50 protein-coding genes and 1 tRNA gene (2 of these 51 cut by a window edge) are annotated in these 57,671 nt (G+C 63.6%); 25 read left to right on the top strand and 26 right to left on the bottom strand.

Going from position 1 to position 57,671, the window contains the following annotated elements; genetic code table 11:
- Positions 1-84, top strand: the end of a protein-coding gene (locus RAD16_RS32305) for an N-acyl homoserine lactonase family protein (RefSeq protein ID WP_458161874.1). It extends 723 nt beyond the left edge of the window; only the last 84 of its 807 coding nucleotides appear in the window; its start codon lies beyond the left edge, outside the window; it ends in the stop codon at positions 82-84.
- 9 nt (positions 85-93) lie between these two features.
- On the opposite strand, the gene RAD16_RS32310 is transcribed toward RAD16_RS32305, so the two are convergent.
- Positions 94-636, bottom strand: a complete 543-nt coding sequence (locus tag RAD16_RS32310; protein WP_458161875.1) for a MarR family winged helix-turn-helix transcriptional regulator — start codon at positions 634-636, stop codon at positions 94-96.
- 109 nt (positions 637-745) lie between these two features.
- On the opposite strand from RAD16_RS32310, the gene RAD16_RS32315 reads away from it, so the two are divergent.
- From RAD16_RS32315 to fahA, 5 genes are all read left to right on the top strand, one after another.
- Positions 746-2,374, top strand: a complete 1,629-nt coding sequence (locus RAD16_RS32315) for an FAD-dependent oxidoreductase (RefSeq protein WP_458161877.1) — start codon at positions 746-748, stop codon at positions 2,372-2,374.
- A gap of 8 nt (positions 2,375-2,382) precedes the next feature.
- Positions 2,383-2,607: a DUF2783 domain-containing protein gene (locus tag RAD16_RS32320; RefSeq protein ID WP_129274078.1), complete on the top strand. Its 225-nt coding sequence runs from the start codon at positions 2,383-2,385 to the stop codon at positions 2,605-2,607.
- A gap of 22 nt (positions 2,608-2,629) precedes the next feature.
- Complete coding sequence (locus RAD16_RS32325; RefSeq protein ID WP_458161878.1) at positions 2,630-3,586, top strand: MBL fold metallo-hydrolase; 957 nt, start codon at positions 2,630-2,632, stop codon at positions 3,584-3,586.
- A 2-nt stretch (positions 3,587-3,588) separates the two neighbouring features.
- Positions 3,589-4,935: a homogentisate 1,2-dioxygenase gene (gene hmgA, locus RAD16_RS32330; RefSeq protein ID WP_458161879.1), complete on the top strand. Its 1,347-nt coding sequence runs from the start codon at positions 3,589-3,591 to the stop codon at positions 4,933-4,935.
- Between the two features lie 178 nt (positions 4,936-5,113).
- A complete protein-coding gene (fahA, locus tag RAD16_RS32335; RefSeq protein WP_458161880.1) occupies positions 5,114-6,388 on the top strand; it encodes a fumarylacetoacetase in 1,275 nt (424 codons plus the stop codon).
- Between the two features lie 157 nt (positions 6,389-6,545).
- On the opposite strand, the gene RAD16_RS32340 is transcribed toward fahA, so the two are convergent.
- Together RAD16_RS32340 and RAD16_RS32345 are read right to left on the bottom strand one after the other, a co-directional pair.
- On the bottom strand, positions 6,546-6,857 hold the full coding sequence (locus RAD16_RS32340) for a DUF1272 domain-containing protein (RefSeq protein ID WP_458161881.1): 312 nt from the start codon (positions 6,855-6,857) through the stop codon (positions 6,546-6,548).
- Positions 6,858-6,930: 73 nt separating this feature from the next.
- Positions 6,931-7,410: an Lrp/AsnC family transcriptional regulator gene (locus RAD16_RS32345; protein WP_254115155.1), complete on the bottom strand. Its 480-nt coding sequence runs from the start codon at positions 7,408-7,410 to the stop codon at positions 6,931-6,933.
- Between the two features lie 121 nt (positions 7,411-7,531).
- Between RAD16_RS32345 and hppD the strand changes: the two genes are divergently transcribed.
- Entirely contained in the window at positions 7,532-8,650 is a 1,119-nt protein-coding gene (gene hppD, locus RAD16_RS32350; RefSeq protein WP_458161882.1) for a 4-hydroxyphenylpyruvate dioxygenase, read from the top strand.
- 167 nt (positions 8,651-8,817) lie between these two features.
- Here hppD and RAD16_RS32355 read toward each other — a convergent pair whose 3' ends face one another.
- From RAD16_RS32355 to RAD16_RS32370, 4 genes are all read right to left on the bottom strand, one after another.
- The gene (locus RAD16_RS32355; protein ID WP_458161883.1) at positions 8,818-9,924 is read right to left on the bottom strand and encodes a CaiB/BaiF CoA transferase family protein; all 1,107 of its coding nucleotides are present in this window, start codon (positions 9,922-9,924) and stop codon (positions 8,818-8,820) included.
- 204 nt (positions 9,925-10,128) lie between these two features.
- Positions 10,129-10,929: an FAD binding domain-containing protein gene (locus RAD16_RS32360; RefSeq protein WP_458161884.1), complete on the bottom strand. Its 801-nt coding sequence runs from the start codon at positions 10,927-10,929 to the stop codon at positions 10,129-10,131.
- Between the two features lie 15 nt (positions 10,930-10,944).
- Entirely contained in the window at positions 10,945-13,287 is a 2,343-nt protein-coding gene (locus RAD16_RS32365) for a xanthine dehydrogenase family protein molybdopterin-binding subunit (RefSeq protein ID WP_458161885.1), read from the bottom strand.
- 84 nt (positions 13,288-13,371) lie between these two features.
- Positions 13,372-13,857 (bottom strand): (2Fe-2S)-binding protein, encoded by a 486-nt coding sequence (locus RAD16_RS32370; RefSeq protein WP_458161886.1) that lies wholly within the window; start codon positions 13,855-13,857, stop codon positions 13,372-13,374.
- 343 nt (positions 13,858-14,200) lie between these two features.
- Here RAD16_RS32370 and RAD16_RS32375 point away from each other — a divergent pair, with 343 nt between their 5' ends.
- Together RAD16_RS32375 and RAD16_RS32380 are read left to right on the top strand one after the other, a co-directional pair.
- Complete coding sequence (locus tag RAD16_RS32375; protein ID WP_458161887.1) at positions 14,201-16,240, top strand: methyl-accepting chemotaxis protein; 2,040 nt, start codon at positions 14,201-14,203, stop codon at positions 16,238-16,240.
- A gap of 341 nt (positions 16,241-16,581) precedes the next feature.
- The gene (locus tag RAD16_RS32380; RefSeq protein WP_458161888.1) at positions 16,582-18,615 is read left to right on the top strand and encodes a methyl-accepting chemotaxis protein; all 2,034 of its coding nucleotides are present in this window, start codon (positions 16,582-16,584) and stop codon (positions 18,613-18,615) included.
- Positions 18,616-18,618: 3 nt separating this feature from the next.
- On the opposite strand, the gene RAD16_RS32385 is transcribed toward RAD16_RS32380, so the two are convergent.
- Positions 18,619-19,002 (bottom strand): DUF3175 domain-containing protein, encoded by a 384-nt coding sequence (locus RAD16_RS32385; RefSeq protein ID WP_458161889.1) that lies wholly within the window; start codon positions 19,000-19,002, stop codon positions 18,619-18,621.
- A 182-nt stretch (positions 19,003-19,184) separates the two neighbouring features.
- On the opposite strand from RAD16_RS32385, the gene RAD16_RS32390 reads away from it, so the two are divergent.
- From RAD16_RS32390 to RAD16_RS32400, 3 genes are all read left to right on the top strand, one after another.
- Positions 19,185-20,669: an MFS transporter gene (locus tag RAD16_RS32390; protein WP_458161964.1), complete on the top strand. Its 1,485-nt coding sequence runs from the start codon at positions 19,185-19,187 to the stop codon at positions 20,667-20,669.
- 3 nt (positions 20,670-20,672) lie between these two features.
- Positions 20,673-21,494: a trehalose-phosphatase gene (gene otsB, locus RAD16_RS32395; RefSeq protein WP_458161890.1), complete on the top strand. Its 822-nt coding sequence runs from the start codon at positions 20,673-20,675 to the stop codon at positions 21,492-21,494.
- A 234-nt stretch (positions 21,495-21,728) separates the two neighbouring features.
- On the top strand, positions 21,729-23,192 hold the full coding sequence (locus tag RAD16_RS32400; protein ID WP_458161891.1) for a trehalose-6-phosphate synthase: 1,464 nt from the start codon (positions 21,729-21,731) through the stop codon (positions 23,190-23,192).
- 44 nt (positions 23,193-23,236) lie between these two features.
- Here the strand turns inward: RAD16_RS32400 and RAD16_RS32405 are convergent, their stop codons facing one another.
- A complete protein-coding gene (locus RAD16_RS32405; protein ID WP_458161892.1) occupies positions 23,237-23,578 on the bottom strand; it encodes a hypothetical protein in 342 nt (113 codons plus the stop codon).
- 196 nt (positions 23,579-23,774) lie between these two features.
- Here RAD16_RS32405 and RAD16_RS32410 point away from each other — a divergent pair.
- A tRNA-Ser gene (locus tag RAD16_RS32410) sits at positions 23,775-23,864 on the top strand.
- Positions 23,865-24,348: 484 nt separating this feature from the next.
- Here the strand turns inward: RAD16_RS32410 and RAD16_RS32415 are convergent.
- Genes RAD16_RS32415 through RAD16_RS32440 form a run of 6 tightly spaced genes read right to left on the bottom strand, consistent with a single transcriptional unit; the run spans position 24,349 to position 26,988 of the window.
- A complete protein-coding gene (locus RAD16_RS32415) occupies positions 24,349-24,516 on the bottom strand; it encodes a hypothetical protein (RefSeq protein ID WP_458161893.1) in 168 nt (55 codons plus the stop codon).
- Positions 24,513-24,821 carry a hypothetical protein gene (locus tag RAD16_RS32420; RefSeq protein WP_458161894.1) on the bottom strand — a complete coding sequence of 103 codons (309 nt, stop codon included), beginning with the start codon at positions 24,819-24,821 and terminating at the stop codon, positions 24,513-24,515. Before RAD16_RS32420 ends, RAD16_RS32415 begins: the two co-directional genes overlap by 4 nt.
- Before the next feature lie 4 nt (positions 24,822-24,825).
- Complete coding sequence (locus RAD16_RS32425; protein ID WP_458161895.1) at positions 24,826-25,107, bottom strand: hypothetical protein; 282 nt, start codon at positions 25,105-25,107, stop codon at positions 24,826-24,828.
- Entirely contained in the window at positions 25,104-25,256 is a 153-nt protein-coding gene (locus RAD16_RS32430; RefSeq protein ID WP_458161896.1) for a hypothetical protein, read from the bottom strand. The genes RAD16_RS32425 and RAD16_RS32430 overlap by 4 nt, the downstream gene beginning before the upstream one ends.
- Positions 25,253-25,576 (bottom strand): hypothetical protein, encoded by a 324-nt coding sequence (locus tag RAD16_RS32435; RefSeq protein WP_458161897.1) that lies wholly within the window; start codon positions 25,574-25,576, stop codon positions 25,253-25,255. Before RAD16_RS32435 ends, RAD16_RS32430 begins: the two co-directional genes overlap by 4 nt.
- 2 nt (positions 25,577-25,578) lie before the next feature.
- Entirely contained in the window at positions 25,579-26,988 is a 1,410-nt protein-coding gene (locus RAD16_RS32440) for an AAA family ATPase (RefSeq protein ID WP_458161898.1), read from the bottom strand.
- A 187-nt stretch (positions 26,989-27,175) separates the two neighbouring features.
- Here RAD16_RS32440 and RAD16_RS32445 point away from each other — a divergent pair, with 187 nt between their 5' ends.
- The 9 genes from RAD16_RS32445 (at position 27,176) to RAD16_RS32485 (ending at position 43,929) form a co-directional block, all read left to right on the top strand.
- Positions 27,176-27,556, top strand: a complete 381-nt coding sequence (locus tag RAD16_RS32445; RefSeq protein WP_458161899.1) for a hypothetical protein — start codon at positions 27,176-27,178, stop codon at positions 27,554-27,556.
- Positions 27,557-27,969: 413 nt separating this feature from the next.
- Positions 27,970-28,425, top strand: coding sequence for a hypothetical protein (locus RAD16_RS32450; protein ID WP_458161900.1), 456 nt, complete (start codon positions 27,970-27,972; stop codon positions 28,423-28,425).
- Positions 28,426-28,649: 224 nt separating this feature from the next.
- Entirely contained in the window at positions 28,650-29,810 is a 1,161-nt protein-coding gene (locus RAD16_RS32455; protein ID WP_458161901.1) for a DNA cytosine methyltransferase, read from the top strand.
- A 209-nt stretch (positions 29,811-30,019) separates the two neighbouring features.
- Positions 30,020-34,057 (top strand): hypothetical protein, encoded by a 4,038-nt coding sequence (locus RAD16_RS32460; RefSeq protein WP_458161902.1) that lies wholly within the window; start codon positions 30,020-30,022, stop codon positions 34,055-34,057.
- On the top strand, positions 34,054-34,923 hold the full coding sequence (locus RAD16_RS32465; RefSeq protein ID WP_458161903.1) for a hypothetical protein: 870 nt from the start codon (positions 34,054-34,056) through the stop codon (positions 34,921-34,923). Before RAD16_RS32460 ends, RAD16_RS32465 begins: the two co-directional genes overlap by 4 nt.
- Positions 34,920-40,562: a DEAD/DEAH box helicase gene (locus tag RAD16_RS32470; protein WP_458161904.1), complete on the top strand. Its 5,643-nt coding sequence runs from the start codon at positions 34,920-34,922 to the stop codon at positions 40,560-40,562. Before RAD16_RS32465 ends, RAD16_RS32470 begins: the two co-directional genes overlap by 4 nt.
- Positions 40,563-40,564: 2 nt before the next feature.
- Positions 40,565-41,698: a PD-(D/E)XK nuclease family protein gene (locus RAD16_RS32475; protein WP_458161965.1), complete on the top strand. Its 1,134-nt coding sequence runs from the start codon at positions 40,565-40,567 to the stop codon at positions 41,696-41,698.
- A 33-nt stretch (positions 41,699-41,731) separates the two neighbouring features.
- Entirely contained in the window at positions 41,732-42,178 is a 447-nt protein-coding gene (locus RAD16_RS32480; protein WP_458161905.1) for a very short patch repair endonuclease, read from the top strand.
- A 1,148-nt stretch (positions 42,179-43,326) separates the two neighbouring features.
- Positions 43,327-43,929, top strand: coding sequence for a hypothetical protein (locus RAD16_RS32485; protein WP_458161906.1), 603 nt, complete (start codon positions 43,327-43,329; stop codon positions 43,927-43,929).
- A gap of 596 nt (positions 43,930-44,525) precedes the next feature.
- Here RAD16_RS32485 and RAD16_RS32490 read toward each other — a convergent pair.
- Positions 44,526-46,001: an AlbA family DNA-binding domain-containing protein gene (locus RAD16_RS32490; RefSeq protein ID WP_458161907.1), complete on the bottom strand. Its 1,476-nt coding sequence runs from the start codon at positions 45,999-46,001 to the stop codon at positions 44,526-44,528.
- A gap of 701 nt (positions 46,002-46,702) precedes the next feature.
- Between RAD16_RS32490 and RAD16_RS32495 the strand changes: the two genes are divergently transcribed.
- Positions 46,703-48,181 carry a serine/threonine-protein kinase gene (locus RAD16_RS32495; RefSeq protein ID WP_458161908.1) on the top strand — a complete coding sequence of 493 codons (1,479 nt, stop codon included), beginning with the start codon at positions 46,703-46,705 and terminating at the stop codon, positions 48,179-48,181.
- A gap of 164 nt (positions 48,182-48,345) precedes the next feature.
- On the opposite strand, the gene RAD16_RS32500 is transcribed toward RAD16_RS32495, so the two are convergent.
- The 6 genes from RAD16_RS32500 to RAD16_RS32525 all read right to left on the bottom strand — a co-directional run bounded on the left by RAD16_RS32500 (position 48,346) and on the right by RAD16_RS32525 (position 53,621).
- Positions 48,346-49,371, bottom strand: a complete 1,026-nt coding sequence (locus RAD16_RS32500) for a DUF4238 domain-containing protein (RefSeq protein WP_458161909.1) — start codon at positions 49,369-49,371, stop codon at positions 48,346-48,348.
- Positions 49,371-50,318 carry a hypothetical protein gene (locus RAD16_RS32505; protein ID WP_458161910.1) on the bottom strand — a complete coding sequence of 316 codons (948 nt, stop codon included), beginning with the start codon at positions 50,316-50,318 and terminating at the stop codon, positions 49,371-49,373. Before RAD16_RS32505 ends, RAD16_RS32500 begins: the two co-directional genes overlap by 1 nt.
- Before the next feature lie 78 nt (positions 50,319-50,396).
- Positions 50,397-51,932, bottom strand: coding sequence for a hypothetical protein (locus tag RAD16_RS32510; RefSeq protein WP_458161911.1), 1,536 nt, complete (start codon positions 51,930-51,932; stop codon positions 50,397-50,399).
- A 100-nt stretch (positions 51,933-52,032) separates the two neighbouring features.
- Entirely contained in the window at positions 52,033-52,770 is a 738-nt protein-coding gene (locus tag RAD16_RS32515) for an SOS response-associated peptidase (RefSeq protein ID WP_458161912.1), read from the bottom strand.
- 2 nt (positions 52,771-52,772) lie between these two features.
- Entirely contained in the window at positions 52,773-53,222 is a 450-nt protein-coding gene (locus RAD16_RS32520; protein WP_458161913.1) for a hypothetical protein, read from the bottom strand.
- Positions 53,223-53,252: 30 nt separating this feature from the next.
- Positions 53,253-53,621 carry a hypothetical protein gene (locus RAD16_RS32525; RefSeq protein WP_458161914.1) on the bottom strand — a complete coding sequence of 123 codons (369 nt, stop codon included), beginning with the start codon at positions 53,619-53,621 and terminating at the stop codon, positions 53,253-53,255.
- A gap of 168 nt (positions 53,622-53,789) precedes the next feature.
- Between RAD16_RS32525 and ku the strand changes: the two genes are divergently transcribed.
- Positions 53,790-54,713, top strand: a complete 924-nt coding sequence (gene ku, locus RAD16_RS32530) for a non-homologous end joining protein Ku (protein WP_458161915.1) — start codon at positions 53,790-53,792, stop codon at positions 54,711-54,713.
- On the opposite strand, the gene RAD16_RS32535 is transcribed toward ku, so the two are convergent.
- The 4 genes from RAD16_RS32535 to RAD16_RS32550 form a co-directional block, all read right to left on the bottom strand.
- On the bottom strand, positions 54,710-55,459 hold the full coding sequence (locus tag RAD16_RS32535; RefSeq protein WP_458161917.1) for an endonuclease domain-containing protein: 750 nt from the start codon (positions 55,457-55,459) through the stop codon (positions 54,710-54,712). The genes ku and RAD16_RS32535 overlap by 4 nt on opposite strands.
- Before the next feature lie 71 nt (positions 55,460-55,530).
- Positions 55,531-55,797 (bottom strand): hypothetical protein, encoded by a 267-nt coding sequence (locus RAD16_RS32540; protein WP_458161918.1) that lies wholly within the window; start codon positions 55,795-55,797, stop codon positions 55,531-55,533.
- A 204-nt stretch (positions 55,798-56,001) separates the two neighbouring features.
- Positions 56,002-56,865, bottom strand: a complete 864-nt coding sequence (locus RAD16_RS32545; protein ID WP_458161920.1) for an ImmA/IrrE family metallo-endopeptidase — start codon at positions 56,863-56,865, stop codon at positions 56,002-56,004.
- Positions 56,866-56,873: 8 nt separating this feature from the next.
- Positions 56,874-57,245, bottom strand: coding sequence for a helix-turn-helix domain-containing protein (locus tag RAD16_RS32550; RefSeq protein WP_458161921.1), 372 nt, complete (start codon positions 57,243-57,245; stop codon positions 56,874-56,876).
- A gap of 181 nt (positions 57,246-57,426) precedes the next feature.
- Here RAD16_RS32550 and RAD16_RS32555 point away from each other — a divergent pair, with 181 nt between their 5' ends.
- A protein-coding gene (locus RAD16_RS32555) for an AAA family ATPase (protein WP_458161966.1) crosses the window boundary here: on the top strand, positions 57,427-57,671 show its beginning. Its footprint extends 673 nt past the window's final position; only the first 245 of its 918 coding nucleotides appear in the window; its start codon is at positions 57,427-57,429; its stop codon lies beyond the right edge, outside the window.

Consider the following 57,671-nt stretch of genomic DNA (forward strand, 5'->3'; position numbering starts at 1 on the left):
GTGACGGAGATCTATCCGCGCGCCAGCGGCAAGGTCGACGCCTGGGCGCTGCACCTGCCGCCGTCACGGTCGTTTGCGAAATGACGGCGGGGGCTAATACGCCTGCTTGGCGTCAGCCTCTTCACTGGTCTGGATCAAATCGAGGCTCTGCTCGATCTTGCCGAGCAGGGCCGAGAGCTGCTTGCGCTCCTGCGTGGAGAGGCAAGCTAAAATCTCGTCCTCACGGCGCAGCAATTGCGGAAACAGCTCCTCGTACAGCGTGCGGCCCTTCTTCGTCAGTTGCAGGCGGAATTCGCGGCGGTCGGCTTCGTTCTCGACCCGCTCGATCAGCTCCTCATGCAGCAACGTGGTGACAGCGCGGCTGATCGTGGATTTGTGCGTGCGGGTGCATTGCGAGATGTACTGCGCGCTGCAGGCATCGTTGCGGAAACCGAGCGTCGCGATCACGCGCCAGGCCGGAATGTCGATGCCGTGCCGCTCCTGATATTCGACCGCGAGCGCGGAACTCACCTCCGCCGCAAGCCGGTTGAGGCGGAACGGCACGAACTTGAACAGATCGAGCCGTGACTTTGGCCGCGGTGAAGCCTCATCGGCCTGCCGTGTCTTCAGCGCGATGTCGCTGGATGTCCTCGCCAAGGGGGCACTCCGAATTCCAGTTGACGGCCGGCCGGCTCCGGTCCAAAATAGTTGCACGTGAGACTATCTAGCAGATCAGTCCTCTCCTGACCAGAGCCGAGGTTAGTGTATGGCGCCCGCCAATACGCATCAGGCCAAATCCCAGTTCGGCTATCGCCGCCACGCAGACCAGGATCGCCCCGGCCGAAGTCCGGCTGAGCATCCGGTGGTGGTCGTCGGCGCAGGGCCCGTCGGGCTGTCGCTGGCGATTGATCTCGCCCAGCGCGGCCAGCGCGTCGTCCTTCTGGATGATGCCGACCGCATCGGCGAAGGTTCGCGCGCGATCTGCTTCTCAAAACGCTCGCTGGAATATTGGGACCGGCTCGGCGTCGCCGACCGCATGGTCGACAAGGGCGTGGTGTGGAGCGTTGGCCGGATCTTTCACGGCGAGTCGCAGCTCTATCAGTTCAACTTGCTGCCGGAGGACGGTCACAAGCGGCCGGCCTTCATCAACCTTCAGCAATATTACGCCGAGGCCTATCTGGTCGATCGCATCGGCGATCTGCCCGGCGTTGATCTGCGCTGGCGCAACGAGGTGACGGCGGTCGAGCAGCGCAACGACTCCGTCGCGCTGACGATCGAGACGCCTGATGGTGCCTATCGCCTGCACGCGCAATATGTCGTCGCCTGCGATGGCGCGCGCTCGTCGCTGCGGCAGATGGTCGGCGCAGAATTCGCAGGACAGGTGTTCGAGGATCAGTTCCTAATCGCCGACGTCAAGATGACTGCGGAATTCCCGACCGAGCGTTGGTTCTGGTTCGATCCGCCGTTTCATGCGGGACGTTCAGCGCTGCTGCACCGGCAGCCCGACGATGTCTGGCGCATCGACCTTCAGCTCAATCGTTACGCCGATCCCGTCGTCGAGAAGAAGCCCGAGAACGTGCGGCCGCGGATCGCGCGCATGCTCGGCCACGACAAGTTCGAGTTCGAGTGGATCTCGCTCTACAAGTTCCAGTGCCGGCGGATGGACCGCTTCATCCATGGCCGCGTGATCTTTGCCGGCGATTCCGCGCACCAGGTTTCGCCCTTCGGCGCGCGCGGCGCGAACTCGGGGCTCGAGGACGCCGAGAATTTGTCCTGGAAGCTCGACCGCGTGCTGCGTGGCGCCTCGCCCGCAAGCCTGCTCGAGACCTATCATGTCGAGCGCAGTCTGGCTGCTGACGAGAACATCCGCGAGTCCACCCGCTCGACCGATTTCATGGCGCCGAACTCGCATCAGGAAGCACGGCTGCGCAAGGCGGTGCTGTCGCTGGCGAAGGAGACCGAGTTCGGCAAGCGCATGGTCAACGGCGGCCGGCTCTCGGTGCCGTGCAGCTACGACTCGCCGCTGTCATCGCGCGATGCGGATGCGTGGCGTGGTGGACCGTCGCCGGGCTGTTCCATGCTCGATGCGCCGGTTACGACGCGCGCAGGCGAGCAGGCCTATCTGACCGATGCGTTCTGCAAGGGTGGAACGGATTTTACCCTGCTGTCGTTCAGCAATGGCGCGGCGATCGATGTGCCCGATGGCGTGAAGGATATCCGCATCGGCGGCGAGGGTGGGCTTGTGGACCCCCAAGGCCTGGTCGCCAGGCGCTACGACGCCGAGCCGGGTGCGGCCTATCTGCTCAGGCCCGATGGCTACGTCGCCGCGCGCTTCCGTCATCCGACGCGTGAGGCGATCGCGGCAGCATTATCGCGCGCCGCAGGCTTGAATTGAGGTTTCGCATGCCGCTTTCGACCAGTTCCAACTTCGCGCGGCCCGACGATGCCTTTCGCGCCATCGTCGAAGCGCATCGTGGTCTCACGGAGGAGCAGAGCGCCGATTTCGACGCGGCGCTGGTGCTGATCCTCGCCAACCATATCGGCGATATCGACGTGCTGCGGGACGCGCTCGTGCTGGCGAAACGCCGCATGATCGACGGCCAGCAGCAACAACAGCAACAACAATGACCCAAGACTCAAGGATGAACTGATGGCGAAGAACTTCGCATCCACCGGCGATCTCTCCGAAAAGAAGATCACTTTCTCCGAGATCGGCACCGACCTCTACGCCTTCACCGCCGAGGGCGACCCGAACACCGCCATCATCGTCGGCGATGACGGCTGCCTCGTGTTCGACGCGCAGGCGACGCCAGCGATGGCCAACAAGGTGATCGAGCGCGTCAAGGCCGTCACCGACAAGCCGATCAAGTATGTCGTGCTCTCGCACTACCACGCCGTGCGCGTGTTGGGGGCCTCCGCGTACAAGGCGCAAGGAATCGTCGCTTCGCAGGAGACCTATCGGCTGATCGAAGAGCGCGGCAAGCAGGATTGGGATTCCGAGTACGGCCGTTTCCCGCGCCTGTTCCAGGATGCGCAGAGCATCCCCGGCCTGACCTGGCCGACGCTGACTTTTGAAGGCGAGATGTCGATCTATCTCGGCAAGCGCGAAGTGCGCTTGATGCAGCTCGGCGCGGGCCACACCTCGGGCGACATCGTCGCCTGGGTGCCGGATGCCGAGGTGATGTTCTCCGGTGATCTCATCGAATACCACTCGGCCTGCTATTGCGGTGATGCCCACTTGCGCGAATGGCCGCTGACGCTGAACGAGATTCGCAACTTCAATCCGAAGGCGATCGCGCCGGGCCGCGGCGATGCGCTGAAGGGTACAGCCACCGTGCGCGAAGCCATTGCGATGACGCGCGACTTCGTCACCTCGCTCTATGGCGCGGCCGAGATCTCGGTCGCCAAGGGCCGCACGCTGAAGGAATCGATGGCGGCGACGCGCGAGGTGATGGATCCGAAGTTCCACAGCTTCGCCATCTACGAGCACTGCCTGCCGTTCAACGTGTCGCGTGCCTACGACGAAGCGTCGGGCATTGACGATCCCGTGATCTGGACCGACAAGCGCGACCAGGAAATGTGGGCCGCCCTGCAAGGAGGAGGATAGTCATGAACATCAATACCTCGCCTGATCAGGTCATCCGCAGCTCGGCCCAGGTGACGCCGGGCTATATGTCCGGCTTCGGCAACAGCTTTGAGACCGAAGCATTGCCCGGCGCGCTGCCGATCGGCCGCAACTCGCCGCAGCGCTGCGCCTATGGGCTTTATGCCGAGCAGCTTTCCGGCTCGCCCTTCACGGCGCCGCGCGGCACCAATGAGCGCTCCTGGCTCTATCGCATCCGTCCGTCGGTGAAGCATTCCGGCCGCTTCGAGAAGGTCGATGCCGGCCTGTGGCGCTCGGCGCCGTGTCATGAATATGATCTGCCGATCGCGCAGCTGCGCTGGGACCCGACGCCGCTGCCGAAGGAGGAGGTCACCTTCGTCCAGGGCGTGCAAACGATGACGACCGCGGGCGACGTGAACACCCAGGCCGGCATGGCCGCGCATGTCTATCTCATCACCAAGTCGATGGTGGACCAGCACTTCTATAATGCCGACGGCGAGCTGATGTTCGTGCTTCAGCAGGGCAATCTTCGCCTCGTCACCGAGTTCGGCCGCATCGACGCTGAGCCCGGCGAGATCGTGGTGATCCCGCGTGGCGTCAAATTCCGCGTCGAGATTCCGAACGGTCCGGCACGCGGCTATCTCTGCGAAAACTACGGCGGCGCCTTCACGCTGCCGGAGCGCGGGCCGATCGGCGCCAACTGCCTCGCCAATGCGCGCGACTTCCTCACGCCGGTTGCGAACTACGAGGACAAGGACACGCCGACCGAGCTGTTCGTGAAATGGGGCGGGTCGCTGTTCAAGACCACGCTGCCGCATTCGCCGATCGACGTCGTCGCCTGGCACGGCAATTACGCGCCGTACAAATACGATCTGCGCACCTTCGCGCCGGTCGGCGCGATCGGCTTCGACCATCCCGATCCCTCGATCTTCACGGTGCTGACCTCGCCGTCGGAGACCGCGGGCACCGCGAATATCGACTTCGTCATCTTCCCCGAGCGCTGGATGGTCGCGGACAACACGTTCCGTCCGCCGTGGTATCACATGAACATCATGAGCGAGTTCATGGGCCTGATCTACGGCGTCTACGACGCCAAGCCGCAGGGCTTCGTCCCCGGCGGCATCAGCCTGCACAATTGCATGCTGCCTCACGGCCCCGACCGCGACGCCTTCGAGCACGCCAGCAACGGCGAGCTGAAGCCGGTGAAGCTGACGGGCACCATGGCCTTCATGTTCGAGACCCGCTACCCGCAGCGCGTCACCGCGCACGCCGCGAATGCGTCGACGCTGCAGGATGATTACGCGGATTGCTGGAAGGGACTGGAGAAGCGGTTCGATCCGAACCGGCCGTAGTTCTCTTCACCCTCTCCCCTTGTGGGAGAGGGTGGCTCGCCGCGTAGCGGCGAGACGGGTGAGGGGTCCCTCTCCGCGACCTCTCTTACAATTTGAGTTCGCCGATAGAGACCCCTCATCCGGCGCTTCGCGCCACCTTCTCCCACAAGGGGAGAAGGAAGAAAGAATCGAGCCGCAAGTGACAACCCACCCCAACGACCCCAGCCTCCGCTCCTTCATCGACATCGATCCCGCCTCTGACTTCCCGATCCAGAACCTGCCCTATGGCGTGTTCTCGACCGCGGCCAATCCGACGCCGCGGGTTGGTGTGGCGATCGGCAGCTATGTGCTCGATCTCTGGGAGCTCGAGCAGGATTCGCGGCTCGATGTCGGTCCGCTTGGCGTGTTCTCCGGACCCTCGCTCAACCCGTTCATGGCGCTTGGGCCCAAAGTCTGGACGAAGACGCGGGCGCGGATCAGTGAGCTCTTGCGCCACGATCATCCGGAGCTGCGCGACAATGAGGAGCTGCGCAAGCAGGCACTGGTCCCGATGCGCGAGGCAAAACTCCATCTGCCGTTTGCGGTCTCGGGCTACACGGATTTCTATTCGTCGAAGGAGCACGCCACCAATGTCGGCGTGATGTTCCGCGGCAAGGACAATGCGCTGCAGCCGAACTGGCTGCATATGCCGATCGCCTATAACGGCCGCGCCTCCACGGTCGTGGTCTCCGGCACGCAGGTGAAGCGGCCGCGCGGGCAGTTGAAGCCGCCGAATGTCGAGGTGCCGAGTTTCGGCCCGTGCAAACGGCTCGATTTCGAGCTGGAGATGGGCGTCGTGGTCGGCCAGCCCTCAGTCATGGGCGGCATGCTGACGGAGAGCCAGGCCGAGGAGATGATCTTCGGCTTCGTGCTGCTCAACGACTGGAGCGCGCGCGACATCCAGCAATGGGAATATGTGCCGCTCGGCCCGTTCCTGGCGAAAGCGTTCGCGACCTCGATCAGCCCATGGGTGGTGACGCGCGAGGCGCTGGAGCCGTTCCGCCTGAACGGGCCGGCGCAGGAGCCGGTGCCGCTCGATTATCTCAAGCAGGGCAAGCCGCAGAACTATAATGTCGAGCTCGACGTGTCCTTGCGCGCCGCCGGCGCCAACGCGCCCGCGAGCATCAGCCGCACCAATTTCAAGTACATGTACTGGTCGTCGGTGCAGCAACTGATGCACCACGCCTCCTCGGGCTGCGCCATGAATGTCGGCGATCTCCTCGGCAGCGGTACCATTTCCGGCCCGGAGAAGAACCAGCGCGGCAGCCTCCTGGAGATCAGCTGGAACGGCACCGAGCCGATCGAGCTTCCTGGTGGTGTCGAACGATCGTTCCTGGAAGACGGCGACAGCCTCGTGATGCGCGGCTGGTGCCAGGGCAACGGCTACCGCGTCGGATTCGGCGAGGTCGAGGGGACGATTTTGGCGGCGGAGTAGCCTCCGCCCTCACCACAACCTCCGTCATTGCGAGGAGCCACCCGGTCCCGCCTTCGGCGGGCCGGATGACAGGCTCCGCGACGAAGCAATCGAGAGTCCGTCCGTTGAGGCATTCTGGATTGCTTCGCTGCGCTCGCAATGACGGTGTGGAGAAAGCCTATCGCCTCTCCGGCGGCACGTCGCGCACCCGTGCGCAATGCGCGACGACGTCCTCCACGCTGTACTTCAAATGCACCCGCTTGTCGGACGGCGCCTGCTTGGTCGTGCATACGCCCGGCCGCCATTCCTGCGTCGGCCGGATCGGGCGCGGGGCAAAACCGCCGCCGCAGTTCGGGCAGACGTTGGAGAGTCTTGTCTCGACGCAGTCCGCGCAGAACGTGCATTCATAGGAGCAGATCCGCGCATCCGTTGCACTTGGCGGCAGGTCGCGGTCGCAATATTCGCAGTTCGGTCGAAGCTGGAGGGCCATGGCGCAATCTCCGTCAATTGCCGCGATCATCGCAGATCGCGCGTGCGGCGCGAATGACGTAGTTCCCTCGATTTCAGCCGGGCTTGATCTCCTTCAGCGGCAGCTTCGAGCTTTCCTTCAGCCGGTCGAGCACGATCGAGGAACGCACATGCGCCACGCTCTGATGTGGCATCAGGACATCGTTGACGAGGTTGGACAGACCCTTGAGGTCGCGCAGCACGGCCTTGAGCACGTAGTCGGCGTCACCCGTCAGCGAATAGGCCTCCTGGATCTCGTCGATCCGGTTCACCAGGGCGCGGAAGCGCTTTGAATTGTCCGGCGAGTGGGTCGCGAGCCCCACCTGGATGAAGGCGATGACGCCGAAGCCGAGCGCCTCGCTGGAGAGGTCGGCGTGATAGCCCGCGATCACCTTCTCCTCCTCCAGCCGCATCCGCCGGCGCGAGCATTGCGAGGCCGAGAGACCTGCGAGATCGGCCAGCTCCTGGTTGGTGAGGCGGCCGTCGTCCTGGAGCGCGCCGAGGATCTTGAGGTCGAAGGCATCCACCGGAATCATGCGTCTTCTATCCATTTCATGCACAGATCGTGCATATGTTAGCCAAAACGCGCCCCGTTTGCACGCTCTTTGCGCGCGCCGTGAAGGATAGTTCATCCCAGCAGCAATTTGGGAGAACACCATGGGTCCGTTTCCGCACGATGCACCGCCGGCCACTGTCAGCGCCGACAATCCGATGGGCACCGACGGGTTCGAGTTCGTCGAATATGCGCATCCCAATCCGGAAGAGCTGCACGCGCTGTTCAAGCTGATGGGCTATGCCCCCGTCGCGCACCACAAGACCAAGAAGATCACGGTCTATCGCCAGGGCGACATCAACTATCTCGTCAACGAGGAGCCCGGCACCCACGGCTACGAGTTCGTCGCCGCGCACGGCCCCTGCGCCCCGTCGATGGCGTTCCGCGTTGTCGATGCGAAGGCGGCCTATGACCGCGCGATTGCGCTCGGTGCGGAGCCTGCCGATGTGTCATCCGCGCAGAAGACGCTCGATGTCCCCGCGATCAAGGGCATCGGCGGCAGCCTGCTCTATTTCGTCGATCGCTACGGCGCCAAGGGCTCGGCCTATGATGCCGAGTTCGAATGGCTAGGGGCGCGCGATCCGCGGCCGGTCGGCGCCGGCCTGTTCTATCTCGACCATCTCACCCACAACGTCCATCGCGGCCGCATGGATGTCTGGACCGGCTTTTACGAGAAGCTGTTCAACTTCCGCCAGATCCGCTTCTTCGACATCGAGGGCCGCGCCTCGGGCCTGTTCTCGCGTGCACTGACCAGCCCGGACGGCAAGATTCGGATTCCGATCAACGAGGACGCCGGCGATTCCGGCCAGATCGAGGAATATCTGAAGACCTATCGCGGCGAGGGCATCCAGCACATCGCCTGCGGCTGTCGCGAAATCCATGGCACGATCGAGGGCCTGCGCGCGGCTGGCCTGCCTTTCATGCCGTCGCCGCCAGATACGTATTTCGAGAAGGTCGACGCGCGCCTGCCCAAGCACGGTGAGGACGTCGCACGTCTCCAGAAAAACGGAATCCTGATCGACGGCGAAGGCGTGGTCGACGGCGGACAGACCAAGGTGCTGCTGCAGATCTTCTCGGCCAACGCGATCGGCCCGATCTTCTTCGAGTTCATCCAGCGCAAGGGCGACGACGGCTTTGGCGAGGGCAATTTCAAGGCCCTGTTCGAGTCGATCGAGGAGGACCAGATCCGGCGCGGGGTGCTGAAGGTGGACAACGCGGCGTAAGGTCGTAGCCGTCGCGCACACTGCGTGGGGTGGGCAAAGGCGCGGAGCGCCGTGCCGACCATCTCTCCGTGATCTGGGTCAAAGCGGTGGACACGCTTCCGCCTTCGCTCTCCGAGCTACGGCGGACAAGTCGCTTTGCCCACCCTATGAGAGCTTGCTTGTCGGTTCTACCGCTCCCACGCCTTCGTCACGGTCCCGATCTCCGCCGCTACCGGCTCGCGAACCGCCGACGGCGTGCGTGAGAAGCGCGGCGCGGGCGCGGGCTGCTTCACGCCGTGGCGCTCGAGGAACACGTTGCGGGCGACCATGTGCGGATGCTCCGTCGCCTCCGACATGGTCAGCACCGGCGCGAAGCATATGTCGGTGCCTTCCATGATCTTGCACCAATCCTCGCGCGTCTTGCTCTTGAACACGGCCTTGAGCTTTTCCTTCAGCGCGGGCCAGGCCTTGGGGTTCATCTGCGCGTCGAAATCGGCATCGGTCAGGCCGGCGTGCTCGCGCAGCAGCGCGTAGAATTGCGGCTCGATCGAGCCGATCGAAACGAAGTGCCCGCAGGCGCATTCATAGACGCCGTAGAAGTGAGCGCCGCCGTCGAGGAAGTTCTGGTCGCGGCCTTCGGTCCAACGCCCGAGCGTTGTCATGTCGAAGAAGAACGACATCAGCGACGCTGCGCCGTCGCACATCGCGGCGTCGACGACCTGGCCCTTGCCGGACTTCTGCGCTTCCAGCAGCGCAGCGAGTACGCCGACGACGAGATAGAGTGCGCCGCCGCCGAAATCGCCGACAAGATTGAGCGGCGGCACCGGCGCTTCCTTGGTTCCGATCGCGGCCAACGCGCCGGTGATGGAGATGTAGTTGATGTCATGACCGGCGGCGTTGGCGAGCGGGCCTTCCTGGCCCCAGCCGGTCATGCGGCCGTAGACCAGTTTTGGATTGCGCGCGAGGACGACATCCGGGCCGAGCCCGAGCCGCTCCATCACGCCGGGACGAAAACCTTCGACCAGCGCATCGGCGCTGGCGAGCAGGTCGAGCACCTGCGCGATCGCGGCCTTGTCCTTGAGGTCGAGCTCGATCACCTTGCGGCCGCGGCCCGCCACCGACTTCATGCTCTTCCTCGCGCCGACGCGGTCGAGCGTGACGACATCGGCGCCCATGTCGGCCAGCATCATGCAGGCGAACGGGCCGGGTCCGATGCCGGCGAATTCGACGACGCGGAAGCCCGAGAGCGGGCCGGAGGTGCGGACGGAAGCGGAGGGGGCTGGTTTGTCGAGCACGTTGTTGTTTCCTCGGGTCGCGGACGGATGCCGGTGTTCGGCAAACGCCTCGGACATTCCTCTCTGGGCGAGTTAATTGGCTGATTAACTTTTCCCGCCTTCACGGCAACGAGGCAAGCGCTTTTCACGCATGGGCGCATAATAAAAGCGGCGCGCATTTCTGCGCGCCGCGGAAAATTTGCGTTCAGCCGCTAGCCGCGATTGTCAGCCAGCGGCCGTCACTGCGCGTTGCGCCATCACCTTGACGAGGTTGGCACGGTATTCGGCCGTGCCGTGGATGTCGGCCAGCAGTCCGCTCGCGGGAATGTTGACGCTGTCGATCGCCGACGGCGACCAGTTCGCCTTCAGCGCGGCCTCGATAGCACCAACCCGCATCACGCCGCTCTGAGAGGCGCCGGTTGCGGCGACGCGGATCTCGCCGGACTTCGTCTGCGCGACGAAGACGGCGGTCAATGCGAAGCGCGAGGCCGGATGGCGCATCTTGGCGTAGCCGGCCTTCGCCGGAACCGGGAACGACACGGCGGTGATGATCTCGCCGTCTTCCAGCGCCGTCGTGAACAGGCCCTTGAAGAAGTCCTCGGCCGAGAGTGACCGCTTGTTGGTCTTCACGGTGGCACCGAGCGCAAGCAGTGCGGCCGGATAGTCCGCGGCGGGATCGTTGTTGGCGATCGAGCCGCCGATCGTGCCGCGATAGCGCACGGCGGGATCGCCGATCTGCGATGCCAGATAGGCGAGCGCGGGGATCGCCTTCTTCGCGGCATCGCTGGTTGCCACATCATAATGCGGCGTGGCGGCCTTGATGGTCAGGGTGTCGCCGGAGGCCTCGACGCCGATCAGGTCCTTGATCTTGCCGAGATCGATGACATCGGAGGGTCCGGCGAGGCGCTGCTTCATGACCGGCAGCAGCGTCTGGCCGCCGGACAGGAATTTCGCCTCGCTGCTCTGGCCGAACAGGCTTGCGGCCTCGTCGACCGAGGAAGCGCGATGATAAGTTGTCTGGTACATCTTCGTTCCTCCCTCTTAAGCCGCGTGGATGGTGCGCCACACCCGGTCTGGGGTTGCGGGCATTTCCAAATTGTTCTTGCCGATCGCATCCGTGATCGCGTTGATCACGGCCGCAGAGGCGCCGATCGCGCCGGCCTCACCGCAACCCTTGATGCCGAGCGGATTGCCCGGGCACAGCGTCGTGGTGTGGGAGAGGTTGAACGACGGCAGATCGTCGGCGCGCGGCATGGAGTAATCCATGAACGAGGCCGTGACCGGCTGGCCGTTGGCATCGTAGATGGCATGCTCGAGCAGCGCCTGCCCGATGCCCTGGGCGAGGCCGCCATGGACCTGGCCTTCGACAATCATCGGGTTGATCAGCCGGCCGAAATCGTCGGCCGCGACGAAGTTAATGAAGGAGGTCTTGCCGGTACCGGGATCGACCTCGAGCTCGCAGATGTAAGCGCCGGCCGGGAAGGTGAAGTTGGTGGGGTCGTAGAAGGCGCTCTCCTTCAACCCCGGCTCCATCCCGTCAGGCAGATTGTGTGCGGTGTAGGCCGCGAGCGCGACCATCGGGAAGGCGATCGCCTTGTCGGTGCCCGTCACCTTGAACTCGCCGTTCTCGATGACGATGTCGGCTTCCGACGCTTCCAGCGCATGCGCCGCGATCTTCTTGGCCTTGGACTCCATCTTCTCCATGGCCTTCAGGATCGCGGTGAGACCGACGGCCGCCGAGCGCGAACCGTAAGTGCCCATGCCGAACTGCACCTTGTCGGTGTCGCCATGGACGATCGAGACCTGGCTGATGGGAACGCCGAGGCGATCCGCGACGAGCTGGCAGAACGTGGTCTCGTGACCCTGGCCGTGGCTGTGTGAGCCCGTCAGGATCTCGATGGTGCCGACCGGATTGACGCGCACCTCGGCCGACTCCCATAAGCCGACGCCGGCTCCCAGGCTGCCGACGGCCCTGGACGGCGCGATGCCGCAGGCCTCGATGTAGCAGGACACGCCGATGCCGCGCAGCTTGCCTTGCGACTTCGCCTGCGCCTTGCGGGCTGCAAAGCCGGCGTAGTCGATCGCCTTCATCGCCGCGTCGAGCGAAGCGTTAAAGTCGCCGGTGTCATAGGCCATGATCACGGGCGTCTGGTGCGGGAACTGGGTGATGAAGTTGGTCCGGCGCAGCTGGGCCGGATCGACCTTGAGCTGCCGCGCCGCCGTCTCCATCAGACGTTCGATCAGGTAGCTCGCCTCGGGACGGCCGGCGCCGCGATAGGCGTCGACCGGCGTGGTGTTGGTGTAGACCCCGACCACCTCGGCATGGATCGCCGGGATGTTGTACTGGCCCGACAGCAGCGTCGCGTAGAGATAGGTCGGCACTGACGACGAGAACAGCGACATATAGGCGCCGAAATTGGCGTAGGTCTTCACCTTGAGGCCGATAATCTTGTTGCTGGCATCGAACGCCATCTCGGCATGGGTCACATGGTCGCGGCCATGCGCGTCGGTGAGGAAGGCTTCGGTGCGGTCGCCCGTCCATTTCACCGGGCGGCCGACCTTCTTGGACGCCCACAGCGCCACCATCTCTTCGGGGTAGATGAAGATCTTCGAGCCGAATCCGCCGCCGACATCGGGGGCGATGACGCGCAGCTTGTGCTCGGGGGCGATGTTGTAGAACGCCGACAGCACGAGGCGGGCGACGTGCGGGTTCTGCGACGTCGTATAGAGGGTGAAGTGCTCTTCCGCCGCATCGTAATCGGCGATCGCCGCGCGCGGCTCCATCGCGTTCGGGGCGAGGCGGTTGTTGGTGACGTCGAGCTTGACGACATTGGCGGCCTTGGCGAAGGCGGCATCCGTCGCGCCCTCGTCGCCGATCACCCAGTCATAGACCTGGTTGCCGGGAGCTTCGGGGTGAAGCTGCGGCGCGCCGGCTTTGATCGCCGACTGCACGTCGGCGACGGCGGGAAGCTCCTCGTAATCGACGACGACAGCTTCCGCCGCGTCGCGCGCCAGATTCTTGCTGTCGGCGATGACGACCGCGACGGCCTGACCGACGAAGCGCACCGTCTCCGGCGCCATCGCGGGCCATGCGCCCATCTTCATCGGGCTGCCGTCCTTTGAGGTGATGGCCCAGCCGCAGATGAGGTTGCCGACCTTGTCGTCGACCAGCTGCTGTCCGGTGAGCACCGCGACCACGCCCGGCATGTTCAGCGCGGCGGACGCATCGATCTTCTTGACCTTGGCGTGTGCGTGCGGGCTGCGGATGAAATGGGCATGGGTCATGCCCTGTAATTTGATGTCGTCAACGTACCGGCCCTTGCCGGTAATGAAACGCTTGTCTTCCTTGCGCACGACGCGCGCGCCGATGCCTTCAACACCCATGTCTGGTCCTCCCGACCGGAAATTTCTTTGACCGCGCTGTCCATCGATAGCTGCGGCGGTGGTTCTTCTTTCGAGGCGGCCGCTTTACTCGGCCGCCTGCGAGACCTTCATGCGTCCGGCTGCATCCAGCACGGCTTTGACGATGTTGTGGTAGCCGGTGCAGCGGCAGATATTGCCTTCGAGCTCTTGGCGGACGGTAGCCTCGTCCAGCTGGCCGCCATGACGTTGCACGATGTCGATCGCCGACATGATCATGCCCGGGGTGCAATAGCCGCACTGCAGGCCGTGATTGTCGCGGAACGCGGCCTGCATCGGGTGCAGCTCGTCGCCCTTGGCGATGCCTTCGATGGTGGTGACGTTGGCGCCGTCGGCCTGACCGGCCAGCATAGTGCAGGATTTCACCGCCTTGCCGTCCATGTGCACGACGCAAGCGCCGCACTGGCTGGTGTCGCAGCCGACATGCGTTCCGGTCAGGTTGAGGTGATCGCGCAGCAGGTGGACCAGCAGCGTGCGGTCCTCGACGTCGACAGCAACGGCCTTGCCGTTCACTGTCAGTTTGACTGTAGACACGGTGTCATCCTCCCGGGATTGATTTTGATTGTTTCTAATTAGAGACAGCGACCCGGAACTTTGCAACTAGGATTTTGGTCGCCTTGGTCATGGAAAAGTCATTGATCCAGACGGGCCTGCAATGATTTGCCGGGCGGCTGGACAGGCCCGGAGGGGGCAGTCGGGCCGGCGTGGGATGCCAGCAATCATCGTCATTCAGATCGGCCTTTGGCCGATGAAGCCTGAGATTACGCGAGCCTGCCGAATTTACCGCCCTTTATCCATTGTGCCCTAGTTTTGCGCATCCGGGTCTGGAGGCGGGGCGCTTCCGGATCACGGCTGAAATGAAAAATGGGGGTTGGGAATGTCCGGGCGTGTCGCGTCGCCGTCTAAGCGCACAATATTTCCGACCCTCAGGTTCCGCGCCAAGATCATCCTGGGCTTTGCGGCGGTGCTGGTGATTTCCGCCGGCAGCATGGCCTTCTCCTATTTCGGCTTCGAGCGGGTCTCGGCCGGGGTCGGCTCCTACCGCACCAGCGTCTCCGAGGCCGACCTTGCCCGCAATATCGACCGCGAGCTGCTGGCCTATCGCTCGGCCGTCAAATATTTCGTGGCCACCGGCAAGGAGGACGACGCCAAGGCGGCCCTCGACGCCGAGGCCAGCCTGAGGAGCGCCATCGACCAGGCCGTCAAGAGCGCCAAGAAGCCGGCGCGGCTGGAGAGCCTCAACAAGCTCGCCAAGGAGTTTTCGAATTTCTCGTCGACCTTCGCCAAGGTGCTCCAAGCCAAGCGTGACAGCACGCTGCTGGTGCAGAACCAGCTCACGCGCCAGGCCAATCTCCTGAAGTACAAGCTTGACGATATCGGCAACAATGCCTCCGATTCCGAGGCGCAGTCGATCGAGTTCGGCACCAAGCAGGTCAACGCCCAGTTCCAGACCGCAAGCGCAGCGGCGACCAATTTCGTGCTGACGTCCGACCAGGCGATCGCAACCAGCGCGCTGGCGCGGCTGAAATTCGTCGAGAACTCGCTCGGCGCGGTCTATTCCATGGACGACAAGATCGTTGCCGGCCTGAAGGACGCCAAGACCATCCTCGTCGCCTATCGCGAAGCGCTGGAGAAGCTGATCGCCAACGCCAAGATGGTCGACGAGCTCGTCACCGAGATGAGCGGCTCAGCCGGTGCGATCCTGCAAGGCGCGACCGCGATGAAGGCGGACCTCGTTGCCGAACAGCAGCGGCTAGATGCCGAATCGGAGGCAACCATCGGGAAGACCGAGCAACTGGTGCTGATGCTGGCCGTCGGCGGCACGCTGCTCGGTGCGGTCCTTGCCTTCCTGCTCGGCACCGGCATCTCGCGGCCGATGATCGCGATGTGCAAGGCGATGCGTGAGCTCGCCTCGGGCAATTTCGACGTCGTGCTGCCGGGTCTCGGTCGCAAGGACGAGATCGGCGAGATGGCCGGCGCGGTCGAGGAGTTCAAGGTTCAGGCGGTCGCCAAGGCCGAGCGCGATGCCGCTGCAAGCGAAGCCCAGAACAAGGAACTGGCCACCGCACGCCGCTCCGAGCTGATTCGTTTTGCCGATGATTTCGAAAGCGCCGTCGGCGCCATCGTCTCCAACGTTTCGGCGTCCGCCGTGCAGCTCGAATCGGCGGCGTCCACGCTGACGCGCACCGCGGAGACCACGCAGACCCTGTCGAGCCAGGTCGCCGGCGTCTCCGAGCAGGCCTCCAGCAACATGCAGTCGGTCGCGACCGCGACCGAAGAGCTCTCCGCCTCGGTCGAGGAGATCGGCCGCCAGGTGCGCGATTCCAACCGCATCGCCGAGGCCGCCGTGGTGCAGGCCAAGGAAACCGACGGCCGGATCGGCAAGCTGTCGCACGCCGCCCAGCAGATCGGCGAGGTGGTGAAGTTGATCACCGCGATTGCCGAGCAGACCAACCTTCTCGCGCTGAACGCTACCATCGAGGCAGCGCGCGCCGGTGAAGCCGGCCGCGGCTTCGCGGTCGTTGCGAGCGAAGTGAAGTCCTTGGCGAGCCAGACGGCAAAGGCGACGGACGAAATCTCCTCGCACATCGCGGGGATGCAGGGCGCCACAGCCGAATCGGTCGCCGCGATCAAGGAAATCGGCGCCACCATCGGCCAGATCTCGTCGATCTCGACCTCCATCGCCAGCGCGGTGGAAGAGCAAGGTGCAGCGACCCAGGAAATCGCCCGCAGCGTCCAGACCGTCGCGCAGGGCACCCATACCGCGGCCACCGATATCGGCCAGGTCAACCGGGGCGCCGCCGAGACTGGCTCGGCTTCGGAGGAGGTCCTGCACTCGGCCAAGACCCTCTCCAGCGAGAGCACCCGCCTCCGCGCCGAGCTCGATCGCTTCATGGCGAATATCCGGGCGGCATAAAGGCTCGGCCCAGCTGTCACGTCGCATTCCGCTGTCGTCCCCGCGAACGCGGGGACCCATAACCCCAGGGAGGGGTTATGGAGCGACCTGATAACTCCGGGTCTCCGCCAAACTTCTCCCTGTGATCGCGACGAGCGCAAGCGCTCGCGCGGGGATCCCGGATCGCGCTCCGCTTCGCTGCGCTTGTCCGGGATGACAGCCGGGCCGCGTCACCTAACCGCAAGTTGCGACGCCACAAATTTACCATGGCTTATCCTTTGCCCCTTACCGTGCATGCGAGTCGGGGAGCGGGCTGCTCCCGGGCTGCGCCTGGTTTTCCGCGAATGGAATGGGGTGGGGGAATGTCCGCCAAGTCGAAAGCGAATTCATCGAAGCTGTTCACCTTGCGTTTTCGCGCAAAAATCATCCTCGGCTTCGTGGCAGTGCTGGCCATCCTCGCCGTCAGTATGGCTTTCGCCTATTTCGGTTTCGAACGGATCCAGGCCGCCGTGGCCTCCTATCGGGCCAGCGTGTCGGAAGCGGACCTGGCGCGGACGGTTGACCGCGAGCTGATCGCCTATCAGGGGCTGGCTCGGGCCTACACGCTGACCGGCGCAGCCGATGACGAGACCGCGGCCAAGGCGGCCGAAGAGAATCTGAAGGGCGCAATCGCCAAGTCCATGGCGGCCACGGCCGGGGCCGCACGCCGCGAGCAGGTCGGCAAGCTCGAGGCCGAGTTCCAGCGCTTCACGAAGGTGTTCGGTGAGATCATCGCCCTGACGCGCGAGAACAACAAGATCGCGGCCGATGAGCTCAACAGTGTCGGCAACAAGATCCGCTTCAAGTTCGACGACCTTTCCGATACCGCCGCGCTCGCCGGGCTCGCTTCGGTCCAGACCACGGCCAAGGACGTGACCTCGCAATATCTCGCGGTCTCCACCTCGGTCAGCGCCTTCGTCGCCAAGCCCGAGCCGAAGACCGCCGACGGCGTGATCGCCCGCATCAAGTTCCTGGAGACCCTGCTGGTCTCGATCTATGCCAATGACCAGAAGATCACCGACCGCGTCACCGAGATCGGCAATCTGCTGAAGCAGTACCGCACCTCCTTCTCGAAATTGACCGAGAACGTGAAAATCATCGTCAAGTCGAATGGCGACATGACCAAGACGGCCGCGTCCATCCTCAAGCTCTCGGCCGATCTGCGCTCGGACCTGACCGCCGATCAGCAGCGCATCGAGGCCAGCGCCAATGCGACCATCGGCGAGACCGAGCGGTTGATGCTGATGATGGCGCTGGGCGGTCTTGCCGTCGGCGCAGCGCTCGCGCTGATGCTCGGCAACGGCATCTCGCGGCCGATGATCGCGATGTGCAAGGCGATGCGTGAGCTCGCCTCGGGCAATTTCGACGTCGTGCTGCCGGGCTTGGGACGCAAGGACGAGATCGGCGAGATGGCCGGCGCGGTCGAGGAATTCAAGGTTCAGGCGGTCGCCAAGGCCGAGCGCGATGCCGCCGCCAGCGAAGTCCAGAATCGGGAGCAGGCCGCCGCGCGCCGCTCCGAGCTGATTCGTTTTGCCGACGATTTCGAGAGCGCTGTCGGCGCCATCGTCTCCAACGTCTCGGCTTCCGCCGTGCAGCTCGAATCGGCGGCGTCCACACTGACGCGCACCGCCGAGACCACGCAGAGCCTGTCGAGCCAGGTCGCCGGCGTCTCCGAGCAGGCCTCCAGCAACATGCAGTCGGTGGCAACCGCGACCGAAGAGCTCTCGGCCTCGGTCGAGGAGATCGGTCGCCAGGTGCGCGATTCCAACCGCATTGCCGAGGCTGCCGTGGTGCAGGCCAAGGAAACCGACGGCCGGATCGGCAAGCTGTCACATGCCGCTCAGCAGATCGGCGAAGTCGTCAAGCTGATCACGGCGATCGCCGAGCAGACCAACCTTCTCGCGCTCAACGCCACCATCGAGGCGGCGCGCGCCGGTGAAGCCGGCCGCGGCTTTGCTGTCGTCGCGAGCGAAGTGAAGTCGCTGGCGAGCCAGACGGCGAAGGCCACCGACGAGATTTCCTCGCACATCGCAGGGATGCAGGGCGCCACCGCCGAGTCGGTCGCCGCGATCAAGGAGATCGGCGCGACCATCGGCCAGATCTCGTCGATCTCGACCTCGATCGCGAGCGCCGTCGAGCAGCAGGGCGCCGCGACGCAGGAGATCGCCCGCAGCGTCCAGACCGTCGCGCAGGGCACCCAGACCGCGGCCACCGATATCGGCCAGGTCAACCGGGGCGCCGCCGAGACCGGTTCTGCCTCGGAAGAGGTGCTGAACTCGGCAAAATCGCTCTCCAGCGAGAGCACCCGCCTGCGCGCCGAGCTCGACCGCTTCATGGGGAATATCCGGGCGGCGTGAGGTTCACTCCCTTCCGAACGCCCGCTTCAATTCCACCTTCGCCCGCTCCAGCCGCTCGCGCTGCGTTTTCGGCAGCGTCTTGCCGGCGCGGTTGATGTAGAAGGTCAGCATCGACAGTGCCGACCGGTACGCGCCGGTCTTGCGGCGTGAGCTGTGCTCGGCCGAGCGCTTCAGCGACGCCGCGATCTTCTTTGCGCTGGTCAGCTTGAACACGCCTTGCTTGAGATCGAGCGCGTCGCTCTCCTTGGTCACGCGCTGCGACCAGCGCTTTGGCGTGGCGCGCTTCGTGCTCTTGCGTGCGGTGCTTCGTCTCGCGCTGGTATTCCGGCGCGCCGCCTTGCCTGCGCGGCTCTTCCGCGAATGTGTCGTCTTTCTGACATGAGCCATGCACCAACTCCTTGCAGCTCCATCGGAAACGGGCCGCATTCGACGCCGTTCCTAAGGGAACCTGGCGCAGCCGCCGACGTTGTCGCAGGTGGCAGGCGGAATGCCGCACCCTCATGATCGGATCGCCCCCGTCCACCTCATGCGAACCGGGGCCGATTCCATTGGTCAAACGCAACAACGCGATGGAATTGCAGCAAAGCCCAGCGCTGAACTATGGACCTGCGATCTCGGCGGCCGCGACCGACCGCATCGTCGAGACCAGCATTCCCGCGCGGCTCGATGCGTTGCCGTGGAGCGGCTTTCACACCCGCGTCGTGCTGGCGCTCGGCATCACCTGGATTCTCGATGGACTCGAAGTGACGTTGGCCGGTGCACTCTCGGGCGCGCTGAAGCAGAGCCCGATGCTGCATTTCTCCAATCTGGATCTCGGCATCGCCAATTCCGCCTATCTTGCAGGCGCCGTGCTCGGTGCGCTCGGCTTCGGCTGGCTCACCGACCGCATCGGCCGCAAGAAATTGTTCTTTATCACGCTAGCGCTCTACCTCTCCGCGACGGCCGCGACCGCGCTGTCATGGGATATTGCGAGCTACTCACTGTTTCGCTTCCTTACCGGTGCCGGCATCGGCGGCGAATATACTGCGATCAATTCGACCATCCAGGAGCTAGTGCCGGCGCGCTATCGCGGCTGGACTGATCTGGTGATCAACGGCAGCTTCTGGCTCGGCGCCGCGATGGGCGCGGTCGCGGCCATCGTGCTGCTCGATCCCGCCTTCTTCAGCCCCGATCTCGGCTGGCGGCTCGCTTATCTCATCGGCGCGGCCATCGGCCTCGTCGTGCTCCTGATGCGAATGTGGATCCCGGAAAGTCCGCGCTGGCTGATGATCCATGGCCGGCCCGATCAGGCGCACGCCATCGTCGACGAGATCGAGCGCTCGGTGATCGGATACGATCAGGATGCGAGCGACGGGCGCTTTGCCAAAATGCGCCTGAAGATGCGCGACCACACGCCGATCCGCGAGGTCGTGCACACGCTGTTCTCGGCCTATCGCCAACGCGCACTGGTCGGCCTGGTGCTGATGAGCGCGCAGGCTTTCTTCTACAACGCGATCTTCTTCACCTTCGCGCTGGTGTTGACCGATTTCTACGGCATCAGCGCCGACCATGTCGGTTGGTATCTGTTGCCGTTCGCCGCCGGCAATTTCCTCGGACCGCTGCTGCTCGGCCGCCTGTTCGACACGCTCGGCCGGCGCGTCATGATCATGTTCACTTATGGCATGTCCGGCCTGCTGCTGGCGCTGTCGGGCTATCTGTTCTCGATCGGTGCGCTGAGTGCGCAGGGCCAGACCATCGCCTGGATGGTGATCTTCTTCTTTGCCTCGCCCGCGGCTAGCGCGGCCTATCTCACCGTCAGCGAGACGTTTCCGCTGGAGGTCCGCGCGCTGGCGATCGCCGTGTTCTACGCGATTGGCACCGGTATTGGCGGCGTGATCGGGCCAGCCCTGTTCGGTGCGCTGATCGACACGGGATCGCGCACCAGCGTGTTCGCCGGCTATCTGCTGGGATCCTTCCTGATGATCGCGGCCGCGATCGTGGCGTGGCGCTACGCCGTCTCGGCGGAACGAAAATCGCTCGAACAAATCGCGCGGCCGCTAGCTTCTATGGAGTAGACTATGAAATCGGAACTTGCTGAACTGGATCAGAAGCGTCCCATGCTGGAAGATGAAGCGCCCGACGCGGTGCCTGTGCCCCATGCGCTCGTCCCGCATCTGGGCGAGACCGCGATCCTGCTCGACATCGACGGCACGCTGCTCGACCTGATGCCGACGCCGCGCGAGGTGTGGGTGCCGCCGGGCTTGTCGGAGACGCTGAACCGCCTGACGGAGCGCACATCCGGCGCGCTGGCGATGGTCAGCGGCCGCTCGCTCAACGATATCGACCTGATCTTCGCGCCAGACGTGTTTCGCGCCGTCGCCGGACACGGCGCGGAGATGCGCCTGTCGGCGGGGAGCGAGGCCGACGACGTGCATGCGCCGCCGATGGACAAGGAATTGAAGCGGCGCCTGGCGGCGATTGCAAAGCTCAGCCCGGGCATTCTGCTCGAGGACAAGGGCTATTCGCTGGCACTGCACTATCGCCTCGCGCCGCATGCGGAGAAGGCGATCTATGAGGCCGTCTCGTTGATCCGCGCCGACCTGCCCAATGCACCGATCGAGGTATTGCCCGGCAAGTTCGTCTGCGAGATCAAGCATTCCGGGTTCACCAAGGCAACCGGCGTGCGTGAGTTGATGAAGCATGAGCCGTTCAGGGGACGTCGTCCGATCTTCATCGGTGACGATGTCACCGATGAAACCGTGTTCGCGATCATGCCAGAGATGAACGGACTTTCTTTCTCGGTCGGCCGACGCGCCATCGGCGTCAACGGCCACTTCGACGCGCCGAACGATGTGCGCGCGTTCCTTGCGCGCCTGCTCGACGATACAAGGTTGGAATAAGGCACGTCATCTCGGGGCCACATTGTCGCGCGCGCTGATCCGCAGCGCATGCGATTGATGCTGTGCAAAACAGTCGCCAAAACTCTCTTTTTCAATGGAAATTGCCGAGTTCCCGCAAGGAAACTGGTTCCAACGCGCATGCCTGACTTTGGTTTCATTTCGTGGAAATGATGACAGGAACCATATTGATGAACGGCAGTTAAACGGGCTGGAATGAACAGGAGGGGACGACCTGTGAACTTAGTCGTCGTTTCAAATCGAGTTGCGCGCGGTAAACCCAACGAGCCCATGACGGGCGGCCTCGCAGCGGCATTGCTTCCCGTAGTGGAGCATTCAGGTGCGATCTGGGTGGGTTCCTCCGGCCGCGTGCGCGACGGCCATCAGAAGGAACCGTTCGCCGAGATCGAGGCGCTGGGCTCCGGCGCGATTGCGACGCTGGATCTTCCGGCTGCGCATTACGGCGGCTATTACGAAGGTTTTGCCAATTCGGCGCTGTGGCCGGCGCTACATTCGCGCAGCGACCTGATCCGCGTATCGCGCGAAGATTATGTCAGCTATCGTGAGGTCAACGCCTTCATGGCGCGCGCTCTGCTGCGCTTCCGCAAAGCCAAGACCGCGTTCTGGGTGCAGGATTATCATTTCCTCGCTCTCGGTGCGGAGCTGCGCGATCTCGGTGTCGACGATCCGATCGGTTTCTTCCTGCATACGCCCTGGCCCGTCGCCGCGGTGATGCAGGGCGTGCCCAATCATCGCGAACTGATCACGGCGATGCTCGCCTATGATCTGCTCGGCTTCCAGACGGAAGAAGATTGCCAGAATTTTCTCGGTTATGCCGGCGGCGAGCTCGGCCTCACCGTCGAGGACGGTATCGTGCTGTCGCAGCACGGCCGCACCCGCTGTGAGGTCTTCCCGATCGGCATCGATGCGGAAAAATTCGCGGCCTATGCCGCGAAGTCGGCGTCGCATCCGGATGTCTCGCGCCTGCGCCGCAGCCTCAACGGCGAGCGGCTCGCGATCGGCGTCGACCGGCTCGACTATTCCAAGGGCCTCGTCAACCGCATCAGTGCGTTCGACCGGCTCTGGACCGATCAGCCGCAGTTTGCGCGCAGCATCTCGCTGCTGCAGATCGCCAACCCCTCGCGCGGCGGCATCGAGGCCTATGGCAATCTCCAGAACGAGGTCGCGCGTCTCGTCACCGACGTCAACGGTCGTCACGGCGAGGTGGACTGGACGCCGATCCGCTACCTCAACAAGGGCTTCAGCCAGACCGTGCTCGCCGGCCTCTATCGCACTGCGCAGGTCGGCGTGGTGACGCCGCTGCATGACGGCATGAACCTCGTCGCCAAGGAATATGTCGCCGCGCAAAACCCGGCCGATCCCGGCGTGCTCGTGCTGTCGAAGTTCGCGGGCGCTGCCAACGAACTCGAGACGGCGTTGCTGGTCAATCCGCATGACATCGACGGCATGGCCCGCGCGATCGCGGTCGCGGCTGCGATGCCGCTCACCGAGCGCAAGATGCGCTGGGATGCGATGATGAAGAAGCTGCGCGGCCACACCATCCAGCAATGGTCGGCGGACTTCGTCGCCGAGCTGGAGAAGTGCCGCACGGAGAAGGCCGCCGTCGCCCCGCTGGCAGCCCAGCCGCCGCAAGCGTTGCGCTGGCTGAAGTCGGCGATCTCAGGCGTGCGGTTGATTTAGATCTTCTCCCTCGCCCCGCGTTCTGACGGGGGAGAGGAGGACGCTCAATAACAATACGACACGCCCTCCAGAATCGCGCACTGCCTCTTGTTCGGCGCGTTCGGATCGTCCAGCGGCACCATGCCCTTGCCCTGGCCGACGAACACGCCGGGTCCGATATGCACCGAGCTCTTGTTGCCGATGATCACGCTCTGATGCGGCGTCGAGCTCGAGCGTGTCCCGTCGGGCCAGAGGATGGCATCGCCGGAAAGCACCCCGCGGCGCCCGTCATCGCAGCTCACGTCCATACCCTGCCGGGTGCAGACCTGCGCCAATGCGGGCACGGCAAAGGCGGAGCCAAAGGCGGAAATCAGGCTGAGTGCGGCGATGGTCTTGCGGATGGTCATGGTGTCCCCGGTCCGGTTTGGCGGTCTCAAGTGAATCGTCGTGCCAAACCCGCCTTTGGTTCAGCCTGCAGGTGGTTCCCGCAGATCCGTCGGCTCCAGATATTATTGTTTAAATACAACATCTTACGGAAAAATCACCCGATCTCTCCGCGATCCCTTGCAAAATCACCCGCGCCCCTTCAAGAGAGGGCGCTCCGGAGAGATGGCCGAGTGGCTTAAGGCGCACGCTTGGAAAGCGTGTGTGCGGGAAACCGTACCGTGGGTTCGAATCCCACTCTCTCCGCCACCGCTTTGCGGCAGCGCAGATTCCCTTCAAAACAAGGCGTCTCCCGAGCGACCGATTTTGGGGCGGTGTAGCACGGTGTAGCACCGCGGGGTGGCAGCGCGACCGGCTCACGTTGCCATCATTGGCGCGCTGGCGCGAGTCCGAATCCTTGAAAAAACGGCGCCCTTGCCCCTTGCTGACGGCGAAGCGATCGTACGGCCATGAAGCTCTTCATCGCATCCGACCTGCACGGAGAGGCGTGGTCGCATGGCTACGACGTCCCCGAGAACCTGGACTTCGACGTGGCGGTATTCGCCGGCGACGTCCATCACGCCTACCGGGCGGTGAACTGGATGACCAACCAGCGCGCTGTGGGGCAAGCCCATCCTGTTCGTCGCCGGCAATCACGAATACTACGGGAGCGTGCTGCAGGACGCTGCCGCGCAGCTCCGCGACGCCGCGCGCCGGACCTTCGTCACCTTCCTGGACGCCGACGCCGTGCCGATCATCGACGGCGTCCGCTTCCTTGGCTGTCCTTGTGGAACAGCGCGCTTCCATGGTGCGTCCCGGTCTCGTCGTAGCGCCGGAACGCTTCTTCGACGGCGGGCGTGCGCATGCGGAGCGACTTCAGCGAGCCCCACTTCAGCGAGAGATAGTCTGCGTCATCGTTCATCGGCCCTGGCCCTCTTGGACGGCGTCGCACATCTTGGCGAGCAGCTCGACCGTCGCGAACATGCCAAGAGACTCCCAGTCCGGAATCGGCGTGGCCTTGAACTCGATCTCGCCGCCTTGGCCGACGACCTGCCAGGCGCGAACGGTGCCGTCCGGCGCCAGTCGGATGTTGGCGAGGATGAGGTCGTCGGGACCTGGGTCGAACGCGACGATGATCTCGATACCGGGCTTTGGAGGCATTTCTGCCGCCAGGCGAGCAACGTAGTCGTCGTCGGACTCGTCCGGTTTTCTTGGGCTCATTGCCATGTAGTCAGTCATCCTTTCGCCATCCGACAGCCCTGACCAGGCGCCAGCGCTTTTCCTCGCCGACCGGGACCTTGCGGACGACCGCAGTGTGCATGCCGGGATGCCCGCCGGCTCCGCCGCGCGTGAGCATGGCCGGAGGATCGCCGTCGTCACCGGCCGAGAACACTGCCACGATCAGGCCGGCCTGGTTGCGCTCGATCGACGCCCGGACCGGCTCGCCGGTGAACGCGAGCGTCTCGACGTCAGCGCCGTCGACGCGGAGGACCAGCTCGACCTTGTGGCTCATCGGCGAAGCCTCGGGGGTTGCGCCGTGGCCGACAGCCGCGATCGGCCGGCGTCGGCCAGGCGCCGTCGCCAAGGCAGCTCGGACAGCTCGCCGGCGAGCACTGCGAGCAGCGCCACGACGGCGAACGAGATCAGCGCGGCGTGCATCATACGTCCACTCCGTCGACCGGGATGTCTTCGCCGGCCTGCTGGCCCAGCATGTACAGCCGGTGCGCCGACCGGCAGAAGCGGGCCTTGCGATCGAACCAATTGATGGCCGCAGTGCAGATGTCCTCGCCGTTGTCATAATCCGGATGCTTCCGCGCGCGGCCCTTGACGACGAGCTTGAACTCCTTTCCGAGCCGCCTGATCTCCGTCGTCCAGTCCTCGATCACCGGCGCCCGCATCATCTCGAACACCGACGGCTCCTCGCCGAGGGTGTACGCTTCGATGTCTCGCGCTAGGTCTTCCTTCCATCCCGAGTTCGACATTGTTAGTGCCTCATTGCGTAGGCGTCGCGGGCTTCCAAGGTCGCGCGCACGATCTTCTGCAACGCGCGCATCGACATGCCGCGTGCCTGCCAGGCCTTCGCCATGACGGCCAGCTCGTCCGGAGCGAACGGCGCCACGCTTCCGGCCCATTCGTCGCCTTCCTCGATCAGCATGGCGTCGACGATCGACGCCGCTAGAAGCGGCAAATCGACGAGTGTGGGCGCTGGCACGCGCAGCATTCGGAACCGGTCTTTTAAGAAATCCGGTAGCACGGTGACGTCGTTGGCGGTGCAAATGTATGACACCATCCCGAGGTGAAGCTCGGCATCAAGCGAGGGATCGCGCGTACGTGACGCCGTCTCCCTGTCGGTCAGCCCCGCGAGCGCTTCCCATAGGGTGCCGTTCAATCCGCCTCTCGGCGAACCCTTGCAGAGCTCGTCAATCATCACCAAAGGATTAGCCGTGCGCGAAGCGAGTACCGCCCTTGCCGGCACGCTCGCCTCGGTGGACGACCAAGATTTTGACACCCCGGCGAAATGTGAATCATTTCCTGACGCGGCGGCATCCACGCGATGGACGTGTTGCTGGCCTCCCGACACGGCCTGCGCCAATTTGCGAATAAGACGCGACTTGCCGCACCCGGGGCTGCCCAAAAGAATCGTGTTGCGCAGTTTGATCGGTTCACCCTCGCGCAGATCCTTGAACAGCGCCTCGATCGCGGCCGAGGCGTGAGGAAACTCATACGACAACCGCTTCCGCGCCTCGTCGAGGTTGCGAGCGCAGACGAGCGGCAGCGGCTTGTCAAGAATCTCGTTGAATTGCTTGTTGCCGGCGTTCAGCTTCGTCGCCTTCGCCGCCGGCATCACGACCAGCATCGGCCCCGGGTACGGCGACCGAAACCACTTCGCCACGTCGGCCTCACGCGCCGGCATCTCAAAAGCGGGCTCCTTCTCGATCTCGCCCGCGAGCACGGCGGCTGCCACGGAGAACATCGAGCGCTTCTTCTCCTTGACGTAGCCGCCGGCGCCGGCTGCCCACCAGATGCGCAGGCGCTCACGGGCGTCGACGTCGTCCTCCAGGTCGGCGGCATCGAGGGCATATTGGAGCTGCGGCAGCACGGCCCTGAACGAAGGGGCATAGTTGGGCCTGCAGGTGAGCATCAACCAGGCCAGCGCCAGCTCGCCGGCTTCCCGGGCGCCGAGCGCATAGAGCTCGTCGACGGTCTTGCGGATCTCGTCCTGAACGACCTGGCGGTCGCCGCTGACGTCGAGCAGCCGCTGCGCCCGCGCCTGACCGAGCGTCTCCTCGGAAAGGTGGTGCATCAAGGCGAACGCATCGTCCCAGCGGCGGCAAAATAGCAGATTTAGGGCCGGATGAGGCTGGCGAGGTCTCGACGAATCCTTGCTGGTCATGCTATCCACGCGTACGAAGTTGCCATCATTGAATAACTTCGTTATAACAGTGTTATAACGAAATCAAGGGCTCGTCTGGTCTATGGTTAGCAAAGGGTTCCCACCAAAGAGAAAGCGCGGCCCTGTCGCGCGCGACGTCAACGACATTCGGCACAATCGGCTGACGCTACGTGCGCATGACGACCTGATGAAGTTGTTGTCGCTGAGAGCATCGGAGGCCGGCCTGTCGCGGTCGGCTTACATCGAGCGACTTCTGATCAATTGGCTAAGAGCGGACCCCCGCAACCCCAAGCTTGATAATATGGGCAAACGGGTTCCGACCTCCGGGCCAACGCCTTTCGACATGAGAACCTCTGAGCCGCTGCGTCTTGCCGAGCGTTGGCAGCGGTTTTCCCAGGCGCATGAGCTGATTTTCGGCCAGAACGCCCCTCGGGACTGGTTCGATGACGGAGATACGTATTGGCCAGCCGCCGTGGGCGGCCACCTGGAGCCCGACGATAGCGGCGACGATCCAGAAGAGGCAGAAGCTCGGCGCCTGGCGTCGAAGAAGCCGCGCCAGCGCTACTGAGATTCTAGACCCGCGCTTCGCGCCATATCGAAGGCTGCCCGGCATAGTCGGCGTCTCGCGGCGGCTCTTGGGATAGTTACTTTGGAGTTTTTCCGCTTGCCTGCGGTCATTACCACGATGCTAACGAGTGAGACTTGCAGCTTTCGCGCTCGGCAAAGCTCGCCCACTCTTTCGCAGGAACGGCACTGTCGGGGGCTCCGCACTCGAGCGCAGTTTCAGCATCGTTCACGCCGACCACGACCTCGAACCAGTATTGGACTGATCGATACATGCCTGGGGCAGTAACTGCGGAGCTCTGGCGCCGCGGATTGCGAAGCTACGGTGCTCTCCGTCGGATTGTTGACCCTTGCTGCGCTGGACGGGATAACAGACGCGAAGTGGGCCGGTCCGCCGACTTGAAGGGGAGATCACCGATGGCAAAGCTCAGGCGCAGACTGACCCAGGATGACATCGACCGGATCGCCGCGATGGACTCAGCCTGCGTGATCTACTTTCAGCGCGACCCAGACAGGCCGGACAATCGATTCTGCAAGGCCCGCAACCGTATGCCGATCGAGCTACGTCGCGCGCAGCAGCGAATGAGGACTGCGCGCTGGCGGGCTGACATGGACCGGCGCAAAGCGCCGACCATCGATGAGATCGGCCGGGCCCTGGTCGAAGCGCTGGTCACCAGCGACTCTGAAAGGCTGCTGAATCGGACTGGAGCTGAGTTCGATCTGGTCAAGAGGACACTGGTGACGTTGCAGGAACATGGTTACAGCGTGGAGGAGACGCTGAAGTCGCTCCGCCGTCGCCGCAACAGGCTGGTTCATTCTAGCGACCGCCGAGGCGAGGACACACAGTCGACCGACGGTGCCCTGTTGTTCTGATCGCTGGAAGACGACTACCTGCTCAGCGCTGTCTCGATAGGCACGCACGTCAAGGTGGCTAGAGTCTTTCGATTAACGCTTTCTATGCACTATGGGCTCGAGACGCGGCAGTCGCTATCGTCAAAGAAACGGTTCACAAGATCGGCCGTCTCATTGACACTGTTAGCGTTTGATTTGAGCGTACTGGGCTTTAAGCGCGTCATCCGACAGGAATTTTCGTGGCAATGCCGACCGCCGTCTCTCTCTTCAGTGGTGCAGGAGGCTTTTGCGAAGGCGTTCGCCTCGCGGGATTCAAACTCGCGTGCGCAGTCGAGATGGACGAGCACGCCGCGGGCACCCACAGTGCCAATTTCCCGAAGGTCCCCATGTTCAGGGGTGACATCTCGACGTTCCTCATCGATGCACAGCCGGGCGTTCCCAGCAGGCGCGAGCTTCTCGATGGAGAGGTCGACTTGGTGTTCGGCGGGCCGCCTTGCCAAGGCTTCAGCCAGATCGGTCCGCGAGATCTGAAGGACCCCCGAAATCTCCTCTATCTCGAATTCGCGAGAGTGCTGAAAACGCTCAAGCCCAAAGTCTTCGTGATGGAAAACGTGCCGAACATGGTCGCCATGAAGAACGGTCACTTCCGCGACCTCATCCTCTCCGCGCTGAAGGGCGCGGGCTACCGCAACACGATACTGACCACGCTGACCGCATCGGAATTTGGAGTGCCTCAGCATCGCCGGCGCGTCTTCTTCGTCGGCACCAGAGACGGCCTGGCGGCTCCAACCGATCTCGCGGAACGGTTCGAGCGCTATCTCGACGCCAGCCGAACCGAGCGCGAGACCACGGTCGCCGAAGCGATCTCCGATCTTCCCAAACGCGTCTCGCTCGACGATGGGCCGCTGCCCTATCCGAAACTTCGCAGGCGGACCTTGTCCGATTTCCAGCGCAGCATGCGGCTCGATCTCGAAAGCCCGCTGATCCCGAAGCAGTGGAAACGGGCAAACGTCGACGGAGCTCCGTCGCTATTCAATCACCACACCAAGGGCATCGAAAGCAGAAGGAAGCGCATCCTGCGGGCGCTCAAGCCTGGAATGTGCGGAGACTCGCTGCCGTCGGCGCTGTGGAGCGGCTCTCGTCCGTACAAGTGGCGAAGGCTGCATCCGAACGAGCCCTCCTACACGATCCTCGCGCAGATGCAGCGCGACCTGTCGGAATGGGTGCACCCCAAGCACGACCGCTGGATCACGGTACGCGAAGCGGCCAGACTGCAGTCGTTCCATGACGGATTCGTCTTCGTCGGCAGCGAAACTCAGCAACTCAAGCAGGTCGGGAATGCGGTGCCGCCTCTTCTTGGCCATGCCGTAGCGACGGCGGCGAAGAAGCTGCTGCGGGCAATGTAACGGCCATTGCCGCCGGTCTCGGGCCCACCGCCGATTCCGCGGCCGAACGAATCCTAAGGCGAACTTTCCTGGTACTTTGGATTCAGACAGCGGAAAATCGGTTGTGACGCGGTCTCGCACATGCCTAAAGTAGGCTCAATCCTACTGCTAAAAACAATCCGGCGGGGGCAAATGACAGAGGCTAAAAGGTAGCGGGTCGCTGGCTGCACATGATCGTCCTCGACCCACTACAGGCGCTTGCGCTCCGCAAGTCCGCTTCCGGTCCCGTCGGCGTGGCGGGGCGCCGCGGCACGGGCAGGTCCGTGCTGGCGAACGCGATCGCGTCGGAAACCGCCAGAGCCGGCAGGACCTGTCTTCTGATCGGGGCGAGCGAGGTACTTGAACGGCCCCTCGGCTTCGCCATCGTCCGCGAGATCCACCGGGTTCTCGCGGAGCGGGCGCAGATCAGTCACGTCTCCGGCGATTCCGCTGCTACGCCGGTGGCACCCGCGAGCGCAATCGAGGCACGGGCCAGAACCAGTCCCGACGCCGCGCGCGCGGCGATACTCATCCTCGAGAAGGCGCGGGCACTGGCTCGAACCCACAATCTGACGGCCGGCGAAATCGAGAGCAGTGCCGCGGCGAACCGCGGTCATTCAGCCGCCACGTTGAATTCGCTGTCGCTCGCCGCTCAGGACGCGGCCAGGGTCGCCGACGTGCTGTGGACGGGTAATGCCCGGGCCGGCAGGACGTTAAGGGACGTCGGCGAAGCCCTCGCAGGCCGGGCAATCGAAGTGCCGCCCGACGACGAGGCGATGGACCTGATTCGGGCCGGCGACGCGGAGTACAAGACCGGCATCGCCAAGATCGTCTCCGATCAGAAGGAAGCCGACCTGGAGCGAGCCGTTTCGAAAGCGGTAGCCAGCCTCCTGCGTCCGCGGTCGACCGACCGGAGCTTGGCGGACTACCAAAAACATGCGGCCTTCATGGCTCATACGATCAGCACCGCCATTTCGCTGATCAGACGGCACGGGAATTTCAAGGCCGCACTCGCCGCGAGCAGCGGAAGCGATGCCGCGAAGGCGATCGAATACTTCATGCGGATGAAACCGGACCAGGGGGCGGTAACGGCGGTCAGAACGTTCGAAGCGGCGCTGCAGGACTATAGGCAAGACAGCGCCCTGCTGGAGCCGTTCGTCGCCGAGTACGGCAGCCGGCCGCTCGCCAGCTTCGGTGCCGCAGCGTCGCGGCAAACCGGTACGGCCGTACCGGATGTCGCGCGGCTCGTCCAGTTGCTCCGGGAAGCACGGTACGCGGCCCGTCACCTGCCTGGACATCTCGGATTGCTGCGCGCATCGATGTCCAAACCCGCGTTCGAAAGGTTGCTCAACTCGCCGATCGAGGAGGCCTCTACCGCGCTTGGCGCGGCCGGCGGGATGTTGGAGCCGCGCGCCAAGGCGGCCGACGAAGCCAGACAGCTTCGTGATCTGTTCGCGAGCACGGGCTTCGGTGACATGCTCAACGCTCCCGAGGACTTCGCCCGGCAAATCGAGCAGGCTTCCCTCGCGGTCCCGGCGGCCGAGCCGGCGTCCGGACCATCCTACAGCCCCGGTGTCCTCGACCTGCTGCTCGATCTGACGTCATTGTCCGAGCGTCCCGCGGATGAGCGATGGCCTGCAGCGGTGCGGCGGGCGCGGACCGCTTCCGATGCGCTCGCAGCCTTCGCTCAAAACCGGTTCGACGTCGTCGTGATCGACGATGCCTCCGGATTTCCTGCCGACACGCTGGCGCAAATCAAACGCTTCCGGCCTACCGTGCACCTGCTCGGCATCGCCGAGGACGACGGGACGATTTCGCTCGAGATTCCGCACCGGCAGACCGATCCAGAAGTCGCCGCCGCCGCGTCCGGCGAACCGAACCGCTGGCTCGGAGAGCCAGACGGCTTCGGCGTGCTGGTCCGCGAGGACGAAGGGCTGGACGCGGGCGGACTTTCAGCCGCAGCAGAGCGTCTGGCCGCCGAACTTCGGCGGGAAGGCTGCAGCGCGTCCGCATCCGGCAGTGAGGCGGCCGGTGTCGTGGTCGCCGCTTTCGACAAACTGCACGATGCGGATCTCGCCGACATCGCTCAGAGAGCCGCCCACGGCGTCGTGATCCTGTGCCGCAAGGATCTCCGGTCAGCTTCGAGCCCTGCAGAGCCGCCCCAAAGCGCCGATGCCCGAGCGGCACAGTCGCTGGGCTGGAAGATCTCGCGCGGGGCGACCGAGGGCATTGTCCTGGACAAAGACGGCCGCACCGCCGTGCTCGTCGAGGAGAAAGCGCACATCTCTGCTCATGACGAGACTGTCGCCGACGTTTCCCAGCGTCTGAAAGCGCTGGGCTGGGATCCGGTCGTTTCATGGAGTGGGACCGAGCGCGGCCCTGAGGACTTGTCCCGACTGCTTGCCGCACACTCTCGTCCGCTTGCGCCGAACCGCTTCAGAAGCCTTGCGGAAGCATTCGACCTTCGCGGTCCGCCTCCTGACGGCGGAGGCCACGGTCCGGACTTCGACGAGCGCGGCGACGCCGAGCCAGAAGCTACCGAGGTTGGCGAAGCCCCGCACCATGAAGCCGGCGCGGGCATCACGACCGAAATTCCTGAGGTTTGGATTCCTGACCTTGCTGCCGCTGGCGATCGCGGCGAGACGGCTGTTGGCGCTCCGGCACCTGCCGAAGACGCCTCCGTCGAAGCGGCAGTCAGCCAGCCGGATTCGCAAGCCATTCCGCCGCAGAGTTCACCAGAGACAGAGCCGCCGACGTCCTCCGAAGACGATTTGTCCGGCGCGGCCGAGCCAGCAGATGATTATTCTGCTCGCGAAGAAGCTGCACCCGAAGAGCACACGGCCGGCCACTCTTCGGACGCGCCGAATGCCGATGCCGCCCCGTCCGAACCACAGGGAGGCAATGAAGACACAGGGCCGCGTCCGCGGGCGGTCTTCCGCGACCGGCGCGGTGCGCGCAGACAGATCCCGCCGCGGGAAGAAGCCGAGCCGCGGCGCGAGCGGCGGGCATCGTCACGCCTTCGCCAGGCGGAAGCCAAGCTGCGTCTCATGGTTGATCCCATCAGAAAGCGCATCGCGCTCGCCGCCATCTTGCAAAGACCCGAGGGCTTTCCCGATCGTATCCGGATCGGCGGAGAGGACGTGCAGAACTTCGACGACTCGCGCTACGACGACTTCGATCTAGATTGGACCCCCGGACTTCTCGATGGCGAGATTCGTTTTTCGGACGAGACGCAAAAGCTGGAGTGGGTCCGCAGCGCGCGGCCTTTTCATCTGTTCACTGGCGCGCCGGGCGAACCGGATCTGATTTCGGTCTCCTCGGCGCCTCTTGGCAACCGCTGTACGATCGTGTGCCGAGAAAGGCATGCCGCCGACATCGAAGCTACCGCGACAGAAGCGGGATCTTCCGCGCCAGTGCGGCTGTCGGGCTTCGAGGGTCTGCCTTCCGGATGGACCGTGCTCGACGGCTACGTGCCGGTGCGGGCCCTCGTTTCACCACCGGAGTGGCTCAGACCGCTCGATCCCGGCGCGGAAATGACGATCGTGCTCGACGGCGGCTTTGAAATCAAAACCGCGGTCTATGCGGAAGGCGAACCGCCGCTAATCCGTATCGACGGAATGCCGTCGAACTGCGAAGTCTTTATCGACGGTTCGCCGGCGCAGATGCGGGCCGACAGAAGCTGGAGCGCGCCCGGCTGGGATAAGCCGGGACCGCACCTCATCGACATCGTTCCGGGAAAGTCGCTCACCTACCACATCATGCCGGATCCCGCGCATCGTGACGGCTGGAAGCGGTGGACCGCCCATACTTCGCTTGCTCCCGCGCTCTCCGGAGCGGCGGCGATCTGCGGCGCCATGGTCTATTCGCCGGACGGCAGGACCGTGCTCGCGACCGAAGCGGCTTCGAGCGTCACGGCCCTCGGCGCACGCCATGAGATCAAGATGCTACCGGTCCGGCAGGATGCGCCCGCGGCGATCGCGGCGCTGTCCTTCGAGCCGCTGTTCGCGGTCCTGTCGTCCGGTGGGCGGAGGGAGCAAAGCAGGATTCTGGTATTAGACTTTCCGCAGGCCGCGTCGGAGCGGCAGCCCCAGAAGCTCGACGCCCGCTGGGCATTCATCGTCAGAAACATGGCCGCGCGGCGCGTCCCAGTCCGGCCGGAGACACCGGCTGCGAAAGCCGCCTGGCGGTCCGCCACCCAGGAAGCTCGCCGCCGGAAACGTGCTCGATGACCGATCGCCTGCTCGAGTGGATCTCGTACCGCGAAAGCGGGCGTCTGAACGATCTTCCTTCCGAACTGGTCCCCGACCGCCGGCCGTACCGGGTTATGGAGGATCTCGCCGTGCTCGGCCATATCGAACTCGATGGGGACCGCTGGCACGTCGCACCGCCGGTACTGGCCGCACTCGGCGAAGACTCGGAGAATAGCGCGACAGCGGTCCTGTGCGGCGCCAGGACCCGAGGTCTGACCGGCCGCCTCTCGAAAGTCTGCGCCAAGTACGGCGCCGAAATGCATTCAGTAGCACAGACCGAGCGTCCCGAGTGCACGCTGGTGACGGCCGCGACGAGCTCGCTTCTCTGCACGATAGCCGCGGAAGCGGCCTTGAACTGGCAGCGGGACGCCGCCTTCACGCTACTGGCAAGTCTTCCGGCGATCGCCACTTGGCCGCGGAAGCCGTGCGAGATGGTGGCCGGAAAAGTGGAAGAGGTGAGGAGGTTTTCCAAGTCGAGCCTGCGCTGGATGGACTCTTCGCTCGACGAAGCGCGCGATGCCTTACGTGGACTGTTCCAGATCAAGCGCGACTGGAATTCAATCGTACTCTTGAAGGACGGCAAGGACTCGCAGTCAGAGATCGATGCGGCCGCCGGCCGCCTCGCCGTGGTCGCAGGCGCCAGAAAGCTTCACCTAGATCTCAAGACCCGGTCGTTGCGCATGCCCGCCGCGCTGAGGCCACCGACGCTAATCACCCGTTCACTCGCGCTCTGCTCGGGCATGCTGCCGGAATTCGGACGCGAAAGACGCGAGCTCACTTTTCGCGGAATATCGCACCGCACCGCGCACCTCGCCATCTCGATTACCGGATTGAAGTTAGCATGACCGATACAGCAGCCATCTTTCGCGGACTCAAGGACGCGTATCTTCGGTACTTCGACAGCCCGTTCGATCTCCGGTTCGACGAACTGGTCAATGAGCGCCGCGAGCTCCTCGACCGCGATGGCGTCCTCTATCGCGAACCGCTCATCGAGCCGCAGCCACCGTACGCTGGAAGCCAGCAGAACATCGTCCAGGCAGCGCAGTCCGCGCTGGGCGGCGCGGCCGGATGGCCGGCGCAGGTCATCGCCGATCTCGGCCAGTTCGCGGGGAACGGCCTGTTCCTCTCCAGAACCCCCACGCCGATCGAACTCTACCGCCACCAGGTCGAGATGCTTCGCATCTCCGCGGCGGAAGGACGCGACGCGGTCATCCTCACCGGCACCGGTTCGGGGAAGACGGAGTCGATCTATCTGCCAGTCTTCGCCTCGCTCATCCGCGAGTCGGCGCGCTGGCCCGCCATTCCCGCCGCGCCCCAGAACGACTGGTGGAATATGCCTCCCGCTCCTGGATCGGGGCGGCGGCTGCATCACACGCGCATCGGCCAGCGCGACCATGAACAGGGTGCGCGCCTCCCCGGGATGAGGGCGCTCGTCATGTATCCCCTGAACGCGCTGGCCGAAGACCAGATGACCCGGCTTCGCCAGTCTCTGGACAGCGATGCGATCCGAGGATGGCTGTCGGCGAACCGCCCCGGAAATCGCTTCTGGTTCGGCCGCTACATCGGGTCCACGCCGGTCTCGGGCCGCCCGACGAGCAGCGAAGCGGAAACGAGCCTACGTACCGAGATGAAGCGCCTCTCCGACACCGCGAACGCGGTCGCCGGCACCGATGCCGAGCGCTTCTTTCCACGCCTCGACGGTGGAGAGATGTGGAGCCGGTGGGACATGCAGGATGCGACGCCCGACATCCTGGTGACGAACTATAGCATGCTGAACATCATGCTGATGCGCGATGTTGAGACGCCGATCTTCGACGCGACGCGCGCTTGGCTCGAAGACGACGAGTCGAACGTCTTCCATCTCGTCGTCGACGAACTTCATGCCTACCGCGGTACACCCGGCACCGAAGTCGCCTACATCCTGAGGGTTCTTCTGGACCGGATCGGCCTCCATCCGGATCATCCTCAGCTTCGTATCCTCGCATCCAGCGCGTCGCTGGGATCGGACGAGGCTCGCGCGCAGGAATATCTGCGGCAGTTCTTCGGCAGGTCCACGCCGTTCGAGCTCATCCGTGGCGGCGCCGTGCCGATCGCGGCCGGAGCGCGGGAAAGCCTGCGAAATCTCGGCGGCCCGTTCCGCCAGCTCGGCCTGGCGATCGAAGCGAACGATTCCGCGGCGATCAACGCGGCCGTCGATGCGTTGAGCGCGGGTGCAGGCGCCGCGCCTCCGGACGCGGCGCTGCCGATCGAGCGGCGGCTGGGCGAAGCCCTCAGTTCGGCCGGCGCGGCCGAAGCCGTCAGGGCGGCTTGCAACAGCGGTACCGACGACGACCCCGTGGTGCGGCCGCTGACGCCTGGCGCGATCGGCGAGGCGCTTTTCCCTGAGATCTCCTCGGACGAAGCCGCCTCGGCAGGACAAGGACTGGTGTCGTCCCTGGCACGGGCGAGAAGCTCGGGAGACGCCCCCCTACTTCCGCTGCGGACGCATGTCTTCTTCAGGAACGTGCAGGGCATCTGGGCATGCACGAATCCGAACTGCACCGAGGTGGCGCGGACGGAGCCCGACATCCTGGTCGGCCGGCTCTTCGACCGACCAGCGACGACCTGCCCTTGCGGATCGCGCGTCCTCGAGATGCTTTATTGCGAACCGTGCGGCGACGTCTTCCTCGGCGGGCACCGGCGCGAGCTCAGGCCCAATGTGTGGTCGCTCGTTCCGGACGATCCAAACATTGAAAAGGCGCCCGACCATTCCGCGAGCGACCGGAGCTATTCCAACTACGCCGTGTACTGGCCCGCCCGCACCGCGACCAGACTTCAAGGCCCTCAGAACGACACCTGGACGCAGGAGAACGTCCGGCGGACCTGGAGGCGCGCCAACTACGACCACCGGACTGGGGAGATCCAGCTTGCGCGCAATTCCGCCTCAACGACAGGGTGGCTCTACTACGTGCCGCAGCTACATCAGCAGCCGATTCCCGCGGCGGCGCAGAGTGCGCAGTCGGCGCAAAACGACAGGCCCGCAGTTTGCCCGAGATGCGAGGCGAACTGGAGCCAACTGGCGAGCGCTGCGCCGATACGGACGCAGCGCACCGGTTTCCAGAAGACGGCGCAAGTTCTGACGGACGCGCTATTGCGCGAGATCGCACCTGTCCCTCGCGGTGCGGCCGAGGCCACCGAGGATTCCAGGCGCAAGCTCGTCCTCTTTTCCGACAGCCGGCAAGACGCCGCGAAGCTTGCCGTCGGGGTGGCGAAGTCGCACTGGCTCGACGCAATGCGCCAGGTCCTGGTCGAAGGCGTTAGCGAAGAGGCGGCTGCGATCCTCGCGTTCGAGCGGAGGACGAGACGGGAGAATCTTACGCCCGAAGAGGAAACGCTCGCCAACCGGTTCGGATCCGCGCGGCCCGATGCCGCGTATGCGATCTTGGCGGCCGCCAACGGGCAAGGAGCGATGCCGTCGGCAGTCGGTGGAATGACGCAGCAGCAGTTCGCCGACCTGCTGCTCGCCCAGGCGCGCAGCGGCATCCTGCCGATTCAGAGCCTTCAGGCCCAGGCGCAAAGACGGCTGCTTGCGACCGGAATGAATCCCGGCGGTGTCGATAGAAGCGTGACATGGACGAACCCGCAGACGCATGAGGGCGAGTGGCCGCGGCTGCTTGACTGGCAGCTCGTTCCGCCCGGCTTCCGAGCCAACCTGTCTCCGGACGAACGCGCCCATCAGAACAGAATCGAAAACGCGGAGCGCGAAGCGATCGCGGAATCTGTCTTTTCTGGCGGGCGCCGCGATTTCGAATCGCTGAAGCTTGGCGTGGTTACCTTCAATCCGATGTTTCGGCCGCCTGCCGGCGACCCGATCCTCGAGGAAGCAGCCGATAGCTGCATCCGGGTGCTCGGAAAACGCCGGCGGATCACCACGCACCGGGCGACGGACCGGGACCCTCGGCTGCCGAAGTATGCACGGGACTATCTCGCCGCGGTGGCGGACCTGAATGGGCGCGATCCCCAAGCGTTTGAACAGGACGTCACCGGCATACTTACGCGCTCGGGCGTGCTGAACCAGGGCATCCTCGAATACGATCGCCTCTTCGCGAGAGGCCCGGGCGAGACATATTTCCAGTGCGACCGCTGTTCGCGTGTCCACCTGCACCACAGCGGAGGTATCTGCTCGAACTGCGAAGCCCGCCTCGGGCAGCCGCGGCGCATCGCGGACGACGACGCGAACGATGAACTCGACTACTATAGCTGGCTCGCGACGCGGGCAGGTCCCGTCTTCCGCCTGAACTGCGCCGAGATGACCGGACAGACCGACAAGATCGTCGCCCGGGACCGCCAACGTCTTTTTCAGAACGTCAACGTCGGAAACGAGCACGGGCTCACTGAAAATCTGGATCTGCTCAGCGTCACGACCACGATGGAAGCCGGCGTCGACATCGGCTCGCTGCTCGCGGCGATGATGGCGAACATGCCGCCGATGCGGTTCAACTACCAGCAGCGCGTCGGACGCGCCGGACGGCGCGGAGCCGCCGTATCGATCGCGCTGACGCTGTGCCGCGGGCGAAGCCACGACGACTACTACTTCCAGCGGCCCGACCGCATTACCTCCGATCCGCCGCCGCCTCCCTACGTCGACACCAATCGCCTGCAGATACTTCGGCGCGTTCTCAGCAAGGAGGTGCTGCGCGCGGCCTTTGCCGAACTTCGGCTTTTTGTGGGCTCCGGCGGCGACAGCGTGCACGGCGAATTCGGACTCGCCGCGGCTTGGACGCAGCTTCCGGACACGATGCCGGCCGGGTATACGGGAAACACGGTCGCGGACATCGTTCAGGAATGGATTGACCGGCACCCCGCCGAAGTGGAGCACGCGTGCGACCTGCTCTTGACGGGTACGGTTCTGGCGACGAACCCAACATCGCGCGTCGAGGCCTTAAATTTCGTGCGCAACGATCTCGTTCAGCAGGTCACGCTGGCGAGCCAAAACCCTACACTGATTCAGGACGGGCTCAGCGAAAGGCTGGCGAACCGCGGGATCCTGCCCATGTTCGGCTTCCCGACCAGAGCGCGGAATCTTTATCACGGAAGTCCGCGAGGCTGGCCGCCGCGTGACGTGATCGACCGAGATCTCGAACTCGCCGTCAGCATGTTCGCTCCCGGAGCTGAGACCGTGAAGGAGCGCGCGATCCATACGGCGATCGGCGTGACGCACTACTCGAGGCAGGGACAGCGCGCCGTTGAAGACGCCGATCCGCTGGGTCCGTCGATCCCGGTGGCCGTCTGCGGCAACTGCCAGCACGTCGAGACGGTTAATCCGGGGGGCCCGGCCTGCCCCACGTGCGCGGCTGTCGCCGGAAACGGAGAGGGCGAATACCGCGCCCTCGATCTTCGCCAACCCAAAGGATTCTACAGTTCTTCGCGGTGGGCCCGCGACTACGACGGCTCGTTCGATTTCGTGCCTCGGGCCGCGCGGCCGAAGGTCGGGCGCCCTCCGTTCGCGATCAACCCTCATCTCAATTTCCAGGTCGGCGCCGGTGTCGGAAGCCTCTACGTTATCAATGACAACGGGGGCGACCTCTACCATCTGGCGAGGGTCTGGCCCAATTCGCAGGCGAAGATCGATATCGCCGCCGCGGAGGCTGCCGATGCGAAATTCGCCGCCTCGGTCGGGAGCCGCAATCCTCCGCTGCGGTTGGCGCCCCTCGAGAATCCGGTCGCCTGCGCGCTGGCGGCGATCAGCGACACCGATATGCTGCTGCTCGGCATCCTGGACTACGGTGCCGGCCGCGGTGCCGATCCCCGCACTCCTCAGGGACGCGCGGCGCTCTACTCGCTGGCCTTCATGCTCCGGCGTGCAGCCGCGGTGCTGCTGGACATCCACGACTACGAACTAAAATCGGGCATCCGCAGCGTCGAGGATCCCGCCGCGGGAGTGACCGGGCAGATCTTCCTGTCGGACACGCTCGAGAACGGCGCCGGATACGCCACCTATCTGGGCCAGCCTGTCGAGGCCGAATATCTGCTGCGGCTCATCTGCGAGCCCGGATACAACGGATTCTACGAAACTCTGGCAGGCAGCCGCCACGCCGACGCCTGCGATACGTCCTGTCCTGACTGTCTGCGAAGCTACAGCAACCTCCAGTATCACAACCTTCTCGATTGGAGGCTCGCGGTCGATCTCGCGTCGCTCGCGCTCGATGCGGCCGCTCCGATCTCTCTTTCGTCGCCCAGATGGGCACGCGTGGCGAACATCGCGGCGGTCACCCTGCTCGGCGCACGGCCGGGCTACAGACAGTTGACGATCGCGGGGCTGCCGGCCATCACCAACGGCACCGACGTCAAGATCGTGACCCACCCGCTCTGGCTGACCGACCGGAACAACCTGGGACCCGATCTGGCAAGCGCCTGGGACGAGGCCGAGCGCGTCCACGGCCTTCGCATAGATCCCGGCCAGTCATTCGTTTCGGTGTTCGAGGCGCTGCGGCGCCCGCTTTGACCATGCCCGCGGCGCTCTCGATACGGCCGCTGGCGACGACCAGCCCCTCGCTCGGAAACGAAATGAGGATCTGCCCGCTGCGCGCCGGCCTCGCCTCCTGCCGCGAGGCGGACGAATGGGTGCTACACGACCCCAGGCTTTGGCTGGGGACGGCGCTGCATGCCCTCCTCGAAAGAACCAGGCACGAAGGAATCGCCGATATCGAGGGCGCATGGGACGGCGAAATCGCCAAGCTCGTTCAGCGGATCGGATCTCATCAGTTCGACCGGCGGTTCTCCGATCCGACCCGCTGGCCTGCCTACTATTTGACGAGGCAGCGAGCGCTCAGTTCGGCGGCAAAGCTGAACTCGGCGGCGAAACCTTCGTCCGGCAGCGTGCAGGCGCCGTCGCGGTCCGGCACCGAGCGGAGACTGACCGCACGCGGCGGCCGCCTGGTCGGACGTCCCGACCGCTTCGACAGAACCACGGTGACGGACATCAAGTCGAACCTGCCGGACCGCGCGACACCTCTCGGCATCGAATTGTTCGGCCGGCACCGGCGCCAAATCCTAATATACGCCGCGATCATCGCCGAGAGCCTCGGCTTCTGGCCGAACAAGGGCATCATCGCCGGCGCGTCGGGCGAGACCATCGAGTTTGGGCTCGCGCCGGCCGAATGCGATGCGGAAGCCGACGCCGCGATCGCGGATCTCGACGCGTGGAACGGTGCGCTATCGTCCGCGGCGCGTGCTGCGGACCTCGCGAGTCCATCGGAAACCTCCTGCGGGTCATGCCGCTTCCAGCTTGTATGTCCTGCATTCTGGGAGTGGCTCGCACGGCGAAGTCCGAACGGCGCCGTAATAGAAGCGCCCGTTGCCGTCAGCGGCCAAGTGAATTCGGTACAGCTCGGCAACGATGGAGATCTGCAGACCGTCACTCTGGCAGGGGCCGTTTCGACGGTGCCGGGGATGACCACCGCAAGCGTAGTGACCCGCCGTTCCATTCACGGAGCGTTGCCGGCGAGCAGCGTAAGCTCCGGCTGCAGAATCGTCGGAGCGGGCATGCGGCGCGACGGGCGTCTCATCGCCGACTGGGCGACGCTCCTGGTACCTTCGGATCGCGTCCCGGCGATCGGCATCAGCCTTGCTGGGGCTTGAATCGGCTCGCAGCCTAGGACACCGATCGTTTAGATGGCCAAACTCCGTAAGCTTCTCCCTCGGCACAAACGGGCGGCCCTAAGCCGGGGCGAATCCATGTCCCGGATCCGGTCTACGAACACGGCTCCGGAGCGCGTCGTCAGGCAGCTCCTTTCTGTCGCCGGGATCAAATACCGGCTGAACGTCCGCGATCTTCCGGGCAAGCCCGATTTTGCGAACAAGACCCGCAAGTTTGCGATCTTCGTTCACGGATGCTTCTGGCACTCCCACGAAGGCTGCGCGCTGGCGTCCGACCCCAAATCAAACCGCGGATACTGGCGGCCGAAGCTGGACAGGACGAAGGCTCGCGATCTCGAGCACGTAAGGCGGCTGAAAGAGCTTGGCTACCGGGTGCTCATCGTCTGGGAATGCTCGTCACGCAAGCCGGAGCTGGCGGCTCGAGAAATCGCCGAATTCTTCAAATTTCTTGACCAGAGCTAACGTCCCAGCTCCTTGGCCGAACGAGGGCGAGGTCCGCTCGTTCAAGGCGAGCAAAAGGAGCGCCTCTCACAATTCCGCGGCCAAGGGCGTGGTGACCGAGCGGCGGTCGCCTGCGACGTCGTCGGGGGAAAAGGCCCTTAGAATGGCGGCTAGAGCGATCCTCGCGGCCGCCACCGCCGCGGCTCCAGCGACCCATTTTCTTCGACGAGAGCACGGTCGTAGGACGGCAAGGGCCACCGAAGTCAACTCTCGGCCGATCATGGGAAGAGCGGCCGGCTCTCGGCCGAGATTGCGCTGATCTGATCTGGCGGAAAGATTGCCGGTCAATGGGCCTTCTAGCGTTCGCGGCAAAGTTGAGCCTCGCAGCCCGCGACGACGACACTGGCGTCGGCGGAAACGTGAGGGCGGTGGCTGCGCCTGCGGATGAGTCCGTGGTCGGGCGCAATTATTTTGACACGTGAGAGCGGCGGCGGCGCCTGCGGATGAGTCCGTGGTCGGGCGCAATTATTTTGACACGTGAGAGCGGCGGCGGCGCCTGCGGATGAGTCCGTGGTCGGGCGCAATTATTTTGACACGTGAGAGCGGCGGCGGTGCCGGCAGATGAGTCCGTGGTCGGGCGCAATTATTTTGACACGTGAGAGCGGCGGCGGCGCCTGCGGATGAGTCCGTGGTCGGGCGCAATTATTTCGACACGTGAGAGCGGCGGCGGTGCCGGCAGATGAGTCCGTGGTCGGGCGCAATTATTTTGACACGTGAGAGCGGCGGCGGTGCCGGCAGAGGAGTCCGTGGTCGGGCGCAATTATTTTGACACGTGAGAGCGGCGGCGGTGCCGGCAGATGAGTCCGCGGGCGGGCGCGATTATTTTGACACGTGCGGGCGGATTAGTCCGTTTTCAGAAGCGTAGCTCCTGAAATATCTAACGGGCGGCCGATGGTGTCCGTCGGCTTGACTGTGCCGGTTCGAGCGAATGACACTCTTTCGCTCCAAGCTAGTCGAGATGGATCAAGTAAACTTCGTAGATCAGAGGCGCTTATGGACCAATTGTCCCCGCTATCCACCGCCATTTCCGGATAAGGCAGGTCGACGCTCGATTGATGAGCGCCTATGCGGCCGATATTTACAGCAGGTGGCGTACGAACGGAGTAGAGATGAGCGATCTTTTGCCAAGCGAGCGGGATTTCCCCGAGTTGCTCGACGTCGAATGCGACTTCGCCGATGATGATGTCTCGGTCATCGTCTGCCCCATCTCTTTGGACGGAGAGATTTTCCCCGAGCCTCTCGACGTCGATTACGACGCGTTTGATCACGACTCCGTCGCTATTTGTCCTATTCCTCTCGAAGACGAAATCAAAGGCCTCGAACGGCTCGACAAATGCGACAGTCCCGATCGAGCCGACCGCGGCGGAGCCGGCCACGGCGAAGCCGACGGGTTGTCGGACGCTGAGAAGGCCGCTGGAATCACGACGGCAGACTACATCGACGCCAAGCCATTCTTGGACGACTACCTCAAGCGGTCTCCCCGGGAGCTTTTCTTCACTATGGTGAACCTGACCTATGGCCCACGCTGGCAGTACCCGCTGGCCAGGGCGAAAGTCCGCTCGCAGGGGCATCTTAACGCGATCGCGCATGGCCGCACCGTGACGGATAACCTTATTCAGAAAACCCTGCTCATTTCCCTAGCCCAGATCAGGCAAGACGAGGAGCGGCTCGCTCGCGCGAAAGCCGTCATCATCGAGACCCTGGGCCGATAGCAGCTCGTTCCCGGCGCTGCAGCAAGCGTCCCGGCAGCAGTCTTTGAGGGAAAGTTTGCCGAATCTGAGGGAAACTCAAAAATGATATTCGAGAATTCGCTTTGCTGTCAGAGGCTTGAGACATTCGACGAATCTTACGAATCTATGAATACAGGGCGCCGGCTCAAGTTTCCCTCAACGCGGGTTACCGAAACTGAGGGAATGCGAGCAAAACCTGAGGGAATCTCGGTACTCACTCTCATCGGGCACGGTCTTAAGTTTCCCGTTGATGATGACCCAGTGTGAAGTCGCAATGGTCCCCGGACGGGTTATCGGCGCGCCGCCGTCGACAAAAACTTCGGTAAGAACGGTGTCGAGATACGTCGCGGCGATTCTTCGTCAGTGGAGGCTGTCGCCTCCGGGAGCTATGTCTCCGCCGACGACGAGAGATTGATTAAGTGGCCGTTCGGTGAGCCGCGGCCCTGTCCCGTGGTCGAAGGCAATTGTTTCGAAACGTCCGAGGGCGCGGCGCCCCGGCGGATTCGTCCGCGTTGAGCGCAATTATTTTGAAACTGTGAGGCGGCAAAAATAATTGCATCGCCATTGTGCAGGATCGTCTACTCGCTCACCGAGCGCAACAACTCGTCCAGGCGGCAGGCGGCCCTGTAGATGGAGCCTCGACGATTACTGCTCCGGGAGTCGGCTCCCTGGGCCCGATCGAGGGACTTTAGGAGCGCCTGCCGGATCGCATCGAGGTCCTTCGGTTTGACCGTCGTAGGCAGCGCCTGCACGGCTGCCGCGAAGACGACGTCCTGGTCGATATCAGATGGCGGAGATATCTCCCCGCGCACAAGCTTCGCGCGCAGGGCTTCGGCCTTCCCGGTCGATTGACGGAAGGCCGCATTTTTCCCTGCGATTCTGTCGACGAGTGCATCCCGGTAGGAGGGGTATGTCGTGACCTGCCTGCGCAGATCTTCGGCGACCCCGGTGGCCGTCAGGTTCGTTTGATCGATGTAAAACCAGACGGGGAGCCACTTGCGCTGGCAGTGCGCCTGGTAATGGATGTACTGCATGGGTTCGGCGACCTTCTCGTTGCGCAGGAAATTGCGAACGACGGCGTCCGGGGTCACGTTATCGCGGATGATGCGCGTCCGTTCCCGCTCTGCTTCCGACACCGGCTCGACGTCGCCGATGAGCCGGAGCGCGGGCTTACCTTTGGTTTGGCTGAAATCGCCCTCCCGGACGAATTGGATGTTCGGAAGGAGGGACTTGTCGATGACGAACTTGCCGCTGGTGCCGGCGACCTCGCCAGAGTCGAGATCGATCGTGGCCTCCTTGCCCGTCGCGACCCGTCCCATCCGTGCGCTGAATGCTGCAATGGCTCGTTGTTCCCGTGCGGCGATGATTTGACGCAGCTCTCCCGGTTTGATCAGCCGAGTTTCGCCGACATAGCGGAAGTAGATGCCCCCTTCTTTGACGTCTTGGCCGACGTTCTTGATCGCCACTATCGGACCATGATCGTGCTTTTCGACGTATAGGACGCCGACCGATTTGCCCGCGAGTTCGATGGTGGCTTTCGTGACGTAAGGGACCGGATCTAGAGAACTCGCGAGGACCCTGTTGATGACCCCGACGTCGCATTTTGCGAACGTCTCGTCCGCAAGTCCATCCGCTTGGAAGCTTCCGTCCGTGACTCCGAAGAGCAAGTAACCTCCCTTGTTGTTTGCGAGACCCGCAATGGCCCGCAGCGATTTAGAGAAGCTATCCGCGGGCTGCACCCTAAAACTGGCCTTGCATTCGGTTCGGTCCGTTTCGCCGCCGGCAAGCCGCCATGTTCCGGCATCCCGGACGAACATCGATCGCAGAATTTTCATGTCTACAGGGGAGGGGACCGGCGGGGGCTTGGACACGGAATCTTCCCAGGCCGACAGGAAGGCTTCCAGTTCTTCCGGAAGTGCTTCCTCGACCGATGCGCCGTACTTCTCCTTCTTGATCTGAGTGATCCTGCCCGGACTGATCAGACGATCCGGCTTGTTGAAGTAGAAGTGGATGGCGTCGTTCCGCCACCCTTTCCGAAGCATCGCCTTGACCAACGTATCTCTGTGTCGGACAGGTTCCTTTGCTTGCGCATTCTCTTTCCAGACTTGCTCGAAAATGGTGACCTAGCGAACGTTCAACGAGAGCGGGAGTCCAGCCCGCGTAGTCGCCTTCCACAAGAATGCGAAGATAACTGTCATCGAAGTTCAAGCCCTCGGCCATCCGGCCTTGATCGCCTGTTGATGGCATCGACGAAGACCCGGATTCGGGCGCGCCGGTCCGCGTCGTGTCGATCCTTGCTCTGGCCAGAAGGTGCCTCTCGACGCCGCGCCAGGCCAGCGCTCTCGAGATCAGCCGGATGGGCGACGACGTTCGCCACGATCTTCAAAGTGCCATCCGGAGGGGGCCACTGCAGCTCCACCGGATCGCTCTATTCCGAGGTGCCGCCTCCGCCGCTGCGGGCTGAGCCGACACCGCCTCGCTACCGAAAATTTGGTGGCGCCAAGCCAAGGGAAACTGCTCGGGCAGTCGATTACGCCGACGTCAGCCCGTCTTGGTCGTGATCGGGTTGGTCCGAGCACGCCAAGCTGCGCCGCCCGTGGTACAGGGCCATTCCGCGGGGTGCTTGTGCACATTAGCAGCCCTATCTCCCCGTTATGGCCGGGCCCACTGCGGCAAATCGTTTCGTCGGTCCCATAGCGCGGTGCGCTAGAGACATTACATCGTTTGCCGAGCCGGCTAGAGGTTGAGATTGCACATGGCGAACGACGAATACGGGAAATGGGAGATAGTGGATGGCATCTCCGAGGGCGGCCAAGCGCACGTTTACCGCGTAAAGGATCGGACCGGTGTCGAGCAGGGCATTTTCGCGCTTAAGCGCCTGAAGAACGGGGATCGGATTGATCGCTTCAGGAACGAAGTCGAGGCCGTCGCCGCGCTCAAGCACCCGAACGTCGTGCCCTTGATCGACAAGTCGGCCTTGCACGATCCGGTCGGCAAGAAGGACCGCAGATATCTGGTCATGCCTCTTGCCGAGGGCGGAAGCTTGGACGACGCCGCGCGCTTCAAAGGTGATGTGAGACGGACGCTTGGCGTGGCGCGACACATCGCGGCCGGCCTAGCGGCGGCGCACACGAATACGCCGCGGATCGTCCACCGCGACGTCAAACCTGGCAACGTGCTGTTTCCGAAAAGGGACGCCGACGACGTCTGGGTCTCTGACTTCGGCATCTGCCTAATCGACGACGACCGGCCTCGCCAGACAGAGGACTGCGAAAGAGCAGGTCCGGCAATGTTCATGGCTCCAGAGCTCGAAGGCGGGGGCCCGCTCGACGTCGGTCCGGAGGCGGACGTCTATTCGCTGGGTAAGGTCATTTTTTTCATGCTGTCCGGCGGGACGATCTTGCCCAGGGAGCGACTGAATGAATCGCCTTATCGCGAAGTTCTGGAGGGCGACGGCCTCGGCCGCCTGAACTCCCTGCTTTCCGGAATGATTCGGCGCGATCCCAAGATGCGGATCCAGACGATGGCCGAAGTCATCGAACATCTCGATTCGATACTCGCAGGAATGGACGGAGCCGGCACGCATCCGGAGGCGGACGAGGCTTCCGAAAGGCTCATGAAGACCGAAGCCGAGCAAGATGCCAGGACCGCCGCGCGCCGGGCGGCGAACGACGAGTGGGATATCGCGCACGCGAACGCCCGCCGCGTGCTGGTGGATACGATCAGGGATCAGCTACAGAACTTGGTTCGCGATCGTGGCGAACCAGGCAAGGCCACGTTTCAAGTCGCAGTGGCGGCCGCTTCAGGAAAGCAAATTTTCGCGCCATTTGCCGTCGGCCTTACCGATACCGTCGAAGTGGTCCGGAGCCGCAACGACGGGGACAAACGTGCGTGGGTAATGACGTTTCATATTTACTGGCGTTCCCACTCCGACAAGAACGGCAGGGTCGGATTCTTCGCGGGGATCGACGTGCGAGAATACGATGGCCGACCGGTCGTCAGATGCCGCAGCTTGGTCGGCCGGAATCCGATGAGCAAAGGTTTCAGGTTGACGTCAACGGAGCCGCTGCTGTCCGAGCAGCAGCCCGACGCCTGGCTTGCTTTGGACGCGGAAATCAGGAAAGCGGTCTCGGAGCTTTTTGCCGCCTTCCTCGATGCGGTCGGCAAGGGAACTTCGATCTTTGTCGAGGCCACGCTCTCAGAAAAATCAGCGCGTGGCCGACCGAGGCGTTGACGCGTTCGGTTCTCCCGTCATCGGAAGAATGCCACGTCATTCCGACTGTCAGGCGGAAGTCGTGAAGGCAGACAAGCGCAGGTCGCTATTCCGTGTCACGCACACGGATCTGCAATAGATACGACGATGTCGCCGTCGGGTTCAGCCAGAGGCGAAACGTTGGTCTAGCCGTCAACGTACGGTGCGAGACAAGCCGCCGACCGCGCAAAGACCTGCTTGTGCGCGGCGCGCACGACCATCACGTTGAGCGCCGTCGCCTGCTCGCCGGTGAGACCGGTGGCCGGAAAGAGCGGCTCTTCGTCCACGTCCGCCATAAGCAGCGCCGCCGTCGGCGAGATCGGATAGTAGATCGACAGCCTGTCCGTCGGAGCGGGACGCGTGCTCTTCAGATTGATGGCCGGCTGGTCGCCGGTGACAAATGGCACCTCGGAGCGGTTCTCGACGACGATGAGCTTCCGCCTCTTGCGCTCGACGTACAGGCTTCCGCCGATGTTCGTCGCGGTGATGTGGATCACGATATTCCAGACGCGTTCGAGGGAGGGACTTAATTCGAGCGTGCGCTCCTTGATGCCGCGCGTTCGCATGTACTGCGTGCAGAGGAAGTTGAGGAACGTGATGCACTGCGCGTCGTCAGCGTAGAAGCCGAGGTCGCCGGCGAGCGCCCGTTCCAGCGCCGGCGCGAACGAAGACTCGATGCTCGCGTGATAGTCCTCGAGCACGTTCGACGCGAGGTCGTCGAGCTGCGCTTCGATCTTCGGCCAGTTCGGGCTTCCCCGAAACCGCTCCGCCAGTTCGAACGGCGCGACCAGCATACCGACTAGGTTCCCGTGCGTCCGGACCGCCGACGGCCGTCCTTGCCCGAAGAGCATCTTGAGCAGCGCCAGATCCTGAGGCGTGAGCCGCTGCAGCTTGTAGAAGTCGGTCTGCACGGCAAGCACGCGCGTGCCGCTCGGAAAGACGCGACCGTCCTGCAGACAGAACATGCCCCCATTCGTGGTCCAGGGACGGAGATAGTTCTGCCAGACGTGGTGGTGGCGGCGCTTGGGCCGTTGAGGCGCGTTCATGTCGGACCGGGAGTGTTCGATCGGTCGTCGAGCGACCGTACGCTCAGAGCTGCCGGAAAAAGCCGGCGAAACAGGGGCTAGACGACGGAAATCGACCGGCCGTACTCTTTTAGGCCTGCGGCCCATCAATCCTTCGAAAGAACGCGCGCGCAGTAGTCGCACATCCGGTCGCTGTCGGGGGAGACGTTGAACGGCGTCAGAGGCTCCGAGCACATCTCGCACTTCGACAGGCCGTCCTCGCAGAACGCGCACGCGTTCTCGTCCCCCGCCATGACGTACGTTCCGAAGCCGCACGCCCGGCATACGCCCAACGGCGGAGCGTCCCCGTCGGCGGCCGCCGCGTAGAGATCGGCGCCGAAATAGTCGTTGAGCGAAGCCTCGAACAGGCGTCCGGCTGCGATCTCCGCACCACATTGCCGGCACCTCGCTTCTAGATCGGTCGGCTCCGTCGAGGAGTCTTCGGCAAGCTGGACCAGATGGGAGCGGCAGGAGGGACACGTCTTGACGGCCGCGGCCATCGATGCGGAGGTCCACGGCACGTCGCCGAACGAGCCTTGGCACTGCGCGAATTCCTTGTCGTACAGATTCTTGGCCTCGAGCATCGTGTTCCAGCATTCCGCCAGATGTTTGTGGGGCCGTTCGCCCAGCAGGTCGAACAGGTCGACGACGACCGGAAACGCCTGCGAGATCGCCTCGCGCACGCTCTGATGGCTGGCCGAGGTGTAATTGTGCTCGGCCTCGTTTCGGATCCGGTTGAGGTTGCGGAGCGCGGTGTTGTCGATCGCGAGACCGAACGATTTGAAGCGTTGGCCGATCTCGTTGAAGTCGATCGTCCTCTCACTCGGGACCAGCACAAGGCCGCCCTTGCCGTCGGGCTTGGGCTTGTACGACGCCGCTAGGACCAGCGCGGGATCCGCTTCGGGGAGCTGCTTGACGAGCGCGGCCTTCGCCATCAGCAGCGTCCCCGCGTAGAAGTTGCGCACAGCCGACAGCGAGCGCTTTGGATCATTCGCCTGGTAGTCCTCGAGACCGAGCTGGAGCGATTTGACCGCGTTCAGAAAGAGTTCGTTCATCTGCGCAACTATGCCTCGACGCGGCCCGAGTCAACGCGGCGACGCGTGGTGTTCAGCTTCTTGCGCTGCGCCATAGCGTCAGTCCTCGGAGCCAGCTATACGCTTCCACTCGCCGTCGCCATCGATGAATTGCGTGAGACGGCGAATGACGCACATCAGCTCCACAAGCTGCACCCCATCGAGATTGCGTGCATGCATCGTGGGCCTTCGAAGGGCGACGAGAGCTTGAAGATCATGGGTCAAACGCTCTCGATTCGGGAATACATGCCCGAACGCTCCGTCCCAGTTGTCCTTGCGAAGCAAGATGCCGGTCAAATCGCCGAGGTCTAGATAACAAATCAACTCTTCGTCGCGCTCGCCGTTTGCCATCGCTGCGGCGCGGTTGCCACGTGCTTTATCGCGCATTTTCTCGTCGACGCGCTGCTTGAACCATCGCGGGCCGGCGAGTGCCGCGAGTTTTTGGGCGATCATAAGCCTTAAGGTCCGTTCAAACCGATCGACGGCTTGGAATGCATCGGTTTGGAAGTTGGCCGACCGAATTTGCATGGACATCCCACCGATCTCGAACGTCGCGACGGATGTCTCCCCATCGGAGATTCCGCCGGCGAGGCCGCTTTCGATCGTCACGGCGACCACCGTCTCAGGCGTCGCATCGATCAAGCCGGCGTCCACTTCGGCCTCGGCGTAGTAGCCTCGACGGTGATCGGGGTCGTGCCAGAAACGATCTGGCAGATCAGGACGAGTGTACCATTCTCCGAAAAGGCGGGCATAGGCCGCGTTCGTCGTTCCGGCGCTAAAGCCCAGCAGATCCGCCGAACCCGCAAGCGCCGCCACCTTCAACCGCGTGTCCGCCAATCCCGACGCAAAGCCGATGTCCGCAACGGTTCCCGTACCGAAGCCTGACACATAATTTACAACGCCTCGAATCTTATCGAGCTCGGCGATCTTGGCGGAAGTTCCCGTCAGGCCTGCAAGCGCGTTCGTGTTCGAAAGTTGAAGCGCCCACCTATCCGTGCGCCCTAAGGCAATCGTTGTGTCTTGATATCGCGCAAGCTCGCGGGCGATCGGCGAATCCGCGTAATCCCGAAGCGCTCGAGCTGCAGGCGAATCTGAGAGATCGCGCAGCATCCGAGCGGTCGGCGAATCCGCGAACTCCCTCAAAACCTTGGCTGCGGGCGAATCCACCCAGTCCTGGAGAGCGCGCGCGGCCGGCGACTCGGCGTAGTCCCGGAACGCCTTTGCTGCAGGTGAAACAGCGTAGTCGCGCATCATCTTTGCGGTCGGCGAATCTGCATAGTCGCGCAAGGCTCGGGCCGTCGGCGATTCCAGATGATCACGCATCATCCGAGCGACGGGCGAGTCCGCGTAATCACGCAGGGCGCGTATCGCCGGTGAGTCAAAGGCGCGCACCAACTGTGTCGCGCTCTGGACCTGCTCCCGCATCGGATCGGCCGCCGCGGTCGCCAAATCTAGGTATGGCTTATGCTTTTCCGGGAGCGCAGTAGCCTCGGGGACCTCCTTCAGCTCTTCGACGGCCGAAATGTCTTCCGAACGTTGCGGTTCGGGGTCCGCAGGATCGAAATCGATTCCGGAGGGTGACTTTGTATCGTTCATTGTTGGTCCTGAGCGGTGAGACAAGTCGTTCTAGTCGGCGGGAGAAAATTTGCGCTAAATGAACGCTGCTCCGGGTCATCCTATTTCGAGTCGGTATGATTCACCTAGTCTTGTCCTCTGATAAACCAGCGGGGTCTTCCTTCACTCCGCGGGCGACAACCCGCAGCGAGCCGTCCGGTAGCGGCCGTTGAAGCTTTAAGGCTTCGTCCGGCGGCGCGGTCAACCAAGTCTCGACTTCGTCCCCCGTGGTTAGAACTACTGGCATCGCTTTCGGATGGATGGCGCCAACTTCGGCGTTCGGCTCCGTCGTGAGAAAAGCGTAGAGGTCGTTGGTAGTCTCACCTTCCTTGACCTTCCTGACCGATGTCCAGTTGGTCCAGATGCCGGCGAAACAGGCGAGCGAGCGGGTCTCGTCGAGCGCGAACCAGATGTCGCCGCCCTCGGCCTTGTTGAATTCGCTGAAGCTGTTGAACGGCACGACGCAGCGATGCTCCGCACCCAACCACCTCGTCCAGTGCTTGCTTTTCACGTTGCGGATGTTGGTCGTGCCGCCGTCAGGCTCCATCCGAAGTAGTTGCTTGAAGTCGACTGACTTGCCCTTGGCTTCAAGCTTAGCCGCGCGCTTCTTGGCCGCCTCCATCAAAGCATGCTGCGACGACGGCATGCCCCATCGCGCGGTGACGAGCTCCCGGCGTTCGGCGCTGTTGCGCACGATGGGCGCCGCGTAGTCCGGAAACACGCCGGGCATCGGCGCGAGGTTGCCTACGTATCGGTTGATCACTCGGAACAGCTCGCTGATGGCGGCCTGGTTGGTGGTGATTGAATAAAGGTTACACATCGTCAGGTCTCCGGAGCGGCTTGGTGGGACCGCGATGCCAACTGCAGAAGAGTCGCTGAGGGTCGACGACCCGCCTTGCTACATTTGCTGCAGCGAAGACGGCTCGCCAAATCGTGGACGAATGTGGTCGGCGGATGGCGCAGCGCCGCCAAATCGACCGCTCGCCGTGACTTACACCGCGAGCACTCGATCTCGAGCCAAGTGTAACCGCCGTTGACGGCTTGATCTACGGTGGGTGAAGGATCGATCGGGCCGCCGCTCGCCCAGATTCGTTCGTTCCACGACTCGGAGAGCAATTTGTCGGCCTGGCGGATCAACGCCTCACCCTTGATGCGGGCCTCTGCGGCTTGACCAGCGAGAATCGTTGTCATGGCGCGTGCGCGACTGAGCTCTTTGGCGAGCGCCTTGCGGTCGCCGCCGGACAAGGGCGTCGGGTGATACTTCGGTGCCATAGCAGCATCCGTTTCCGGCCGTGCCGGCGACTACTCGAACGCAGGCCAGCAGCCGTCTTCCTCATGTCGCCCAGTCCGCTCGGCACAGGTATTCTCCAAGAGCCGCCGCGCGACATCCTTCCAGAGCGCTTCACAACCATACAGGCGCACGGCGTCTACTTTCTGGATCTCGACCACCCTGGCACAGCGCCGGCAGCCCACCCTGAGCAGATGCTTAGGAATTTGGTCCAGCCGCAGCGCCGCTTCGGAAGGGCCTGACCGCGCCTCGGCGCGAGGGTCGTCCAAGAGCGCCTGCCAGTATTCCGCGGGCAGATCGGCGTCGGGAGCCAGTCCGGGCTTCTGCGGCACGTTTCTGCCGACGAGAGCGGCCATCTTGTCCATTTGCTTGGTGGTCGGCATGCGCCAGCTCGCGGGTCGATCGGTCATACCAGAACATAACAAGAACAAGACTAGGGAGTCGATCCTCCGCCTGAAAAAAGGATGGTCAGTTGGCCCCGGCGGTTGTCGGAACCAGTTTCTGCCGTTCGTCTTGAATCCGAGCCATCCCGAACTGGAGTTCTGCGTAACATGGCCCCGCGCGCCAACTGGAAGGGCTTTCTCCGCCTATCGCTGGTCACCTGCCCGGTCGCCCTCTACCCGGCGACGTCGGAGAGCGAGAAGATCTCCTTCAATCAACTCAATCGTACGACCGGACACCGCATCAGGTACGTGAAGGTGGACGCCGACACCGGCGACGAGGTGTCGAACGAGGACATCGTCAAGGGCTATGAACTCGAGAAGGGGCAGTACATCGAGGTCACGAAGGAAGAGCTCGAAGAGCTTGCGCTGGAATCGACGCGGACCATCGAGATCGATGAGTTTGTCGACAAGTCCGAAATCGACCCGCGCTACCTGATCAGACCGTACTACCTCACGCCGGACGGCAAGATCGGCCATGACGCCTACGCGGTCATCCGCGAAACCATCCGCGCGATGGACAAGGTCGCGATCGGGCGCGTGGTCTTGACCAACCGCGAGCACATCATCGCACTCGAACCAAAGGCAAAGGGGCTCGTCGGTACGTTGCTTCGCTACCCGTATGAGGTGCGCAGCGAGGCGGAGTATTTCGACGATATCCAGGACGTGAAGTTGACGAAGGACATGCTGGACCTCGCGAAGCACATCGTGAGCCAGAAGGCAGGAAGTTTCGATCCCGGGAAATTCGAGGATCACTATGAGACCGCGCTTGTCGACCTAATCAACCAGAAGCGCGCGGGTAAGACGATCCGTCCGAAGGAGCGGCCGAAGGGCGAGAACGTGGTCGACCTGATGGAAGCGCTGAGGCAGAGCGTCGGTCGGGAGGTCGCGCCGGCGAAGGCGGCCAAGCCCGCCAAGAAGCCGCGCAAGGCGGCGTCAGGCCAGAAAGAGATGTTGATGCCGATCACTGGCAAGAAGCAGAAGGAAGCGGCCGCGAAGAGGCCGTCGGCCAGGCCGCAGCGGAAGTCCGCCTAGGCCGGCGGTGGCGAAAGCAATTGCGCTTCCGCGAGCTTCTTCGCTTTGATGGCCTGGTATCGCTCTTCGATCAGAGGCCACGCATCGTCGAGCAGGGGCTTGACCGCGACCACCATGCGAATGAAGTCCTCCGGTATCTCGAAATCCGGATTTCTACGCTTTTCCTCGATGACGAAGCGTGCGCAGGCGACGAACATGTTCCAGAACTGCTCCGGCGTCGAAATACGGATGCGACGCCGCTGCTTGATCTCGGCGAAATAGCTCGGCCACGGGTAGTCCCGGCTCCATTCTCGTTCATCGAACTTCTGCAGGAAAAAGCGTCTGCGCCAGTAGTTGACCGGCTCCATCCGATCCTCGAGCTCCTTCTCGATGAGAGTGAGCACGCGATGTTCGTACGCTTGAGCGTAGGGATAGAAATCCCGCTCGTCGATTCGAATGAATGCGTCGTCGAACCCGCGATAGTCGCCCCGCTCATCCGCTTCGTACATTCCGAGATGCCAATTGCACCCCGAGCAGGTGAGACCACGAATGTTGTATACCGTGAGCTTCTCGCCGCTTCCGCGCTCCGGGTAGTGATCATGCTCGATGATCAGGTCGTGGGTCTCGTCACAGAACGCGCACTTGAAGTCCTGCGCGCGCGCGAGCTCGACGACAAGTTCTCTGACGTCGGCGTCGAGGCGCATCCAGCCTCTGGCCTTCTTCTTCAAAATACCCGCGGGCAATTGGCGCCAGAAATGGTCGCTCATGTGAAAAGACCTGGAAGATGACGACGGTCACCATCTAGTCTTCATCGGAACCATGTTCAATCTGTGGTGGACTATTCCGCCGCCGGGCACTCGGGACAGACGTCGCCGATCGAACCCAAGACCTCGCGGACCTCCGCAACGGCGTCGTCCGGCGAGACCTCTTTCGGCGGATTCTGACGGGCAAGATCGACGGCGCGTTCGCGTGCATGCGGGTCGGCACGGTCCCTCACCCAGCCGTGCTCCTCGCATTCGTGGATGGCGCCGGCTTCCAACAGCACGTTGATCGCCCACCCCCGCAGCGTCCGTATCGCCGGCCGCCGCTCCTTCGTCGTCAGCATCGAGATCACTCCTGCTGGGACGAATCGTTCCGCCCTCCCGATCGTTCCGGGCAGTTAACACAGGTCAGGGATTCGCAATCGACGGGGCTGGGGCTTGTCCATCTGTTCCCGCAGCCCCGTGCGGGACAACGTCGCCGGCGCTGGATCGTCCTCACGCCGCGAGCGACATCAGAAGCGACTGGACGCGCAGCCACATGCGGCTGCCTACCTGCGCTTCTTGCCGCTGGGCCAGGGAAGCACTCCGTCGAGCTCGCGCAACCGATAGGAGTCTTCGTCCCATTGTTTTCGTTCGGGGGCAGGCGCCGCGATCTGATCGCCGTCGAACCACAGCAACGTCAGCGTCTGGTCCCACTGCCCTAGGTGCAGTGCATCCTCGAAGAGCGCCCCGTCACGTGCCCAGTCTTCGAACCACGAATCCGGCTCTGCGTCCTCGGCCCCTGACGCCTTCTCACCTGAACGAACGCGCGCGCTGTAGGAGTCGGTCGGCAGAGGCGAACCCGGCCTGATCCAGCCTTTCGCTTCGCGAAGACGCGCCGACCGGGCGCTGTATCGGATCTTTCCTCCCTCGGAGACAACGAACGCGCACAGTTCGCGTGAAAAGGTCGCGAAGCGCGAGCCAGTGGAAATCAGCGACGCATCGAATTCGTCCGCGAGATTCCCAATTGCCGCGAGCGCCATATCGGCGCTGTCGACGCGGGGCTTGAACAGTTTATGGGGTAGCAGCAACTCGGCCGCGAAAACGTCGCAAGCGATCTCGCCTGGGGGCCGGCGCGAATAGCTCCAGCTCGGCGTCGCATGGTTGGAGGCTATTTCTAGGACGACGTGAGCTACCTCATGGCAGACGCTAAACCGTTGCCGCCGCGCCTTATGAGCGCAATTTACGCAGATGCGGTACTTGCCCGCGCTGTCTCGGAAGGACCAGGCGTCCTCATTCTCCTCAAGCGCCTCCTTGAGCACTTCGCCGCCTATCTGCGAAGCGTAGGCATCGACCGAAACCGGCAACGCCAATGGTCCGCAGCGTCCGATGAACTCACGCGCCTTCATAGCGATGCCGAGTTCATCGATCATGGTACCCCCTATGTCATGAATTTGCGGATGCGGGCGAGCGAGGTCGCATAATCGGGGCGCGCGCCGCGGTTGACGACCGTTGTCAGCATGTGGAACTGGTCGAAGGTGATGCTCGGATCGCCGCGAACGAACTCGACAAGCTTGACGTCGAGGTTAGTGTGGTCGACGAGGAAGCGAAGTATCTCCGCGTCGCGCTTGGGGGGCGCGAGCGCCGATATCAGCTTGTCGACTACCTCCTTGGAGGGGGCCTCCTTCGTTCCGGTCTCGAGGCGGTAGATGTAGGCGTGGTCGACGCGGCTGCGTTCAGCGACTTCCCGTAAGCTCATGCTGCGGCGTTCCCGCAGATCCTTCAACCAGGTTCCAAGCGCCGTCTCCGGCATTCGCCCTCTCAACAAAATTTTGCCACATTTGCCTGTTGTCTGGCTGGACAACACGCCCTTGCCCCGCTGCGCAGCTTGGGCGTTTTTATGGGCCCGGGCGTTGTCTGGCTGGACACCAGCTTTACAGCCTCACGTGGGGAATGCAAGCGCAGAGAGGTCGAATGCACCCCCGGAGGTGAACGTGACGGCGCAAATCAAGCCTTTTTCCGCAGAGATCGAACTGCCCAAGGGCATTCAGCGGATCCTTCCCCTGCCGAACGACCAGCTCGGCGCCCTCTGGAACTCGATCGTCATCGACCTCGCGATTAAGGACAAGCTCGAGGCCCAGGGCATCTTGAACTTCACGGTTCGCGAGAAGGTCTCGCGGACCGTGCTCCCGCTGCACGGCGTTATCCTGCTGGTGGGACCCCCCGGCACCGGCAAGAC

Source organism: Bradyrhizobium sp. 18BD (assembly GCF_054185225.1).

Excerpts from the sequence above, each read along its gene's own strand:
- RAD16_RS32435 (WP_458161897.1), bottom strand. The coding sequence starts at position 25,576 with ATGTCGAACTCGGGATGGAAGGAAGACCTAGCGCGAGACATCGAAGCG.
- RAD16_RS32425 (WP_458161895.1), bottom strand. The coding sequence starts at position 25,107 with ATGAGCCACAAGGTCGAGCTGGTCCTCCGCGTCGACGGCGCTGACGTC.
- RAD16_RS32485 (WP_458161906.1), top strand. The coding sequence starts at position 43,327 with ATGAGCGATCTTTTGCCAAGCGAGCGGGATTTCCCCGAGTTGCTCGAC.
- RAD16_RS32540 (WP_458161918.1), bottom strand. The coding sequence starts at position 55,797 with ATGCTGACGACGAAGGAGCGGCGGCCGGCGATACGGACGCTGCGGGGG.
- otsB (WP_458161890.1), top strand. The coding sequence starts at position 20,673 with ATGAAATCGGAACTTGCTGAACTGGATCAGAAGCGTCCCATGCTGGAA.
- RAD16_RS32320 (WP_129274078.1), top strand. The coding sequence starts at position 2,383 with ATGCCGCTTTCGACCAGTTCCAACTTCGCGCGGCCCGACGATGCCTTT.
- RAD16_RS32315 (WP_458161877.1), top strand. The coding sequence starts at position 746 with ATGGCGCCCGCCAATACGCATCAGGCCAAATCCCAGTTCGGCTATCGC.
- RAD16_RS32440 (WP_458161898.1), bottom strand. The coding sequence starts at position 26,988 with ATGACCAGCAAGGATTCGTCGAGACCTCGCCAGCCTCATCCGGCCCTA.
- RAD16_RS32375 (WP_458161887.1), top strand. The coding sequence starts at position 14,201 with ATGTCCGGGCGTGTCGCGTCGCCGTCTAAGCGCACAATATTTCCGACC.
- RAD16_RS32360 (WP_458161884.1), bottom strand. The coding sequence starts at position 10,929 with ATGTACCAGACAACTTATCATCGCGCTTCCTCGGTCGACGAGGCCGCA.
- RAD16_RS32515 (WP_458161912.1), bottom strand. The coding sequence starts at position 52,770 with ATGTGTAACCTTTATTCAATCACCACCAACCAGGCCGCCATCAGCGAG.
- RAD16_RS32345 (WP_254115155.1), bottom strand. The coding sequence starts at position 7,410 with ATGATTCCGGTGGATGCCTTCGACCTCAAGATCCTCGGCGCGCTCCAG.
- RAD16_RS32445 (WP_458161899.1), top strand. The coding sequence starts at position 27,176 with ATGAAGTTGTTGTCGCTGAGAGCATCGGAGGCCGGCCTGTCGCGGTCG.
- RAD16_RS32405 (WP_458161892.1), bottom strand. The coding sequence starts at position 23,578 with ATGACCATCCGCAAGACCATCGCCGCACTCAGCCTGATTTCCGCCTTT.
- RAD16_RS32340 (WP_458161881.1), bottom strand. The coding sequence starts at position 6,857 with ATGGCCCTCCAGCTTCGACCGAACTGCGAATATTGCGACCGCGACCTG.
- hppD (WP_458161882.1), top strand. The coding sequence starts at position 7,532 with ATGGGTCCGTTTCCGCACGATGCACCGCCGGCCACTGTCAGCGCCGAC.
- RAD16_RS32365 (WP_458161885.1), bottom strand. The coding sequence starts at position 13,287 with ATGGGTGTTGAAGGCATCGGCGCGCGCGTCGTGCGCAAGGAAGACAAG.
- RAD16_RS32450 (WP_458161900.1), top strand. The coding sequence starts at position 27,970 with ATGGCAAAGCTCAGGCGCAGACTGACCCAGGATGACATCGACCGGATC.
- RAD16_RS32535 (WP_458161917.1), bottom strand. The coding sequence starts at position 55,459 with ATGAGCGACCATTTCTGGCGCCAATTGCCCGCGGGTATTTTGAAGAAG.
- RAD16_RS32470 (WP_458161904.1), top strand. The coding sequence starts at position 34,920 with ATGACCGATACAGCAGCCATCTTTCGCGGACTCAAGGACGCGTATCTT.
- RAD16_RS32500 (WP_458161909.1), bottom strand. The coding sequence starts at position 49,371 with ATGGGCCGCAGGCCTAAAAGAGTACGGCCGGTCGATTTCCGTCGTCTA.
- RAD16_RS32505 (WP_458161910.1), bottom strand. The coding sequence starts at position 50,318 with ATGAACGAACTCTTTCTGAACGCGGTCAAATCGCTCCAGCTCGGTCTC.
- RAD16_RS32455 (WP_458161901.1), top strand. The coding sequence starts at position 28,650 with ATGCCGACCGCCGTCTCTCTCTTCAGTGGTGCAGGAGGCTTTTGCGAA.
- RAD16_RS32520 (WP_458161913.1), bottom strand. The coding sequence starts at position 53,222 with ATGGCACCGAAGTATCACCCGACGCCCTTGTCCGGCGGCGACCGCAAG.
- RAD16_RS32460 (WP_458161902.1), top strand. The coding sequence starts at position 30,020 with ATGATCGTCCTCGACCCACTACAGGCGCTTGCGCTCCGCAAGTCCGCT.
- RAD16_RS32380 (WP_458161888.1), top strand. The coding sequence starts at position 16,582 with ATGTCCGCCAAGTCGAAAGCGAATTCATCGAAGCTGTTCACCTTGCGT.
- RAD16_RS32550 (WP_458161921.1), bottom strand. The coding sequence starts at position 57,245 with ATGCCGGAGACGGCGCTTGGAACCTGGTTGAAGGATCTGCGGGAACGC.
- RAD16_RS32325 (WP_458161878.1), top strand. The coding sequence starts at position 2,630 with ATGGCGAAGAACTTCGCATCCACCGGCGATCTCTCCGAAAAGAAGATC.
- RAD16_RS32525 (WP_458161914.1), bottom strand. The coding sequence starts at position 53,621 with ATGCCGACCACCAAGCAAATGGACAAGATGGCCGCTCTCGTCGGCAGA.
- RAD16_RS32420 (WP_458161894.1), bottom strand. The coding sequence starts at position 24,821 with ATGGCAATGAGCCCAAGAAAACCGGACGAGTCCGACGACGACTACGTT.
- RAD16_RS32495 (WP_458161908.1), top strand. The coding sequence starts at position 46,703 with ATGGCGAACGACGAATACGGGAAATGGGAGATAGTGGATGGCATCTCC.
- RAD16_RS32465 (WP_458161903.1), top strand. The coding sequence starts at position 34,054 with ATGACCGATCGCCTGCTCGAGTGGATCTCGTACCGCGAAAGCGGGCGT.
- RAD16_RS32415 (WP_458161893.1), bottom strand. The coding sequence starts at position 24,516 with ATGAACGATGACGCAGACTATCTCTCGCTGAAGTGGGGCTCGCTGAAG.
- RAD16_RS32385 (WP_458161889.1), bottom strand. The coding sequence starts at position 19,002 with ATGGCTCATGTCAGAAAGACGACACATTCGCGGAAGAGCCGCGCAGGC.
- RAD16_RS32475 (WP_458161965.1), top strand. The coding sequence starts at position 40,565 with ATGCCCGCGGCGCTCTCGATACGGCCGCTGGCGACGACCAGCCCCTCG.
- ku (WP_458161915.1), top strand. The coding sequence starts at position 53,790 with ATGGCCCCGCGCGCCAACTGGAAGGGCTTTCTCCGCCTATCGCTGGTC.
- RAD16_RS32430 (WP_458161896.1), bottom strand. The coding sequence starts at position 25,256 with ATGATGCACGCCGCGCTGATCTCGTTCGCCGTCGTGGCGCTGCTCGCA.
- RAD16_RS32390 (WP_458161964.1), top strand. The coding sequence starts at position 19,185 with ATGGAATTGCAGCAAAGCCCAGCGCTGAACTATGGACCTGCGATCTCG.
- RAD16_RS32510 (WP_458161911.1), bottom strand. The coding sequence starts at position 51,932 with ATGAACGATACAAAGTCACCCTCCGGAATCGATTTCGATCCTGCGGAC.
- hmgA (WP_458161879.1), top strand. The coding sequence starts at position 3,589 with ATGAACATCAATACCTCGCCTGATCAGGTCATCCGCAGCTCGGCCCAG.
- RAD16_RS32480 (WP_458161905.1), top strand. The coding sequence starts at position 41,732 with ATGGCCAAACTCCGTAAGCTTCTCCCTCGGCACAAACGGGCGGCCCTA.
- RAD16_RS32545 (WP_458161920.1), bottom strand. The coding sequence starts at position 56,865 with ATGATCGATGAACTCGGCATCGCTATGAAGGCGCGTGAGTTCATCGGA.